Below are 57,035 nucleotides of genomic sequence, written 5' to 3'. Positions count from 1 at the left end.
TGGATGCTCACCGACGACGAGATCACCGAGATGGTGGACGGCTGCGCCGAACGCTCCGTCGAGCTCTGCCTGTTCACCGGGCCGCGCGGCACCTGGGACATCGGCGCCGCCACCCGTACCGACTCCGGCGGGGCGGGGCTCCGGGCCCGTGGCCATGACGCGCTCGCCGGCTGTGTCGAAGACGCCCTGCGCGCCACGGCGTTGGGGGTGCGCTGTCTGCTCATCGCCGACGAAGGCGTGCTGTGGACCCTGCACCGACTGCGCGCGGCCGGCGAACTCCCCGCCGACACCACGTTCAAGGCCTCCGCGCTCATCGGCCCCGTCAACCCGGCCTCGTACGCCGTCTACGAACATCTGGGGGCCGACTCCCTCAACGTCCCCTCCGACCTCACCCTCGCCCACCTCTCCGAGATCCGCCGGGTCAGCCGCGCACCGATGGACCTCTACGTGGAGGCCCCGGACGACCTCGGCGGCTACGTCCGGATGTACGAGGCCGCCGAACTGATCCGCCGAGGCGCGCCGCTGTACCTCAAGTTCGGACTCAGCCGCTCCGCCGGCATCTACCCCTACGGCGCCCACATGCGCGACCATGCCCTGGCCACCGCCCGTGAGCGCGTACGGCGTGGCCGGCTCGTCCTCGATCTGCTCGCCCGGCACGGCGCGGACGGCGGGATGTCACCCCTCGGCTCCCGACTGCCGGGCGCCCTCCGCCGCTTCCCCGCCCCCGAAGGGAACTGACATGCGCACCCGCACGCGCCACCCCGCGGCCCTGGCCGCCCTCTCCCTCCTCCTCGTCACCGCCCTCGCCGGCTGCGGCCAGGAGGCCCGCGGCGGCAGCCGCTACCAGCCCGACGCCGGCAAGGGCGGCACGATCGGTCTGGCGATGCCGACCAAGGCCTCGGAGCGGTGGATAGCCGACGGCGAGAACATGGCGAAGCAGTTCCAGCAGGCGGGCTACGAGACCGATCTGCAGTACGGCGACGACAAGGTCGAGAACCAGATCGCCCAGATCGAGAACATGATCACCAAGGGGCGTCGGCTCCTGGTGATCGCCGCGATCGACGGCGCCGCGCTCACCGAGGTCCTCCAGCGCGCCCACGACGCCGGGATCCCCGTGATCTCGTACGACCGCCTCATCATGGGCACCGAGCACGTCGACTACTACGCCTCCTTCGACAACGAGCGGGTGGGCGAGCTGGAGGCGCGGTACATCGTCGAGCGGCTGAAGCTCGGCGCGCCCGCGAAGAACTCCGGCAAGGCGTACGACATCGAGCTCTTCGCCGGATCACCGGACGACAACAACACCCGGTACTTCTGGAACGGCGCCATGAAGGTGCTCCAGCCGTACTTCGACAGCGGCCAGCTCCTCGTCCGCAGCGGCCAGACCCGGATGAACCAGGCGACCACCCTGCGCTGGGACGGCGGCACCGCGCAGAAGCGGATGGACGACCTGATCAGCAAGAACTACGGCGAGGAGAGCGTCGACGCGGTCCTCTCCCCCTACGACGGCATCTCCATCGGCATCATCTCCGCCCTCAAGAGCGCCGGTTACGGAACCGGCAACCGGCCGCTGCCCGTCGTCACCGGGCAGGACGCCGAGCTGGCCTCGGTCAAGTCGATCCTGCGCGGCGAGCAGACCCAGACCGTCTTCAAGGACACCCGCAAGCTGGCCGCCCGGGCGGTGGCGATGGGCGACGCCGTGCTCAACGGCAAGAAGCCCGAGGTCAACAACGTGAAGGACTACGACAACGGCAAGAAGACCGTGCCGTCGTATCTCCTCGACCCGGTCAGCATCGACAAGTCCAACACCGATCTCCTGGTGCGCGAGGGGTACTTCACCGCGGGACAGCTGTCATGACCGGGCCGGTGCTCGAGATGCGCTCCATCACCAAGACCTTCCCCGGCGTCACCGCGCTCAGCGAGGTGAACCTCACGGTCGGTCCCGGTGAGATCCACGCCCTCTGCGGGGAGAACGGAGCCGGGAAGTCCACCCTCATGAAGGTGCTGAGCGGTGTCCATCCGCACGGCAGCTACGAGGGAGAGATCCGCTTCGAGGGCGAACCCGTCGCCTTCAAGGACATCCGGGCGAGCGAACGCCGCGGCATCGTGATCATCCATCAGGAACTCGCGCTCGTCCCCCACTTGTCCATCGCGGAGAACATCTTCCTCGGCAACGAACGGGCCCGCCGCGGAGTCGTCGACTGGAACGACACACTGCGCAGCGCCAAGCGCCTCCTCGAACGGGTCGGGCTGCGCGAGAACCCGCACACCCCCGTCGCCGACCTCGGGGTGGGGCGGCAGCAGCTGGTGGAGATCGCCAAGGCGCTGTCGAAGGAGGTGAAGCTGCTCATCCTCGACGAGCCGACGGCGGCGCTGAACGACGAGGACAGCGCGGCGCTCCTCCGGCTGATCCTGGAGCTGCGCGAGGAGGGCATCGCCTCTGTCGTCATCTCCCACAAGCTGAACGAGATCCGGCGGATCGCCGACCGGGTGACGGTGCTCCGCGACGGCCGGACCATCGAGACCCTGGCCGTGCGCCCGACCCGCGACGCCGAGCCCGAGCTGTCCGAGGACCGGATCATCCGGGGCATGGTCGGCCGTGACCTCGACCACCGCTTCCCACCGCGCACCCCGTACGAGGGCGAGGACGCCGGCCAGGTGGCGCTCGCGGTGCGCGGCTGGACCGTGCGCCACCCGGTGGACCAGCGGCGCACCGTCGTCGACGACGTCTCGCTGACCGTCCGGCGGGGCGAGATCGTCGGCATCGCGGGTCTCATGGGCGCCGGCCGCACCGAGCTCGCGATGTCGGTCTTCGGCCGCTCGTACGGGCGGTACACGGGCGGCACCGTGGAGATCGACGGCCGGGAGGCGGCGACCGGAAACGTGCCCGCCGCGATCGCGGCCGGTCTCGCCTACGTCACCGAGGACCGCAAGCGGTACGGGCTCCATCTGGACGACACCGTGCACCGCAACGTCTCCCTCGCCTCCCTGCCCGGGATGCGGCGGCGCGGGGTCGTCGACGAGCACCAGGAGCGCAAGGTCGCCGAGAGCTACCGGGCCACGATGAACATCAAGACACCGACGGTCTTCGAGCAGGTCGGCCGGCTCTCCGGCGGCAATCAGCAGAAGGTCGTCCTCAGCAAGTGGATCCACGCCGACCCGAAGGTGCTGATCCTCGACGAACCGACGCGCGGCATCGACGTCGGCGCCAAGTTCGAGATCTACACCGTCATCGACCGGCTCGCGGCGCAGGGCAGGGCCGTGCTGTTCATCTCCTCCGAACTGCCGGAACTTCTCGGGATGTGCGACCGGATCTACACCATGGCCGAGGGGCGGCTGACCGGTGAGGTCGGCCGCGGCGAGGCCACGCAGGAAACGCTGATGCGCCACATGACCACGAGCAGGAGCTGAGGTCCCGCCATGACCACCACGACCCCTTCCGCGCCCGACACGGTGGCGGCGCACCCGATACGTCCGTCGGCCGGCGCGCTGCTCGTGCAGGCGCTGCGGGCGAACATGCGCCGGTACGGCATGCTCGTCGCGCTCCTCTTCCTCGTCGTCCTGTTCCAGATCTGGACCGACGGCACGCTGCTGCTGCCGAACAACGTCTCCAATCTGATCCAGCAGAACAGCTACATCCTCATCCTCGCCATCGGGATGATGATCGTCATCGTCGCGGGCCACATCGACCTGTCCGTGGGCTCGCTGGCCGCGTTCGTCGGTGCCCTGTCGGCGGTGATGATGGTCCGCCACGACATGCCCTGGGTCCTCGCGCTGGTCCTCGCCCTGGTCATCGGGGCGGTGGCCGGGGCCTGGCAGGGGTACTTCATCGCGTACCTCGGGATCCCGTCCTTCATCGTGACACTGGCCGGGATGCTCCTCTTCCGCGGACTGACCCAGATCTTCCTGGAGGGCCGCTCGCTCGCGCCGTTCCCCGACGGCTTCCAGAACATCGCCAAGGGCTTCATTCCCGAGATGGGGCCGTACACGCAGTACCACAACCCGACGCTGTTCATCGGGCTCGTGACGGTCGTCTTCCTGCTGCTGCGCGAGTGGCGCGATCGCAAGCGGCAGCTGGCGTACGAGCTGGAGGTGCTGCCGACGGGGCTGTGGGCGCTGAAGTGCGTGGCGATGACGGCGGCGATCGTGGCCTTCACCCTCACCCTGGCCAGCTTCCACGGCGTGCCCGTGGTCATGCTCATCATGTGCGCGCTGCTGATCGGTCTGGGTTACGTGATGCGCAACGCGGTCGTCGGCCGTCATGTGTACGCGCTCGGCGGCAACAAGGCGGCCGCGAAGCTGTCGGGGGTCAAGGACAAGCGGGTCACCTTCCTGGTCTTCGTGAACATGGGTGTGCTCGCCGCGCTGGCGGGTTGTGTGTACGCGGCGCGGCTCAACGCGGGCACGCCGCAGGCCGGTCTCAACTTCGAGCTGGAGGCCATCGCGGCCGCGTTCATCGGCGGTGCGTCGATGAGCGGTGGTGTGGGCACGGTGACGGGCGCCGTGATCGGCGGCCTGGTGCTGGGTGTCCTGAACAACGGCATGTCGCTGGTCGGCATCGGCACGGACTACCAGCAGGTCATCAAGGGGCTCGTGCTGCTCGCCGCGGTCGGCTTCGACGTCTGGAACAAGCGGCGCGCGGGCCGTTAGCCGGCCGGGTGCCGGCCGAGGACGTGCTGCGGCACGGGCGCCACGTCGGTGCCCGTGCCGCAGGCATGTCCGCCGTCCCGTACGGGAGCGGCGGGGCACGCGGAGATCTCGGTCCAAACGGGCCGCGAAGAGTCCAACAGCCGGGCGGCCCGACGGGGTTGTGCGGGCCCGGCCGGCGGGGTGGGATGGAAACCGAGGCGCAAGCGCTTTCCGCGGCGCTCTCCGCAGCACTTGCCACCAGCGCGCCTTCCACGCGCCGGCCTGGCGTGCGTCCTTCCCTTCCCCATCCCGCAGGAGACCCATGTCCGCCCTTCCCTGGTACGAAGACGTCTCTCCCGGCGACGGCTGCCTGCCGCCCCGCGCCTGGTACGCCCGCTCGGACGCCGCCTCCCTCTCCCTCGACGGCACGTGGCGCTTCCGCCTCTCGCCCACCGCCGACGCGGCCGACGCGTCGTTCGCCGCCGAGGGGTACGACTCCGGTTCCTGGGGCGAGATCACGGTGCCGGGCCACTGGGTCCTGCAGGGCGAGGACCACGGCGCGCCCGCGTACACCAACGTCGTCTACCCCTTCCCCGTCGATCCGCCCCGGGTCCCGACCGAGAACCCCACCGGTGACCATCTGCGCCACTTCGACCTGCCCGACGGCTGGCCGGCGACCGGCGGCGCCGTGGTGCGCTTCGACGGCGTGGAGTCCGCGGCCCGGGTCTGGCTCAACGGCGAGGAACTGGGCACGTTCAAGGGCTCGCGGCTTGCGCACGAGTTCGCCGTGGGCCCCCTGCTGAAGCCACGCGGGAATGTGCTCGCCGTCCGCGTCCACCAGTGGTCGTCGGGCTCGTACCTGGAGGACCAGGACCAGTGGTGGCTGCCCGGCGTCTTCCGTGACGTGACGCTGCTCCACCGCCCCGAGGGCGCGGCCGACGACTTCTTCGTGCACGCCTCGTACGACCACACCGCCGGCACTGGCACCCTGCGCGTGGAGTGCGACGTGCCGGGCCGGGTCACGGTGCCGGAGCTGGGCATCGACACGGAGACCGGCCGGGCGGTGACGGTGAGGGCCGAACCGTGGAGCGCCGAGACGCCCCGGCTCTACGAAGGGGTGCTGAGCGCCGGCGGCGAACGGATCGCGCTGCGCGTGGGGTTCCGTACCGTCCGCGTCGAGGACGGCGTGATCAAGGTGAACGGCCGCCGTGTCCTCTTCCGGGGCGTGAACCGGCACGAGTTCCACCCGGAGACCGGCCGGAGCGTCGACCTGGCGACGATGCGCCAGGACGTGGAGCTGATGAAACGGCACAACATCAACGCAGTCCGCACCTCCCACTACCCCCCGCACCCCGCCTTCCTGGACCTGTGCGACGAGTACGGCCTGTGGGTCATCGACGAGTGCGACCTGGAGACGCACGGCTTCCAGGACCTGGGATGGCGTGCCAACCCGGTCGACGACGAGCGCTGGACGCCGGCGCTGCTCGACCGCGCCGCGCGGATGGTCGAGCGCGACAAGAACCACGCCTCGGTGATCATCTGGTCGCTCGGCAACGAGTGCGGCACGGGCTCCGGGCTCACCGCGATGGCGGAGTGGATCCGCGACCGCGATCCACTGCGGCTGGTGCACTACGAGGGCGACCTGTCCTGCGCGGACACGGACGTCTACTCCCGGATGTACGCCCCGCACGCCGAGGTCGAGGCGATCGGCCGCCGGCAGGACGAAGGGCCCGCGCGACGGCGGGAACTCCCGTTCATCCTCTGCGAGTACGGGCACGCCATGGGGAACGGCCCCGGCGGGCTCGCCGACTACCAGCGGCTCTTCGAGCGGTACGAACGCTGCCAGGGCGGGTTCGTCTGGGAGTGGATCGACCACGGCCTCGTCCACCCGCGGTACGGACACGGTTACGGCGGGGACTTCGGCGAGGAGCTGCACGACGGCAACTTCGTCTGCGACGGCCTGCTCTTCCCCGACCGGACCCCGTCGCCCGGTCTCGTCGAGTACAAGAAGGTGATCGAGCCGGTCCGTATCGGCCCGGTGTCCGGCGACGGCGGCGCCGTACGGATCACGAACCTGCACGACTTCGCGGACCTCTCCCACCTCTCCTTCACCTGGTCGTACCTGGTCGAGGGGGAGAGTGTCGCCGAAGGGCCGCTGGCGGTGCCGGCGCTGGCCGCCGGGGAGAGCGCCGAGGTCGCGCTGCCCGCGCCGCCGGAGCACGGCGGCGCGGGCGAGAAGACCTGGACCGTGCGGGCGCTGCTCGCCCACGAGACCGCCTGGGCTCCGGCCGGTCACGAGGTCGCCTGGGGCCAGCTTCCCGCGCCGGCACCGCACGTGCCGTCCGCGCAGACGCGCGGGCCGGCCGCGGAGGCCGGTGGCGCGCACCCGCTCCTGGAGGGGCGGCGGATCACTCTCGGCCCCGCCTCCTTCGACGCCCGTACGGGCGAGCCGCTCGCCCTCGGCGGGCTCCCGCTCACCGGGCTGCGGCTCGATGTGTGGAGGGCGCCGACCGACAACGACAACGGGGCGGCGTGGCAGCCCGACGAGCGGTACGGCCTGCTCTGGCGGGAGCTGGGGCTGCACCGGATGCGGCACCGGGTCGACGCCGTGGAGACCGAGGGGGACGCGCTGACGGTACGGACCCGGGTGGCACCCGCCGCCCAGGATCTCGGTCTGCGCACCGTCTACCGCTGGACGTCGGACGGGACCCGGCTGCGGCTCACGGTCTCGGTCACCCCCGAGGGCGCGTGGCCGCTGCCGCTTCCCCGGCTCGGTGTCCGGCTCGGCCTCCCGGCCGGCCTGGAGCGGGCGACCTGGTTCGGCGGTGGGCCCGGCGAGGCCTACCCGGACACCCGGTCGGCGGCTCGCCTCGGCCGTTGGCGGGCCACGGTGGACGAGCTCCAGACCCCGTACGTACGTCCGCAGGAGAACGGCGCCAGGATCGACACCCGGTGGGTCGAACTGAGCGACACGGGCAGGGGGTTGAGGGTCGAGGGCGAACCCGCGTTCTGGTTCACGGCGCGCCGCTGGACGAGTGAGCAGCTCGACGCGGCCGACCACCGGAGCGACCTCGTGCCCGGTGACACGGTCTGGCTGAACCTGGACCACGCCCAGCACGGCATCGGCTCGCAGTCCTGCGGACCGGGCGTCCTGCCGGAGTACCGGCTGACCGCCGCCCCCGCCGCGTTCTCGTTCACGTTCGAGGCGCTCTCGCGGCGGTCCGTGTGACCGGCACCGCCGCACACCCCGTGGCCGGCCGGCTCTTCAGCCGGCCGGCCACGGCCGCCGCCTGCGTCGCCTTCGTCCTGATCGGCGCCCTCCAGGCGCTGTACGGCCCGGCGGTTCCGGCCGTGCGGGGCGAGTACGGCCTGTCCCCCGCCGCCGCCGGCCTGGCGCTGAGCCTGCACTTCACCGGTGGGGTCGCGGGCGTCCTGGGCTTCGACGTGATCCGTGCCCGGCTCAGCAGCAGGGCGCTGCTCGCGGTGAGTTACGTACTGATGGCGGTCGGCGCCGCGGGGTTCGCGCTGGCGCCCGGCTGGCCACTGGCGCTGTGCGCGGCGTTCCTCGGCGGGCTGGGTTTCGGCGGGGTCGACTACGGCCTGAACCAGCTCTTCGCCGTCGGATTCGGCGAGCGTTCCCCGGCCATGCTCAACATCCTCAACGGTCACTTCGGCATCGGCGCCGTCCTGGCTCCCGCCGTGCTCGCGGCGCTCGGCCCCGACCGGTATCCGTACGCCTTCGCGGGGTGCGCGCTGCTCTCGGTCGTCCTGATCGCGGGGACCCGCGGGGTACGGGACGAGGCCGCGCCGGCGCCGGGCCCCCGCGAGGTGTCCCGCGTGGCGCGGCTCTCTCCGGTGCTGCTCGGTTTCGTCCTGCTGTACGTGCTGAACGTGGCGGTCGAGGCCGGAGTGGGCGGCTGGGAGCCGACCCATCTGGAGACGGTCGGCTACGCCACGGCCACGGCGGCCACGGCGACCTCCGCGTACTGGCTGATGATGACCGTGGGCCGGTTCCTGGTCGTGCCGCTCACTCTGCGGTACGCGCCGGAGCGGATCCTGGCGGTGTGCGGGGCCGGGATGACGGCCTGTCTGCTGCTGGCTCTCGTCCCGGGCGCAGCGCCCGTCGCGTACGCCGGGGTGGGTCTGTTCATCGCGCCCGTCTTCCCGACCGGCCTGCCGTGGCTGCACCGGGCGCTGCCGACGGCCCGCCACGCCGGGGCATGGGTGATCGCCGCGTCGATGATCGGCGGGGTCGCGGCTCCGCCGCTGCTCGGACTGGGCATCGAGGTGTCGGGCATCGGTGCCGTGCCCGTGCTCCTCACCGTGCTGTCGGCCGCGAGTCTGGTGGTGACGGTGTGGCTGGCCCGTCGCTCCGGCGTACGACGGAGCGACGGGCCGGCCGTGGACGAACCCGTCAGCGGATCAGCCGGTCGGGAACGATCCCCTGGGCGCGCAGTTCGGTGACGACGAGGGTGGCGTACTCCGTCGCACCGCGCACCGAGGTGTGGGTGTTGTCGCGCTTCTCGGCCGTCAGGTAGAGGGCCTTGGACGCCTCGGGCCCCAGCTCCTCCACCCGTGCCTTGGTGAGGGCGGTCAGGTCGATCAGCGGGGTCCCGAGGTCCGCCGCGAGGCGCCTGATCTCGGCCGGATGGTCGACGCCGAGGCCGTTGACGAGCAGGGCGGTGCCGTTGTTCAGGGTGCCGTCGGCGTTGAACCAGCGGCGGACGACCGGCGTCACGAGCACGGGCCGACCGCCCCGTTCCCGTACGCCCTGGACCAGGGTGGTGAGGTGGGCGCGGTAGGTGACGGCGTCGGTCTGCTTGTCGTTGTGGGCGAGCTGGATCAGCACGGGGTCGCCAAGGCGGATGCGTTCCCTGACGACCGGGAACAGGGCCGGGTTCGCCACGTAACTGACCGTGCTCTCGCCGGAGTCGGCGTGGTTGGCGACCGCCACTCCGCGCTGGAGGAACTGCGGAAGCTGCTGTCCCCAGCCGGTGTACGGCTCCCCCGGCTGGTCGCACACGGTGGAGTCCCCGATGAGGAAGATCCGTGGGACGGCGGGAGCCGGGGTGATCCGTACGCCCGTCGGCCGTGGCGCCGAGCCGCCGAAGGTCAGGTCCAGGCCGGGGCTCCCGACCGGTCCGGTCGGCTCGCCCTCCGGGTCGCGGACGTCGACGCTGAAGGAACGCCGGGTCCGCTCCCCCGCGTCGGTGCCGGTGGCGGCGAGCAGGGCGCGCCGGGTCTCGCCCGTGACGGAGGTGGAGCCGGCGGTGTCCCCGCCGAGGGTGACGGTGACGTCGTACGTGCCAGGCGGGACGTCGAAGTGGCAGACGACCGCGGTCGTGGACGGCGAGGTGGTGCAGTGGTCCAGGCCCTGGCCGTAGGGCCCGTCGGCGTGGGCGGGGGTCGCGGTGAGCGCGGCGGCGGCGGTCGCGGCGACGGTGAACAGGGCGGTGCGTCGCATCGGTGCTTCTCCTCTACGCGGGGAGGCTGTCGCCGACGAGGGCGAGGTTCTGGATGGCGGCGAGCCCGAACAGGGCCGTGGTGTTGGTGCTGATCCACAGGTGCTCGTAGCCGGGTTCGAGCGCGGCGTGTCCTTGCACGGGGGTCTTGTCCCACACCATCGCCGAGGTGTAGCCGTCGCTGGAGTGGAACTTGGCCCAGGCGCGCTTGGCGAGGGCGGGGTCGTTCAACTGGGCGGCGGCGTAGGCGTCCTGGCGGGAGTGGCCCTGGAAGAGGAGCAGGGTGCCGAAGTTCTTGCCGTAGCGGGCCGCCTGTTCCGTCTTGGAGGCATTGAAGTAGCGGCAGTAGTCGAGCCAGGCGTTCTTGAACGCGGGCATGTCGACGAGGTCGATGAGTTCGGCGCACATCTCGACCAGGCCGAACATCGCGGAGAGGTGGGAGACGCCGACGACGGGCTCGGTCGCGACGGCGAAGCGGCCGGTGTCGAGGTCGTAGAGCCCGGTGCCCTGGACGAATCCGTTGGGCTGGGCGGCGATGGTCTCCATGGTGGAGCGCAGCCGTGCCTCGGCCTTCGCGGCCTTGGGTCCGCCGCGTTCCCACTCGGTGAGCCAGGCCGCGGCGAGACCGCTCCAGTCGGTGCCGAAGCCGATGGAGAGGGCGTGACGGTCCGGGGTGTAGGGCTCGGTGCGGATCTTGCGGATGGGGTCCAGGACGAGGAAGGTCTCGTCGGAGTCGACCAGTGCGTGCATGAGGTCGCCGACGCGTTCGTCGGCGGTGAGGTAGTAGTAGGGGCGGCGGTAGACGGCGGTGGAGATGCGCTGCTGCTTGGCGCTGTCCGCGAAGTGCTGGACGCCGTGGCGGGTGCCGAGGCCGGCCCAGGTGCCGAGGTGGTAGACGTCGACCTCGCCGGTGTGCCGGGTCATCGCCTCGGCGAAGCGGAAGATGTCGGAGCGACCCGAGCGCAGGTAGGCGTACCAGAGCCACAGGTCGGGAGAGAGCTCGGAGTTGTCCCAGGCGTAGCCGCCGACGTCGTACCGCCACTGGTGCCGGTCCTCGTCGTAGGTGTGCATGATGTCGCCGTAGTCCCAGAATCCGTACCAGCGGCGCTGCTCGGCCTGGTCCTTGTAGTAGGTGAAGAGGTAGTCGAGGTGGTCCTCGATCGAGGCCTTGGCGGGGGTGGAGCGGTCGACGGGGGCGAAGAGTCCGCCGAACACGCGGGCGCGGCTGAGGTCTTCGGGGCTCGCGGCGAGCTGGGGCGGGGTGGCGACGGCGGCTGCCTGGGCGACGAGCGTGTCGGCGGTGGGGGTGGAGCCGTTGACCCAGAACATCAGCTCGCTGGTGCGGGCGATGCCGTAGGGCGTGCCGAATCCGGGCTCGTGGTCCTCGTAGGTGATGTTGAGGCCTTCGAGCTGCTCGGGGAAGGTGTCCTGGCCCATGCCGTCGTGGTAGAAGCGCAGGTCCATGGGCTGGGCCTCCGGCGACCAGAGCCAGAGGGTGACCTCGGCGGCGTCCCCGGCGGCGCCGCGGATGTCGAGCTGGGCGGGGTGCTTCTGCCAGAAGTCGCGCAGTCCGAAGGAGAGTCCGCCGCTGACCCCGCCGACGTATCCGAAGCCGTTCGCGCGTCGTCCGCCGCCGGCCGGGATCCAGCCGTGCCCTGCCTTGGTGCGCTTGCGCAGCGAGAAGCCGTCGGCGGAGAGCTGGGAGAGGGTGTAGTCGCCCCAGGTCGGGATGTACTGCAGACGGGTGGTGACGCGCTGGTCCCAGGTGGCCGGGTCGGGCAGCTTCTCGCCCCTGACCTGGGCCGCGCGGACGGCGGGGCCGGGGTCGCGACGCAGTCCTGTGATGCCCTGTACGGCCTCGGTGAGGAAGCCCTCGCCCGCGCCCGCGATGCGGATGTGGCGGTCGTAGGCGGCGTCCCGCATCGGGACGGTGAAGCGGACGCCGAGGCCGCGGATGAAGTCCTTGTTCTGGTCTCCGTCATAGGTGATGGTGTGGACCATACGGAAGGAGTCGGCACCCGCGTAGAAGTAGAGACGGACCGAGAAGGGGAGCCAACTGCGGGTTGCCTTGCGGTGCTTGCCGTCGATACGGACCACGGCCCGGACGGGGCCGCGCTGTTCGACCGTCGCGCCGGTGATCTCGCCGTCGAACCGCTCCCACTTGGCGTTGCCCTGGTCGCCGTCGTCGAGGTCGCTCTGGCGCAGCAGCACGAGCCGCCCGTCGGTGGCGATCTTCACTCCGCCGCGCGTCACGGACTCGACGAGCTTCTCGCCGTCGCGGGAGACGACGGCCGTGACGGTGCCGGTGTCGATGGTGATCCGGCGGCCGGTCTCCGTGACGGTGATCCGCCGGGTGGCGGCGGCCGGGGTTCCGGGGGCCAGGGTGAACTTCTCCGCCCCGGCGGCCGCCGGGCCGACGGCGTGCGCGGTCCACTTGAGCGAGCCGTCGGGCCAGCGGGCGGTGGTCCAGGTCTGTACCGGGACTTCCTTGCCGTCGGCCGTGGTGAGCGCGAAGGTGCGGTCGGCGGGGTGTGCGCCCTTGGGCCACGGCACCCCGAAGGTGGAGCCGGGCGCCGCTCCCAGTCCGCCGTGCTCCAGCCAGGTGATGGTGGCCGGCTTCTCGGCGATGGGCGCCTCGGGGCCTGTCGCGGCCCGTGCGTCACCCCGCCCGAGGGCCCAGCTGAACTGGGCGGCGGCACCGGCGACGGCGGCGGCCTTGAGCAGAGACCTGCGAGGGATCGAGGACATACGATCGATTCCTTTCATGAGCATGACAGAGAGCGGCTCGTCGGCGCGTCCGCGAGCCGTGGAGGTACGGGGTGAGGGCCGGGGACGAGGCGGAGGGACCGCGGGGCCGACGGGCGGACGAGGGGGCGTGGGGCGGACGAGGGGCGAGGGGCGGACGAGGAGCGAGGGGCGAGCGGCGGACGAGGGGCGAGGCGGCGGCGCGTTGGACGCCGCCCCGCTCACCGGCCGGCCGCGCGCCTCTCCACCGCGAGGGTCGCCGCCATCGCCACACCCAGCGCCGGGGCCGCCAGAGGAACGACGAACCAGGCCGAGGCCGCGATCACGGCGAAGCCGCAGACGACGAGGAGGGAACCGGCCGGATCGCGGACCGTGCGGCGCGCCGCCGCGGCGAGCAGCGACCGCCAGGAGGAATCCGGACGCCAGGCCGCGCAGGCCCGCAGTACGGCGACGACCATGCCGATCGCGGCCAGGATCCCGAGCGCGCCGACGAGTCGGCCGCCCGGCAGCCCCGCGCGGACGATGAGGAGATCCACCCCCACCAGCGCGAGGGCGGCCCAGCTCGCCACCCCCACGATCCAGCCCCGGCGCGCGGCGGACCTCAGGTCCGCCACGAACGCGCGCCAACCGCTCTCCTCGTCCCCCGTCCAGCGGCGCAGGTGCGCCGCTCCCGCGGCCAGCGCCGCGGGAAGCGTCACCAGCGGCAGGGACGCGACGGCGATCCAGACCCCCACGAGGAGACACTCGGCGAACACGCCGAAGCGTTCCAGTGTCTGCGGCTTGAGCATGGACGAGGCCCCCTCAGCCCTTCAGTCCGGACGTGGCCATGCCGTCGATCAGATAGCGCTGGAAGGCCAGGAAGAAGAGCAGCACCGGCAGGAGCGCCACCAGCGACATGGCGATCATTCCGCCGTAGTTGGCGAGACCGTCCTGGTCGACGAACATCTTCAGGCCGAGCGACACCGTGTACTTCTCGGGTTCGTTGAGGTAGATCAACGGACCCATGAAGTCGTTCCACGCGTTGATGAAGGTGAAGATCGCGCTGGTGATCAGGGCCGGACGGCACAGCGGAAGGACGATCGACCAGTAGATCCGCAGATGCCCGCAGCCGTCCAGCCGCGCCGCCTCGTCCAGCTCCTTGGGCAGGTTGCGCATGAACTGCATCATCAGGAAGACGAAGAAGGCATCGGTCGCCAGGTACTTGCCGAGCAGCAGCGGCGTGTAGGTGTTGACGAGCTCCAGCTTCTGGAAGAGCACGTACTGCGGGATGAGCAGCACGTGGTACGGAAGCAGCAGCGTGCCGATCATCACCGCGAAGAGCAGCCCCCGCCCGGCGAAGCCGATCCTGGCGAAGGCGTAGGCGGCCAGCGAGCAGGAGATGACGACGCCGACCACCGAACCGAGCGCAAGGAAGAGCGAGTTGCCGAAGAAGGTGGAGATCGGGATGTCCGCGATGCCGTCGGCGAGCCGGCGGTAGTTCTCCAGGATCGGTTCGGTGGGGAACAGCTGCAGACTGCCGACGATCTCGTCGTTCGGTTTCAGCGAGCCGCCGAGCACCCAGACGACCGGGTAGAGGACGACCGCGAGGACGGCCAGCGCTCCCACGTGCCAGGCGATCGATCCCGTACGCCTCGACGTGCTCGTCATGGTCATCGGGACGCCTCCTCGTAGTGCACCCAGCGCCGCTGGGACCAGAACAGCACCGCGGTCACCAGGCCGACGGCGAGCAGCAGCATCCAGGCCATCGCCGAGGCGAAGCCCATCCGGCTGTTCTCGAAGCCCTGGATGTAGAGGTAACAGGTGTAGACGAGCGTGGCGTCGGCCGGGCCGCAGGAGTTGCCCTGACCGCCGAGGATGTACGCCGAGCCGAAGACCTGGAAGGAGTGGATGGTCTCCAGGAGCACGTTGAAGAAGAGAACGGGTGACACCATCGGCAGGGTGATGTTCCAGAACCGGCGCCACGTGCCCGCGCCGTCCATCTCCGCCGCCTCGTAGAGCTCGCGCGGGACCTGCTTGAGTCCCGCAAGGAAGATCACCATCGGGGCGCCGAACTGCCAGACGGTCAGGGCGACCAGGCTGTAGACGATCCGGTCCGGGTCCCCTATCCAGCCGCCCGCCTCCAGGCCGAACACCTGCTGCGTACGGTCGACGACGGCGCCGTCCGAGAAGATCGCGCGCCAGACGATGGCGATGGAGACGCTCGCGCCGATGAGCGAGGGGGCGTAGAACGCCGCCCGGTAGAAGCCCTGGCCCGCGCGCTTCTGATTGAGCAGGAGCGCCACCCCGAGGGCGGCGGCCAGCTTGAGCGGCGTACCGACGATCACGTACCAGCTCGTCACCTCCACCGAGGTGCGCCAGCGCGGGTCGGCGAACATCTCGGTGAAGTTGCTCAGGCCGATCCACCGCGGGGCGTCGAAGAGGTTGTAGTCGGTGAACGCGAAGTAGAGCGAGGCGACCATCGGTCCCGCGGTGAGCAGGACGAAGCCGGCGATCCACGGGGACATGAAGAGGTATCCGGCCAGGTTCTCGCGGCGGGCCCGGCGGCGGCCGGCGGCTCGCGAGGGGGCCGTGGGGCCGCCCCCGGCCGCGGTGCCCGGCGCTTCGGGCTCCACGGCCGGCGGCGCCGGCGGTACGTGTGTCACGGCGGGTCCCATCAGGAGCCGAGCGCCGTCTTGGACTCGGTGAAGTACTGCTTCACCGCGTCTCCCACCGACCGCTTGCCCAGGGCCATCTCCTCCGCGAGACGCAGGAAGGCCGCCTCGCAGACGTCCGCGCCCGCCGGGTGGGGCGTGATCGTCTCCAGGACACCGGAGTCCACCAGCTGCTGCTCGTAGGCGGCGATCTGCTGGGCGACCGGGTCGGTCGGCTTGAACGCCTCGTACTGGGCGGTGGTGGCCGGGACACCGCGGTCGAAGCCCATGATCCTGGCGACCTCCGGGTCGTGGACCATGAAGTCGATGAACTGGGCGACCTCCTTGGGGTGCTTGGTGCGCCTGGATCCGCTGAGCATCAGCGAACCGAGGTACTGCCCGGTCCTCTTGCCGTCGGTCGTCGGGATGGGCGCGAGGCCGTATTCGCTCTTGCCCTCCGCCGTGTAGCGGATGGCGAAGTTGTCCCAGGTGAACTCGGAGGCGGCCAGTTCGGCGGTGACGGCCGACTTCGGCCTCGCCTGGGCGACCTTCCCCGGGGCCGCGTGGACGCCCGACCGGACCCCGGCGTACGCCTTGGTCCACCAGTCGGTGAGATCCGCCTCGGTGAAGCCGAGCCCGTCCTTGGTGAAGAACGCCTTGCCGTGCTGGCGCAGGTAGAGGTCGTAGAGGTACATCACGCCGTACATCCCGCTGTCGCCGGCCCGGCCCTGGGTGTCGCGGATCTTGGCGAGGGCGGCGTCGAATTCGCCCCAGGTCCAGCCGGGCCTGGGCGTGATGCCCGCCTTGGTGAACAGGGTCCGGTCGACGACGAGCGCCATCGAGTTGCTGCCGACCGGGACGCCGAGGAGCTTGCCGTCGACCTCGCCGAACTTCTCGAGCCCGGCCCGGAAGCCGTCGAGGCGGAGGTTGCCGGCCTTGACCTGGGCGTTCAGGTCGAGCAGGACGTTCTTCTCGTCGTACTTCCGCAGGAAGCCGATCGCGTTCTGGAAGACGTCCGGCGGATTGCCGCCCGACGCCTGGGTGTTGAACTTCTTCCAGAAGTCGGCGTAGGGCTGGAAGTCCGTCTTGATCTTGATCTTCGGGTACTTCTTCTCGAAGAGCGCGATGGACTGGTTGATCCGCTTGGCGCGGTCGTCGGACCCCCACCAGGCATAGCGGAGGGTGACGGTCCCGTCTCCGGAGCCGCTTCCGCCGCCACATCCGGCCGCGGTCAGGCCGAGAGCGGCCATTGAGCCGCCCGCGAGCTTGAGCAGACCCCGTCGGTCAACAGTGCTGGTCGTACGCACAGTTCGTCCTCCCGCGCGTGATTGAAACGTTTTAGGAAAGCGCTTGCTGGGACAACGTAGAGACGGCCGACCCGTACGTCAACGGTTCGGACGGATCCGTTCGAAGCGCTTGGGGGGAAGAGCCGTTCAGGCCAGTCTGATGACGTTCCACGACAGCGGTGCCAGGACGGTCCTCAGGGTGCCGTCGCTCAGCGTGCCGCCCTCCACCAGGCGTGGGGCGACCCGCTCCGGATCGGCGGCCGTGTTGCGCGCCTCGGGGTCCGCGTCCGCGAGCACGCTGTGCTCGACGATCCGGCTCAGATCCAGCCCTCGCAGGGCCACTTCGAGCGGCAGGGACTCGCTCCGGCCGCGGTTGACCGCGAACACGGTCACGCCGCCGTCCCCGTTCCGTACGGCGGTGGCGTGCAGCAGCGGGACCTCGCCGAAGCGCTTCGTCGCGTACGTCGGCGCCTGCACGCGCACGTCGAGGACCGTGCCGCGTCCGTGGCGCGAGGCCTGGGCGAAGGGGAAGAACGTGGTCTGGCGCCAAGCCGCCCCGCCCGGCTCGGTCATGATCGGTGCGATGACGTTGACGAGCTGGGCGAGACACGCGACGGCGACCCGGTCGGCATGGCGCAGCAGGGCGATCAGGAGCGATCCGAGCACGACGGCGTCGGTGACGGTGTAGACGTCCTCCAGGAGGCGTGGGGCCTCCTGCCAGTCCTCGACGGGGTGGGGGTTGGGACGGCGCTGGTACCAGACGTTCCACTCGTCGAAGGAGAGGGTGATCCGCTTCTCGGACTTCAGCCGGGCACCGATGTGGTCGCAGGTGGCGACGACCTGTTCGATGAAGGACTCCATGTCGACGGCGGAGGCGAGGAAGGAGTCCCGGTCGCCGTCGACCTCCTCGTAGTAGGCGTGGAGGGAGATGTGGTCCACGAGGTCGTACGCCTCGGTGAGGACGGCGGCCTCCCATGCGGCGAAGGTCGGCATGGCGCGGCTGGAGCTGCCGCAGGCGACGAGTTCGAGGCCGGGGTCGATCTGGCGCATGGCGCGGGCGGTCTCGGCGGCGAGCCTGCCGTACTCGGCGGCGGTCTTGTGGCCGGTCTGCCAGGGCCCGTCCATCTCGTTGCCGAGGCACCACAGCCGGATGCCGAAGGGGTCCTTGTCACCGTGCGCGATCCGGCGCTCGGAGAGTGCGGTGCCGGCGGGGTGGTTGGCGTATTCGAGCAGGTCCAGCGCTTCGGCGACGCCGCGGGTGCCGAGGTTGAGCGCCATCATCGGCTCGGCCTGCGGCCCGATCTTCCGGAGGAAGGCGAGGAACTCGGCGAGGCCGAATCGGTTGGTCTCGGTGGAGCGCCAGGCGAGGTCGAGGCGGCGGGGCCGCTCCTCGACCGGCCCGACGCCGTCCTCCCACCGGTGGCCGGAGACGAAGTTGCCGCCGGGGTAGCGGACGGCGGTGACGCCCAGTTCGCGGACCAGCTCCAGGACGTCCGTGCGCAGGCCGTCCTCGTCGGCGGCGGGGTGGCCGGGCTCATGGATGCCGGTGTAGACGCAGCGGCCGAGGTGTTCGACGAACGAGCCGAAGAGACGGGGGTCGACGGGACCGACGGCGAAGTCGGGGTCGAGGGCGAAGCGGGCGGTGTCGGGGGACATACAGCTCCTGGCGTTCGAAATCTCGAATACTGATCGTCACTTCGAACAGGACCGTAGGAGGGGAGCCCTGGCTCGTCAATGGGTTCCGCGCGTCGAGCCAATGCGCCCCCGGCGCACGAAGGGCCGGCCGGACCCGGGGAAGCGGGCCGGCCGGCCTTGTCGTACGCGGAGCTGCCTCCCGCGGGGCGCTGCTATTCGAGCAGCTCCGCGTACGAGCCCATGGCCAGGGCGATGTCCGCCTGGGCCCAGAACCGGTGGTACGTGAAGACGGGCGCGGCGCCGCCCGCCAGATAGGCCTCGATCTTCGGCCAGGCCGGGTCGTCCTGGTAGAAGGAGCGGATCGAGGCGAAGGTGGACGAGGAGTTCACCGGGTCGGCGTTCGGCATGGTGCCGGTCCAGCCGCTCGGCACGTACACCGGGTCGTCGAAGCGGTTGTAGTCGGCCCGGGTCTCCGGGACGGCGATGCCCAGGGAGTCCTGGTGGTGGGCCCACATGCCGTCGAGGAGCGCCTTGGCGACCCGCTTGGCCTCGGCGTGCCCGGACTTCGCCGCGTAGTAGGTCAGAGTCTTGGCATAGGCGGCGGCCACGCCGACGTCGTCGGTGTAGTCGGCCACGGTGACGTGAAGTCCCGTGTTGGCGCCGGGGCTCGAGGGGTTCCAGGTGTCGGGGGCGCCGGACCACTGGAGGGTGGAGGGGATGCGGTAGGTGCCGTCGGGGTTGATCGTGGTCTTCGACAGCGCCCAGCCGACCCACTTGTCGAGCACGGTCTTGGCGGCCGCGTCGCCGGTCTGCCGGTAGTACTCCGCCACCCGCTCCATGGACCAGGCCTGGAAGCCGAACCACTGGTTTGACGCCGGGTCGTGGTAGACGGGCTTCTCGTCGTAGAAGAGGCCGTGGAAGGTGGGTGTCCCGGTCGGCGGCTGCGCGTAACGGCCCTGCCAGCTGTTGGTGGCGCCGCCCGCGATGGCACCTTCGGAGGACTGGAGCCAGCGGTAGAACTCCAGCTGCCGGTCCAGGCTGGTCGCCCAGTCGGCCGCGCCGGTCGCCGACTTGGGCTTCAGCGGTGCGTACTCGCTCAGCGCGTAGGCGGCGAGCGGGTTCTGGTAGCCGCCGTGGGCGTGGCTGGAGCCGATCCGCCAGGACCAGCCGGCGCTGGTGTCGGTGGCGCCGCCCCAGGCGTAGTACCAGGACATCAGGTAGTGCGCGCTGTTCTTGCCGGTGCCGGCGGGGCAGACCGTCGGGCCGACGCAGTTCCCGGACTTCTTGAAGTACTTGTCGAACATGGCGTAGCGCAGGTAGTCGCCCATCTTGGCCGCCTTGGAGACGGTCGAGGTGACCTGGGCGCCCTTGCCCTGCTCCTTGGCCCAGATGTCGGCCCAGTAGGCGGCCTGGACCGCGCGGGCGTCGGCGTCCGGGGCGTTGGTGAACTTCCACTGCTTGGCGTAGGAGGCGTCCCCGGTGAAGAGGTCGAGGTAGCCGTTCTTCCCGCCGTAGCGGAAGCTGTCGCAGGTGGGGTGGGGGACGGTCTCCCAGACGGACTCCTGCGGCCCGCGCTGGAAGGTGTTGATGTACGAGGGTCCGGTCGCCGTCGGCCCGGCGGAGCACTTTCCGGGCTCGTTGCCGAAGCCGTAGACGTTGTCGACGTCCTGGAGCCAGTGCATGCCGTAGATGTCGTCCGTGCCGTACGCGCTCTTCAACTCGGCCGCGATGGGGTCGGAGCCGGCCGTGACGCCGCCGTCGAGCCGGGCCGGGTACTGCGACGGGAGGTCGTGCTCGGGCGCGTAGGTCGCGGGCTTGGAGGCGTTGTAGCTGCTGTTCGTGGGCTGGTCGGCGTGGGTGGGGATCATGTACTTCTCCATGGTGTCCCACGCGCCGTTGAACTTGGTCCAGTCCCCGGTGATCTTGCCGTACATCGCCTGGAGCCAGATCAGATAGCTGTACGCCTCCGAGGTCGTCTCGTGCCCGTGGTCGGGGGCCTCGACGATCAGGGTCTCGACGGAGTGGTACGGAACGCCCTCGGGCGAGAAGTAGCCGTTGGCCGGGTTCGTGATCTTCCCGTGGAGGTCGAGGAAGCGGGCGTCGTACGTGGAGTCGGCCGCCAGTTGGGCGACGGTCACCTCGGCCTTGGCATGGCCGGGGGCGGTCGCGGTGAAGACGGCCGAGCCGGTTCCGGTGGCCGCGGCGGCGACGGTGACCTTCTGGGCGGTGTTCCAGTTCGCCGGCGTGAAGGTGAGCGTGGCCGGGCTCGCGCTGAGGCCCGTGTTGCCCGAGGTCCGGGCGACGCTCACCGCGACGTTCGCGGACGGCTGGGTGGAGAGCTTCAGGTCGAAGGTGCCGGTGGCGCCCTGCCGTACGCCGAACTGGGCCGGGGTGGCGATCAGCGCGGGCCCCGCGGCGACGGTGATGCCGACCGGGGCCGACTCGGCGGAGGCGCCGAGGCTGTCGTAGGCCTTGGCGTAGAGCGAGTGGGAGCCGGCGGCGAGACCGGAGGCGCTGAGGGCGTACGGCGCCGTCGTGTCCGTGCCGAGCAGGGTGGTGTCGCTGTAGAACTCGACCTTGCTCACGGTGGCCTGGTCGGCGGCGGCCGCCGTGGCGGCCAGCGGGATCGGGTCGCCTTGGGTGAAGACCGCCCCGGCGGCCGGGCTGGTGAGCACCGCGATCGGCGGCTGGTGGGCGCCGGTGCAGGCGGTGCCGTTCACGGCGAAGGCGGTCGGGGCGGCGTTGGCCCCGCTGTAGGTGAACTGGGCCCCGGTCGTGACGGCGGCTCCGGCGGCGACCGTCCTGTTCCAGGACGCGTTCGCGACCGTGACGGTCTTCCCCGACTGGGACCAGGTGCCGTTCCAGCCGTTGGTCAGCTGCTGGTTGCCGGTGTGCGCATACGTCAGGGTCCAGCCGTCGAGCGGGGTGGTGGCGCGATTGGTGAGGGTCAGCTCGGCGGTGAAGCCGGACCCCCAGTCGTTGGTCTTGTAGTCGACGCTGCACTGCACCGTCGCTGCGTGGGCCGTGGTACCGCCGACGGCGGTCAGGCCCAGGGGGAGGGAGAGGACCGCGGCCAGCGCGGTGAGCAGGTGGCGTCGTCTGCGGATCGGGGGGCGTCCGCGGGTCGGGGGTGAGGGCATGCGGGTGGCTCTCCTCGCGGCTCGGAGGGGCGGTGTGGAGGGGTACGCGAAGCCTTGGACACAAGCTCTGAACCAGTGGGAGCGCTCCCACTGTGCAGTCGGGGCGGAACGGCGTCAAGGTGCGCGAAGAGTCGAAGGCATTCGACAGGGAAAGTTGACAACTCCTCTTTTCCTTGGGGCGAGTTGCCGCTACGGTCTGGGCCCACCAGTGGGAGCGATTCCGTCAGTCGGCGCGTCGTCAGGTACGCGCCCTCGCTGCAAGGAGTCGCTCATGCGACATCCCCCGCGTTTGTCCGCGCTGCTCGCAGGAGCGGCGCTCACGATGGCGAGCACCGCTCTCGCCGTCGTCGGTACGGCCTCAGGAGCAGTGGCCGCGCCGGTGTGCACGGTGCGGTACTCGGTCGTCGGCCAGTGGGCCGGCGGCTTCCAGGGTTCCGTCACCGTCACCAACAACAGTGCCGCGCTGAGCGGTTGGAGCCTCGGCTTCGACTTCCCGGCCGGTCAGCAGGTCAGCCAGGGCTGGGGCGGCAAGTGGTCCCAGACCGGGGCGAGGGCCACAGCCGTCAACGAGAGCTGGAACGGTTCGCTCGGCACGGGTGCGAGCGTCACCGCCGGCTTCATCGCGTCCTGGTCGGGCACCAACACCGCGCCCACCACGTTCACGCTCAACGGCACGGCCTGCACCACCGGCCCGGGCCCGACCGACCCGACTCCGACCCCCACGCCCACAACGACGTCCACGCCCACACCGACACCGACCCCGACACCCACCCCGACGCCCACGGATCCGACCGATCCGCCCGGCCCCGTCCCCGGCGCGCCCGAGCTGAGCGTCACCGGCAACCGGCTCACCGACCAGAATGGCGCCACCCGCCGTCTGCTCGGCGTCAACCGCTCCGGCGGTGAGTTCATGTGCGTCCAGGGCCACGGCTTCTTCGACGGTCCCGTCGACGACGCCTCGGTCCGCGCCATCGCGGACTGGAAGGCCAACACCGTCCGCATCCCGCTCAACGAGGAATGCTGGCTCGGCCTGGACAACATCAAGCCCGAGTACCGGGGCGCGAACTACGTAAACGCCGTCAAGGGCCTGGTCGACAAGGTCCTCGCCCACGGCATGACCCCGATCGTCGAGCTGCACTGGACGTACGGGCAGTACACCGGCAACTCGGCGGGCTGCTCCGACGTCCACGCCTCCTGCCAGAAGCCGATGCCGAACGCCCAGTACACCCCGGCGTTCTGGACCTCGGTCGCCGACACCTTCAAGGCCGACCGCCGTATCGTCTTCGACCTGTTCAACGAGCCCTATCCCGACCGGGCTACGCCGACCGCCGCGCAGGCCTGGACGTGCTGGCGCGACGGCGGCACCTGCCCGGGCATCGGCTACGAGGTCGCCGGCATGCAGGACCTGGTGGACGCCGTCCGTGCGACGGGCGCCCGCAACCTCGTCCTCGTCCCGGGCATCGCGTACTCCAACGACCTGAGCCAGTGGCTCGCCCACGCCCCCACCGACCCGGCGGGCCGTCTCGCCGCCGCCTGGCACGTCTACAACTTCAACACCTGCTCCACCGAGGCCTGCTGGGACAGCACCCTCGCGCCGGTCGCCGCCCGGGTCCCCCTGGTCGCGGGCGAGATCGGTGAGAACACCTGCGGTCACGCCTTCATCGACCGCGTCATGAAGTGGTTCGACGACCGCTCCCTGTCGTACCTCGGCTGGACCTGGAACACCTGGAACTGCTCCTCGGGACCGGCCCTGATCACCTCGTACGACGGAACCCCCACCAGTTTTGGCATCGGGCTGCGCGACCATCTGCGCGCCCTGAACTGAAAGGCACCCCGCGAAATGAGCCGCACGACCACGCGCACGACCCCTCGTACAACGAGCCGCACCACAGGCCGCACCGCCCTGCTGGCGGCCATCGGACTGATCACGGCGACCGGCGCCACGGCCACCGTCATGACGACCACCGCGGGCGCCGCCGCCGCGGGCTGCAAGGTCGAGTACCAGGTCACCAACCAGTGGAACACCGGCTTCGGAGCCAATGTCGTCGTCACCAACACCGGTGACCCGCTGAGCGCCTGGACCCTGGAGTGGTCCTACGCGGGCGACCAGAAGGTCACCCAGGGCTGGAACGCCACGATCACCCAGTCCGGCGCCGCCGTGACCGCCAAGAGCCTCTCGTACAACGGAAGCCTGGCCACGGGTGGTTCGACCTCCTTCGGCTTCAACGGCTCCTACAGCGGGACGAACGCCGTCCCCGCGACCTTCACGCTCAACGGAGTCACCTGCAACGGCGCGACCCAGCCGCCCACCACTCCCCCGACGACCCCGCCCACCACACCTCCCACCACACCTCCCACGACACCACCGACGACACCGCCGCCGACCGGCACCAAGGCCGACAACCCGTACGCCGGCGCCAAGGTCTACGTGAACCCCGAGTGGTCCGCCAAGGCGGCGGCCGAGCCGGGCGGCACCAAGGTCTCCAACCAGCCCACCGGTGTCTGGCTCGACCGCACGGCCGCCATCGCCGGCGTCAACGGCGGCATGGGCCTGCGCGACCACCTCGACCGGGCCCTGGTCCAGAAGGGCAGCGGCGAGCTCGTCGTCCAGCTGGTGATCTACAACCTGCCCGGGCGCGACTGTGCCGCGCTCGCCTCCAACGGCGAACTGGGCCCGACCGAGATCGACCGGTACAAGACCCAGTACATCGACCCCATCGCCGCCATCCTCGCCGACCCGAAGTACGCGGGCCTGCGGATCGTCACGACGGTCGAGATCGACTCACTGCCGAACCTCGTCACCAACGTCTCCGGGCGCCCGACGGCCACCGCCAACTGCGATGTGATGAAGGCCAACGGCAACTACATCAAGGGCGTCGGCTACGCGCTCAACAAGCTGGGCTCCCTCGCCAACGTCTACAACTACGTGGACGCGGGCCACCACGGCTGGCTCGGCTGGGACGACAACTTCGGCCCCTCCGCCGAGCTCTTCAAGCAGGCGGCGACCGCCGAGGGCTCCACGGTCTCCAAGGTCCACGGATTCATCGTCAACACCGCCAACTACAGCGCGCTGAAGGAGGACCACTTCACGATCGACGACTCCGTCAACGGCGTCTCGGTGCGCCAGTCGAAGTGGGTGGACTGGAACCGATACACGGACGAGCTGTCGTACGCCCAGGCCATGCGCGCCAAGCTGGTCTCGATCGGCTTCGACGCCAACCTCGGCATGCTGATCGACACCTCGCGCAACGGCTGGGGCGGTACGGCCCGGCCCACCGCCCCCGGTGCGCGGACGACCGTCGACACCTATGTGAACGGCGGGCGCTACGACCGGCGGATCCACCTCGGCAACTGGTGCAACCAGTCCGGTGCGGGGCTCGGCGAACGGCCGAAGGCCGCGCCGGCCGCGGGCATCGACGCGTACGTGTGGATGAAGCCCCCGGGCGAGTCGGACGGCGCCAGCAAGGAGATCCCGAACAACGAGGGCAAGGGATTCGACCGGATGTGCGACCCGACGTACACGGGCAACGCGCGGAACGGCAACAGCATGTCCGGGGCGCTGCCCGACGCGCCGCTCTCCGGCCAGTGGTTCTCGGCCCAGTTCCAGGAGCTGCTGAAGAACGCCCACCCGGCGCTGTGACGCACCACCGCCCGTGAGGGCGGCGGCCGGCCGGAACCCGGTTCCGGCCGGCCGAGCTCAGCGCCGGACCTGGCTCGATCCCCGTACGACCAGCTCCGGCTGGAGCACGACCTGTTGGTGCCGGTGGGCGGCTGCCTGCTCACCGGCCTCGTCGAGCAGCAGCTCGGTGGCCATGGCTCCCAACGTGGCGGCCGGCTGCCGTACGGAGGTGAGCGGTACGGCGGCCGCGGCGGCGAACTCGATGTCGTCGTAGCCCACGATGGCGATGTCCTGAGGGACCCTGACCCCCGCCGCGTACATCGCCTGGAGCACCCCGAGCGCGAGCAGGTCGTTGGCGCAGAAGACGGCCGTCGGACGCTCCACCATCCCGAGGAGCCGCGCTCCCGCGTCCCGCCCGGAGTTCACGTCGAGCCGGTCGGCGCCGATCTCGCGCAGGGCGTCCGGAGGCAGCCCCGCCTCGGCCAGCGCGTTCAGCGCGCCGGTGCGCCGGTCGCGGACCTGGAGGAGGTGGCCCTGACCGCTGATGTAGGCGATCGAGCGGTGGCCCAGGGACACCAGATGGCGGACGGCCATGGCGCCGCCCGCGACATCGTCCACGGAGACCGAGCAGCCGCCGGAACCGCCGGCCACCCGGTCGACGAGCACGAACGGGATGCCGTGCCGCCGGAACTCCTGGAGGTTGGATCCGCTGGGGTCGGCCGGGGTGATCAGGACGCCGTGCACGCGCTGCTCGGCGAAGAGGGAGAGGTACTCGGCCTCGGCCGCGGGGCTCTGGTCGCTGTTGCACACCATCACGCTCAGCCCGGCGGCGCGCGCGGTGCGCTCGGCACCCCGCGCCAGGTCGACGAAGAACGGATTGCCCATGTCGAGGACGAGCAGGGAGAGAAGGCGGCTCCGCCCCGCGCGCAGCTGGCGCGCCGACTCGCTGCGCACATAGCCGAGCCGGGCGATCACCTCCTGCACATGACGGCGGGTGCGCTCCGAGACGAGATCGGGCCGGTTGATCACGTTGGAGACCGTCCCGACGGAGACGCCCGCTTCGCGCGCCACGTCCTTGATCCCGGCTCCCTGTCCGCCGCCGGCTCCCGCGCCCGCCGCCCCTGCAGTACGACTCACCTGTCGTGTCCCGCCTCTTCACCGGTTCAACCGTCCGACTCGTCGGACCGGATGGTACCAACGAGCGCCCTGAATCGATTCACCCCGGCGGGATCCTGCTGCACGGGCTCCGCCCCTGGAACGCGCCTGCGCCCTAGCGGGTGTCGCCCTCCCAGTCCCAGTGGTACGGGTCGCCGTCGCGCGGTCCGTACCGGGCGCTGCCGCCCGGCCCGTACGTGCCTATCTCGGTGGCGAGGGCGGCCCCCTCCTGGAGCTGCTCCGTCGTCCAGCCGGTGACGTCGAGAAGCAGGCCGTCCAAGGGCCCCGCCACCAGTTCCCGGTAGACGTGCCCCGGCCGGGGCCCGGGATCGGGGTCGTCGTGGTCCGCGCCGTACACGCGGCCTCGCATCAGCTCGTCCATACCCGGCAGCATCGCACCCACCACTGACACTCGCCCGGCCGCGGCCGTTCCTTCGGTCCGCCGGGGCGATGTTCCGGTCCTGGGGGACGTCGCCGGGTTCACTGCGCCGCTCGTTCCCGGAGTGTCGTGTGCCAGGCCGGGGGCGGCTCCTCGGGCTCGGCCTCGGCGCGGCGGCCGCCGCGGGCGAAGAAGTCGGCGAGCGGCAGGATCGCCGCGCCGACCGTCACGGCGTCCGGCCCGAGGGTGCCGAGATCGATGCGCACATGGGCGGCCGGATACGCCAGGGCGTAGGAAGTGGCGTGGGCCCGTACCGAGTCCAGGAAGCGGGAGCCGAGCTGCAGCCCGGCCCAGCCGCCGACAAGGATCCGTTCGGGCTGGAAGAGGTTGATGAGGTCGGAGAAGCCCGCGCCGAGGTACTCGGCGGTCTCCTCCAGGACGGCGACGGCGGTCGCGTCGGCCTCCGGCACGGTGCCGTCGGCCTCCGGGGCGGGATAGGCGGCGGCGAGCATCGCGGTCAGCGCGGTCTCCTCGTCCACGCCCGTGGGCGGTCGTCCGCCCGCCTCCGCCCAGCGCTGCAGCAGCGCCTCCGCTCCGGCGTACGCCTCCAGGCAGCCCTGGGCGCCGCAGCGGCAGCGGCGGCCCCGGACCCGTACCGTCAGATGCCCCCACTCCACGGCGCGGCCCGGCCGCATGTCGTCCGCGACGACGCAGGCGCCGACTCCCGAGCCGAAGAGCACCACCACGGCGTTGCGCGCGCCCCGCCCGGCACCGAACCACATCTCCGCCTGGCCGAGGGTCTTGGCGCCGTTGTCGATGAAGTACGGGACGGTCTCGGGCAGCAGCCGGGACTCGCGCAGCAGGCGCTCCAGCGGCACCGCGTCCCAGCCGATGGTCTGACCGTGCACGACGGCGCCGTCCTCCGGAGTCCTGGCCACGATGCCCGGCACGCCGACACCGACGCCCAGCAGACGCTCCGCGGCGATCCCGGCCCGCTCCAGGACCTCGGCGATGCCTTCGCGGAGGTGGCCGACGACGACGCCGACGTCGTAGCGGTCGACGCGGCGCGGCGCTTCCGTCTCCAGCGGCCGCTCCACGCGCGCCAGTTCGGTGAGGGCCAGGTCGAAGAGTTCGATCCGCACCCGCGTCTCGCCGACGTCCACGCCGATCATGTATCCGCTGTGCGGACTGATGCGCAGCAGGGTGCGGGGGCGGCCGCCGGCGGAGTCGACGCTGCCGGCCTCCTCGACCAGTCCCTCGGCGACCAGCTCGGCCACGACGTTGCTCACCGAGCCCGAACTCAGTCCGGTGACCGGTCCGAGCGAGAAGCGGCTCAGGGGCCCGTCGAAATACAACCGTTGCAATACCGCGGTGCGGTTCTCCCGCCGCAGGTCACGCACCGTACGGCCGCTGCGAACTTTCACCCTGCCCCCTCGTCTTCGTGTCCCTGCAGGCAACATACCGCTGCCACGCCCCTTGACGCGTCCTCCGCCCGAGGTTTAACTCACATCCTAAATTAAGCCGTGAGGGCATGGGGACGGAACGCGGGACGCAAGCGGCGTCTCCCCTCGCGGGTGACCCGCCACTCCACGAAAGGCCCCTGGAGTCATGCGCAGAATCAGAGCCGCGGCCGTCGGTGCCGTCACCCTCTCCCTCGTCCTCGCGGCGGCCGCCTGCGGCGGCGGCTCCACCGGCGGTGGCGGCTCCAACGAGCAGCCGAGGACGCTCACCTACTGGGCATCCAACCAGGGCGCGAACATCGAGGTCGACAAGAAGGTCCTCCAGCCCGAACTCGACAAGTTCGAGAAGGAGACCGGCATCGAGGTGAAGCTGGAGGTGGTGCCCTGGAGCGACCTGCTCAACCGCATCCTCACCGCCACCACCTCGGGCCAGGGACCCGACGTCCTCAACATCGGCAACACCTGGAGCGCCTCCCTCCAGTCCACCGGCGCACTGCTCCCCTGGGACGAGGAGAACTTCGGGAAGATCGGCGGCAAGGACCGCTTCGTGCCCTCGGCGCTCGGCTCCACCGGCGTCCAGGGCCAGGACCCGGCGGCCGTCCCGCTGTACTCCATGGCGTACGCGCTCTACTACAACAAGAAGATGTTCGCGGACGCCGGCATCACCGAGCCGCCGGCCACCTGGGACGAGCTGGTCGCCACCGGCAGGAAGCTGACCACCGACGGCACCTCCGCGATCGGCGTCGAGGGGTCGAACCTCTCCAACAACATCCACCAGGTCTTCGTCCTCGGCAAGCAGCACGGCGCGGACTTCTTCACCCCCGACGGTAAGCCCGACTTCACCTCCGACGGGGCCGTCGCCGCGGTGAAGCAGTACGTCGACCTGATGGCCGAGCACCGCATCGTCGCCAAGGGCAACGCCGAGTACGCGCAGAACCAGTCCCTCAGCGACTTCGCCAACGACAGGACCGCGATGGTGCTGTGGCAGACCGCCTCCGCCACCTTCGCGTCGCACGGCATGAAGGAGGACGAGTGGGGCGTGGCCCCCGCTCCCGTCCAGTCCGGCGCACCGGGCCAGGGCAAGGCAGTCAACTCCATGGTCGCCGGCATCAACATGGCCGTCTTCAAGAACACGAAGAACATCGACGGCGCCATGAGGTTCGTGAAGTTCATGACCGGCGACGAGGAGCAGAAGATCCTCAACAAGGCGTACGGCTCGATACCGCCCGTCACCTCCGCCCAGCAGGACCCCGCCTTCGCCACCCCGGCCCTCGCCGTGCTGCGGAAGACCCTCGCCACCAGCGCCGCCGCCCTCCCGCAGGTCCCCGAGGAGTCTCAGTTCGAGACCGTCGTCGGCACCGCGGTCAAGGAGCTGTTCGCCGAGGCGGCCGCCGGGCAGCCGGTGACCGCGGAGTCGGTGCGCGCCAAGCTCGAGAAGGCCCAGCAGCAGATGCCCAAGAAGTGAGCCCGACACCGATATGACCACCACCGCCATCGAACCGGCGGGACGGACGGTACGGAAGTCCCCACCCGGGAGCGCGCCCATCCCGCGCCCTCCCGGGCGGCTGCGCCGTGTCTCGCTCCCGTACCTGCTGCTGCTTCCCGCGCTGCTCCTGGAGCTCCTGGTCCACCTGGTGCCGATGCTCATCGGCATCACCATGAGCTTCAAGGAGCTCACCCAGTTCTTCATCCGGGACTGGACCACCGCTCCCTGGGCCGGCCCGGACAACTACTCCGTCGCCCTCGACGTCGACGCGCCCCTGGGGCGGGCGCTGTTGAGCTCCTTCCTCACCACCTGTCTGTTCACCCTGCTCTCCGTCGGCCTGTGCTGGCTGCTCGGCACCGCGGCCGCCGTCTTCCTCCAGGAGACGTTCCGGGGCCGGGGGATCCTGCGCACGCTCTTCCTCGTGCCGTACGCGCTCCCGGTCTACGCCGCGGTCATCACCTGGGCGTTCATGTTCCAACGGGACAACGGGCTGGTGAACCACGTCCTGCACGACCAGCTCGGGCTCACCGACAGCCCGCCGTTCTGGCTGATCGGCGAGAACAGTTTCGTCACGCTGCTGGTCGTCTCGGTGTGGAAGGGCTGGCCCTTCGCCTTCCTCATCATGATGGCGGGCCTGCAGAACATCCCCCGGGAGATCTACGAGGCCGCCGCCCTCGACGGGGCGGGCGTGTGGCAGCAGATCCGCCGGATCACCCTGCCGTCGCTGCGGCCGGTCAACCAGGTTCTCGTCCTGGTCCTCTTCCTGTGGACGTTCAACGACTTCAACACGCCGTTCGTGCTGTTCGGCAAGGCCGCGCCCGAGGCGGCCGACCTGATCTCGCTCCACATCTACCAGTCGTCGTTCCAGACATGGAACTTCGGGACGGGCGCGGCGATGTCCGTCCTGCTGCTCCTCTTCCTGCTCGTCGTGACCGGGGTCTACCTCCTGGTCACCTCCCGAGGAAGGAGGACGGGCGATGTCTGATCACACCGCGCCCCGGCCGCCCCGCTCCCCGATGGCGCCTCCGCGGTCCTTCCTGTGGAGCCGGCGGATCTTCCTCACGCTCCTCACCGGCTTCGTCCTGCTGCCGGTGTACGTCATGGTCTCCAGCTCCCTGAAGCCGCTGCAGGACGTCTCGGGGACGTTCCATTGGATCCCCTCGGAAGTGACGGTCCAGCCGTACTTCGACATCTGGGAGACCGTCCCGCTCGCCGACTACTTCGTCAACTCCCTGGTCGTGGCGGGCTCCGCGACCGTCTGCTCCGTCGTCATCGCCGTCTTCGCCGCCTATGCCGTCAGCCGCTACTCCTTCCGCGGCAAGCGGGTGTTCACGGTGACGGTGCTGTCGACCCAGATGTTCCCCGGCATCCTGTTCCTGCTGCCGCTGTTCCTGATCTACGTCAACATCGGCAACGCGACCGGGATCGCCCTGTTCGGCTCGCGGGGCGGGCTGATCCTCACCTATCTCACCTTCTCCCTGCCGTTCTCGATCTGGATGCTCATCGGGTACTTCGACTCGGTGCCGCGCGACCTGGACGAGGCGGCCGAGGTCGACGGATGCGGGCCGCTCGGCGCCCTCTTCCGGGTCGTCGTGCCCGCGGCGATCCCCGGCATCGTCGCCGTCGCCGTCTACGCCTTCATGACCGCCTGGGCCGAGGTGCTGTTCGCCTCGGTGATGACCGACGACACCACCCGCACGCTCGCGGTCGGTCTCCAGGGCTACTCCACCCAGAACGAGGTGTACTGGAACCAGGTCATGGCCGCCTCGCTCGTCGTCAGCGTGCCCGTCGTCGCCGGATTCCTCCTCCTCCAGCGCTATCTCGTCACCGGGCTGACCGCCGGAGCGGTCAAGTGACGCCTCCCACCCCTCCGTTCTCCTCCGAGAGGTTCTCCGTGATCGATCTTGCAGCCTTTCCCCGCGACTTCGTCTGGGGCACGGCCACATCCGCCTACCAGATCGAGGGAGCCGTCGGGGAGGACGGCCGGGCGCCCTCCATCTGGGACACGTTCTCCCACACCCCCGGCAAGGTCGACAACGACGACCACGGCGACGAGGCCTGCGACCACTACCACCGGTGGCCCGAGGACATCTCGCTGATGAAGCGGCTCGGCACCGACGCGTACCGCATGTCGCTCGCCTGGCCGCGCGTCGTGCCGGACGGCGACGGGCCGGTCAACGCGGCCGGCCTCGACTTCTACGACCGTCTGGTCGACGGCCTGCTCGACGCCGGCATCACCCCGTCGGTGACCCTCTACCACTGGGACCTCCCCCAGTCCCTGCAGGACCGGGGCGGCTGGACGGTACGGGACACCGCCGAGCATCTCGCCGCGTACGCCTCCGTCGTGGCCGGACGGCTGGGCGACCGGGTCACCCAGTGGGCCACCCTCAACGAGCCCCTGTGCTCGGCGTGGATCGGCCATCTGGAGGGCCGGATGGCCCCGGGCCTGACCGACCTGACTGCCGCGGTGCGCGCCTCGTACCACCTGCTGCTCGGCCACGGCCTCGCCACGCAGGCCGTTCGGGCGGCGGCGCCCGGTGCCCGGGTCGGACTCGTGACCAACCACTCCACCGTGGAGGCGGCCTCGGCCCGACCCGAGGACGTCGCGGCCGCCGTCCGCGGGGACGGTCACACCAACCGCTGGTGGCTCGACCCCGTGTACGGCCGGGGCTTCCCCGCCGACATGCGGGAGCTCTACGGCGTCGAACTGCCCGAGCGGGCCGGCGACATGGAGACGATCGCCGCTCCGCTGGACTGGCACGGCCTCAACTACTACTTCCCCGTCGTCGTCGCCGACGACCCCGAGGGGCCCGTCCCGTACGCCCGGGAGGTACGCGTGCCCGGCCTCCCGCGCACCGGCATGGACTGGCCGGTCGACGACTCGGGCCTGGAGGCGCTGCTGCTGCGCCTCACCGACGACTACGGCGTCCGCACGCTGTACGTCACGGAGAACGGCTCCTCCTTCCCGGACACCGTGGGCCCCGACGGCGCGGTCCACGACCCCGAGCGCACCCGCTACCTGGAGCAGCACCTCGCGGCCTGCGCGCGCGCCGTCCGCAAGGGGGCGCCGCTGGCCGGCTACTACGCCTGGTCGCTGCTCGACAACTTCGAATGGGCCTACGGCTACGACAAGCGCTTCGGGCTCGTCCACGTGGACTACGCGACGCAGGTACGCACGCTCAAGACGAGCGGACACCGGTACGCGGAGATCATCCGCGCGCACCGCGAGGCCTCGGCCGGCAGCTGAGTGACGCGACGGGGAAGGGCCCCGGCCACCGGATCTTCTCCGGCGGCCGGGGCCCTTCGTGTGAGCGGTCCCTTCGGGGGGCCTTCGTGGGGTGGATCCCTCCCTGGGGGGCGGGGGTCAGGGGTAGGAGACGACCGTGGACGGGATCGTCGACGTCCCCGAGGTCGACGCCCCGATGTCGTTGATGACGTGCTCGTACTGGCCGTTCCCGCCGAGCGAGACGACGAGCAGGTGGTGGAACTTCACCCCGGGCCGCACCGGGGCCTTGAAGCCGTGGCCCTGACGGATCGTCGGGTTCACGTTGTAGTAGCAGTAGCTGCCCAGGCCCCAGCCCTCGTGGGTGGTGACGGAGTCGTCGACCCGGTAGGCGGCGTACCCCTTGGTCGAGCCGTTCTGGATGGCGGCCTGGTCGGGTGCGTCGTACGCCTTCTCGTTCTGGAAGAAGACGGTGCGGCCGCGCTCGCCGAACCACTCGACGTCGTACTTGTTGAAGTGCTCGACGAACAGGCCGGTGGCGAGCACGTCGTCGCCGTTGACGCGGACGCCGTAGTCGGCGCGGTTGGTCTCCCAGCCCACGCCGTCGCCGTGGTCGGCGCGCCAGACCCAGGTGTGGTCGACGATGGTGTCGTCGCTGTTGACCACCATGCCGGTGGTGGCCTTGCCGGGGCCCGCTCCACCGATGCGCAGGTAGACGTCCTGGACGGTGGTGGGGTTGGCGGCGTGGTCCGCGGAGGCTCCCTGGGGGCCGATCTCCAGCAGCGTCGGGGAGTTGACCGGGCCCGCGTCGACGAGGAATCCGGCGAGTCGCACGCCGTCGACGTCGGCGACCCGCAGGGCGGTCACGCCGTTGTCGGGGATGATCGTGGCCAGGCCGAGGCCGAGGACGATGGTGTTCGCCCGGTCGACCTCGATGGTCCGGTCGACGTGGTAGACGCCCGGGGTGAAAAGCAGGTGCAGCCCCTGGGCGAGGGCGGCGTTGATGGTCGCCGCCGTGGCGCCCGGCTTGACGACGTAGAAGCGGCCGAGCGGGATCGATTCACCCTGCGGGGTGCCGTTCGCCCAGGTGGTGCCGCGCGCGTTGGTGCGCTTGGCCGGAGCGAACACCTTGTACTCGTTGCCGTCGAGGTACAGGAACGGCTTCTCGCGGGAGATCGGCGTGGTGTCGAGGGTGGTGTACGGCGGGTCGGGGAAGCCGGTGGCCGGGGCGCCCTCGACGCCGGAGAAGACCTGGTTCCACACGGCGTTGGACCAGCCGCCGATCGCGCTGTCGCGGGTGTACCACTGCTGCTGCGAGTAGTTGCCGATCTGCCCGTCGACCTTGGTGTCGGCGATGTAGCCGCCGCTGGCCCAGCCGTAGCCGTTCGGAGCCAGGTTCAGGCCGCCCCTGACGTGCATGCGACGGAAGGACTGCCGCCTGTGAGACCGCCCAGCGGTTGGTCCCGTTGACCGGGTTCAACGCCAGGTTCTCCGCCGACCGCCAGAAGTTCTGGGTGGCGTTGCCGTTGAACCACCCGGCATCGACCGTCACATCACCGTTGATGGTGGTGTCGTCGGGCCGCAGCCCGAGTCCCGCGATCTGGGTGTAGAAGCCGATCTGGGCGTTGAGACCGTTGTACGTACCGGGCTTGAACAGGAACGCGTGCCGGCCGGTGCCGAACTGCGCGGACTCCTGCTCGCGGAAGACCTGGTCGAGCTTGGCCTGGATGCCGGGCGTGGACGGGTCCATGATGTGCACGTTCGGGCCGAGGTCGCCGCCGCCGGGCAGGACGGGCCCGCCGCCGATGGTGCCGTGGACCTGGAACTCCCAGAGGGAGTAGCCGTAGCCGGTCGCCCTGGTGACACCGTGCATCCGTACGTAGCGGGCGGTCCCGGAGACGGCGATGCTCTCGGTGCCGCCGGCGCCGCCGGTCGTCGAGTGGGCCGTCGACCAGTTCGTGCCGTCGGTCGAGAGCTCGATGCGGTAGCCGGTGGCGTAGGCGGCCTCCCAGCGCAGTTCGACGCGCTCGACGGAGGCCGGGGCGCCGAGGTCGACCTGGAGCCACTGGGGGTCGGAGAAGGCACTGGACCAGCGTGTGCCGGGGTCGCCGTCGACGGCGGCGGTCGCCGGCGTACCAGCGTGCTCCTGGCTGGAGGCGGTGACCGGCTTGCCCTGGGAGAGCAGCACGGGGGCGGCCTGGGCGGCTGAGGCGGGAAGGAGGGCGAGCAGGGTGGCGACGAGGGCGGTGACGACGGTCCCGGCGAGGCCCCTGCGGGCTGCGGAGACGGTTTGTCGCCGGGGTGGCGGCGGCGCCGCGACGGGTCTGCCGAGTACGGGCACGAGAGGCCTCCGGTGGTCGTGGGTCGGCTGGCTGACGGTGATCGGCTTGTCGGTCACCTGGCTGTCGGTGATCGGCTTGTCGGTCACCTGGCTGTCGGTGATCGGCTTGTCGGTCGGCTGGCTGTCGGTGAGCTGGTCGGTCGCCGGGGCGGCCGTGTCCTGTTCGTCGGTCATCGCGTCACGGTCCACTTCTGGTTGGCGCCGCCGCCGCAGGTCCAGATCTGCAGCCGGGTGCCGTTCGCGGAGCTGTTGCCGGTCGCGTCCAGGCACTTGCCGGACTGGGGGTTCACGATGTCCCGGGCCGCGTTGGCGTCCCACCGCTGGGCGGCCGTGCCGTTGCAGTCCCAGAGTTGGACCACCGTGCCGTCGGCCGTACCGCCCGAGGCGACGTCGAGGCACTTGCCGAGGGCCCGTACGGTGCCGTCGGTCCCGACCGTCCAGCGCTGGGCGGCGGTCCCGTTGCAGTCGTACAGCTGCACCGCCGTGCCGTTGGCGGTGCCGGCGCCGGCAACGTCGACGCACTTGCCACCGATCCCGGTGATCGGGCCGCCGCCGGTGGGGCCGTCCGCGGTGGTGACCCGGACGTGGTCGACGACGAGTTGCTGCGGGAAGACCGTGGAGCCGTCGGGGTCGCCGGGCCAGTAGCCGCCGACCGCCAGGTTGAGGATCAGGAAGAACGGCTTGTCGAAGACCCAGGTGCGTCCGCCGAGGTCGGCCGGCGTACGGGTCTGGTAGACGGTCCCGTCGACGGACCAGGTGATCCTGCCCGGCGCCCAGTCGACGGCGAAGGTGTGGAACGCGTCGGCGAAGGTCTGCCCGCCCGGGAGCGTGTATCCGGCGCCGATGCCGCCGGAGCCTGAGTAGCCGGGGCCGTGCAGGGTTCCGTGGACCGTGGACGGCTCGAAGCCGACGTTCTCCATGACGTCGATCTCGCCCGAATTCGGCCAGCCGACCTGGCCGATGTCGTTGCCGAGCATCCAGAACGCGGGCCACATGCCCTGTCCGCGCGGGACCTTCATCCTGGCTTCGACCCGGCCGTACGTCGTGGTGAACCGGCCGGCCGTGTTCAGCCGGGCGGAGGTGTACTCGCACCGCCCGTACCAGCACTGGTAGTTGCCCGGGTTCTCCTTGCGGGCGGTGATGACCAGATGGCCCTGGCCGTCGAGCGCGGCGTTGCGGTTGCCGGCCGTGTAGTACTGCCGCTCGTGGTTGTTGACGTTGTCGCCGGCCTCGATCTGCCACTTGGCGCCGTCGACGCCGGCGCCCGCGGGCCCGTCGAAGTCGTCGGAGAAGGTGACGGCGGCGGCCTCGGCGGCGGGCCGGAACGCGGTGTGGTGGTCGGCGCCGGACGGGTCGGGGGCGGGGCCTGCCAGGCCGAGGCCCAGCGCCGCGAGGGCGAGGGCGGCCACGGCGGAGGACAGCAGGCGCCGTGGTGAGCGGGAGGAGTGCATGACTCTCTCTTCCGTCGGGTGTGGGGGACACAGCCGAAGATCATGGGCATGACATTCAGTCGGCTTTGTTGCACCCATGATTTAAGGAGTGAACTAAGTGCCCGTCAAGAGGTCTGGTACATACCTGTTCCGCTGGGTTCCGGTCCGTCAGACGCCCGGCGGTTCCACCGACGCCCCCACGAGGCCTACTCGCCGGGCGTGCGCCGCCGCGCGGACACGGAGGCCACCAGAACGCCGGCGAGGCAGGCCCACGGCACCGCGCCGGCGCCGATGGTTCCCCAGCCGAACCCGCCGAGCAGGAGGGCGGCGGTCAGGCCCGCGCCGAGGGCCCGGCGGTCCCGGAGGAAGGCCCAGGCGCGGCGGCCGGCGCCGGGCTCGCGCATCTCCAGCACCGCCGACCGGCACACCAGGAGCGCGGCCACGATCACCACGGTCATGACGGACGCGTCCATGGCCACCTTCCTCTCCCGGTCCATGCTCGCGCACGGGGCCGCCGTGACGTCCACCGAGGTGAACATCGGGCGGAGCCCGGAAGCTGCGGCGTTCGTGCGCTCGGTCGCCGGGGGGACGAGACGGTGCCGACGTCACCGTGGGCGGACGGGCGCTCGTGAACCCGTCCGAGCGAGCCCTGTGGAAGGCCGTCGAGGAGCACGCCCCCCGGGCCCTGCGCCACTGACGGCCGGCCCCGCCAGGCTCGGCCCCCGTCTGCGGTCGCCCCAGCCGGCGGCCGGCCCCGCCGAGTCGGCTCCGTGCTCGGCCGTCAGCCGGCGAGGAAGTCCTCGATCGCCTCGGCGAGCGCCCGGGGGCTCTCCTCCGGGGCGTAGTGGCCCGCCTCCGGGAGGACTTCGAGACGGGCGTTCGGGTACCACTGGAGCCAGGTGGCTTCCATTGCCGCGGCGCCCAGCGCCGGGTCGTGGGCGCCGACGACGAGCAGCACGGGGGTGGGGTTGTCCTTGACCCGGTGATGGAAGTCGGTGCGGGCCCAGGAGTCCAGGTAGGCACGGAAGGCCGCGGCCGAGGAGCGTTCGAGCGAGCGCTCGACGACCTGGCCCAGCCAGGCGTCGCCGTACCGGCCGCCCGTGGTGGTGTCGATGATGACCCGTCGGTTGCCGGGATCCTCCGCGGCGCCGGCGAACAGCTCCCAGCTCTCCCCGTCGAGGGGAAAGCCCGCCGCGGACACCGGTGAGATGCCGATGAGCGAACGGACCCGCGCGGGCGCGTCGAGGAGCATCAGCTGGGCCGCCTTGCCGCCCATGGAGTGGCCGATCACGGAGAAGGAGTCCCAGCCCAGGTCGTCGGCGACGGCCAGGGCGTCCGCCGCGACCTCCTCCATGGTGAACGCGCCGTCGGTGCCGATCGCCTCCCCGTACCCACGGCAGTCGAGGAAGGCGTACGTACCGGTGTCACCGTCGAGGTGGGCGCGCAGCGGATCGAAACTCGTGCGGTCGCCGAACCAGTTGTGCAGCACCAGCGCCCGCCGGGATCCGCTGCCCTGTACGTCGTACGGAAGAACCTGGCCCGTCATCACGCCCCCTGGTCACGAGGTGCGCGCGTCCCGCACGCACCGTGCACGCCGTCGCCGTCGCCGTCGCCGTCGATCGAGTCTCGCCAGCCACGGCACGCCGGTCAACCTCCTGGACGGGACGTCCGGGCGCACTCGGCCCCGGGCTGCGCGCGGTACACGCCCCGCGCCACGGTCGCGACGGTGGGTGAGCGGCGGCGACCAGGACCGTGTCCGGCGGATGTCCGGCGGACGCGGGAAGAGCGCCGTCTCCCGCTTCCCCGGCAGCGGCGAGATGCGGGGCCCCTCGGCCCGGGAGCATGCTGGCTGTGTGACGTCGCACGGCGTGGCCGGCCCGGGCCCGTCGGCCCAGACCGGGGACTCGCCCGGGAGAACGGACGCCGATGGGGGGCCCTTCGACGCCCTGCCGCTGGTCATGGCCGAGGCCGCGCTCCGCACGATCGAGGCGGTCGGCGGCTACGCGGGCGGCGTCTATCTGCGGTCCGGGACGCCGGGCCTGCTCCGCATGGCGGTGCTCGCCGGGCTGCCGGGCCCCCTGTTCCGGCCCTGGTGGCGGATGCATGTGAACCGGCCGTTCCCCGTCGCGGAGGCCCACCGCTCCGGTCAGCCGGTGCACCTGGCCGACGTCGAGGAGGCCATGCGTCAGTTTCCGCAGCTGGTGGCGAGCCTCCCGTTCCCCTTCGCCTCGCTGTACGCGCCGATCGTCAGCGGCCGCGAACGCTTCGGCGTCCTCGTGGTCCTGCGGACGCCGACGCCCGGTGTCCCCGTCAACTCACGGGACCGCACCCGGTTGGCACGGGAGACCCGGCGGCTCGGGGCGGCCCTCGCCGGTCTCGCCGAACGGGGCGCGACCGTCGAATGGCCCGGTGAACCGGTCTGCGTCCAGCTGCCCTCGGGCGGCACGCCGCCGGTACGGATCGGCTACTTCGACTGGGACCTGGACACCGGGACCGTCACCGCCGACGCCGGGCTGCTGGCCATCCTCGGCGACGTCACGGCCTTCCCCGGCACCATCGAGGCGCTCACCGAGCGCCTGGCGCCCGAGGACACCTATGCGCTGTGGACGATGGCCCGGCGGGCCGCCGAGTCCGGCACCCAGGTGGCCCGCAGGCTCCGGCTGAAAGGGCCCGACGGCGGACTGCACCTGCTGGAGGTCTCCGCCCGCGCCAGCCCGAGCGGTCGCCCGGGTGTGCTCACCGGCTCCCTGGTCGACCTCGGCACCGGCCTGGTCGGCTCGGACGCCACCGACCGGCTGCCCCGGGCCATCATGGCGATCGACCGTCTGGGCCGGATCACCTACGTCAACCACCTGACCGAGGCCCTCCTCGGCCGTCCCCGTGCCTCGCTCGCCGGGCGGACGGTGTGGGAGGCCCTGCCCTGGTTCGGTCATCCCGCCCACGAGGAGCACCTGCGGTCCGCGCTCCTGTCGGACGAGCCCGTCCACTTCCTGGCCCACGCGTCCGAGCGCGAGTGGCTCTCGGTCTCCCTCTATCCCGGCCACGACGGCGTCACGCTGGTGCTCCAGCCGGAGGCGGATCCCGCCTACCGGCCCGCGTCCGTGACCCGTCCGGACGCCGGTCTGGGCTCCCCGGCGGACCGGGCCTCGGCGCTGTACCGGCCGGTGGCCCTCGCGATCGCGCTGACCGAGGCCGTCACGGCCCGCCAGGTGTCCGCCGTCGTCACCGACGAGCTGCTGCCCGCGTTCGGAGGCCGTCAGCTGGCGATCTACCTGCTGAGCGACCGCCATCTCTATCTGGCCTGGGAGACCGGGTTCCCGCCGGGCTTCCTGGAGCCCTTCGACGGCGTCGGCCTCGACGCCCACCTGCCCGGTGTGGAGACGCTCACCACCGGCCGTCCGCTGTTCTACGAGTCGATGGAGCAGCTGAGCCGCGCCTATCCGGACCTGCCGCTGGACGCCCACACGGGCGCCCGCGCCTTTCTGCCGCTGATCGCCTCGGGCCGTCCCGTCGGCTCCTGCATCCTCGGCTTCGACCGGCCGCGCGGCTTCAGCCCGGAGGAGCGCACCGTACTGACCGCGCTCGCGGGGCTCATCGCGCAGGCGCTGGAGCGGGCCCGGCGCTACGACAGCGAGGCGGCGCTCGCCCGCGGCCTGCAGGACGCCCTGCTCCCCCACCGGCTGCCGGTCCGCGATCAGGTCGACACGGTGGCGCGCTACCTGCCCGGCACGCAGGGCATGGACGTGGGCGGCGACTGGTACGACGTGATCGAGACGGGGGACGGGCTGCTGGCCCTGGTGGTGGGCGACGTGCAGGGTCACGGCGTGGCCGCCGCGGCCACCATGGGGCAGCTCCGCAGCGCCGTACGGGCCTTCGCCCTCGGTGGCCTGGCGCCCCAGGAGGTGGTCCGGGGCACCAACCGGCTGTTGATCGACCTCGATCCGGGGCAGTTCGCCAGCTGCTGCTACATCGTGCTCGATCCGGAGACCGGCGCTCTTCAGGCCGTACGGGCGGGTCATCCGCAGCCGCTGCTGCGGCGGCCCGACGGGACGGCGCAGGTCCTGGAGCTCGCCGGCGGTCTCGTCCTCGGCATCGACGACGACGCCACCTTCCCCGTCACCGAGCTGATCCTGGAACCTGGGGCGGTGCTCGCACTGTTCACGGACGGTCTGGTGGAGCGCCCGGGCAGGGACATCGACGAGGGGGTCGAGCGGCTGCGGCGCACGTTCTCCGTCTCGGGATCGGTCGCCCTCACGGAGACGGCGGACCGGCTGATCCGCGACGCCCGCCAGGCCGTGGACCGGCCGGACGACATCGCCCTCCTCCTGGCCGCCCGCTGGGCCCGCTCCTCCTGAGTGCCCCGAGCCGCCGGGGAACGCTCTAGTGGCGGTGGCGGTGGCTGTCGCCCGTCGTCGGCGGTGAGTTGTGCGACGCGAAGGACGAGAACGACGTGCGGTCGCTGTGCGCCTGTTCGCGCCGGGCCTGCTCGATGAGGAGCCCCTCGACGTTCTCGGTCCGGCCGCTCCCGCGCCGCATCAGCTTCACGACGAGCAGCGCCACGGAGCCGCCCAGAACACCGAACAGCACGAGGAGAGAGGTCATGGCCGATCGTAGCCCGGTTCGTGATCACGGCGGAAGGGGTCACCCGGTCGGCCCCGTGGCGCTGGTCGGCCCGCCCGTACCCGGCGAGGCTGGGCACATCAGCAGGCAGCCCGAGGAGGAGACGTGCAGCAGGACAAGCAGCCGGAGTACGGCCCCGTGGTCTTCCGCGACCGCTCCGCCGGGTTCGCCTTCCTGACCCGGTCCACGGCGAGCAGCGAGCAGACGATCGAGTGGGACGACGGCAACACGTACCCCGTCGTCGACGTGGAGATCTCCTCGGAGAGCCACCCGTTCTACACGGGCAAGGCGCGCACGGTGGACTCCGAGGGCCGGATCGCGAAGTTCGAGCGGCGCTACGGCGACGAGTCCTCCTGACCCGGCCGCCCCGTAAGGTGTCCCGGTCGGTACACCAGTGACAGGTAGGGGGGCGGTCGTGCGGGAGTTGTTCCTGACGGACGCACAGGCGCACATCCGTTGGATCGAGATGCCGGGTGAGGGCCCCGTGCGGGTCTTCCTCCACGGACTCGGGTGCACGGGTGCGTCCGACTTCGCTCACATCGCCACACACTCCGCCCTGCCCGGCGGCTCGGCGCTCCTGGTGGATCTGCTGGGCTTCGGTCTGAGCGACCGGCCGAGGGGATTCAGCTACCGTACGGCGGCTCAGGCCGACGCCGTGGCACGGATTCTGGAGCACCGGCGGCTGACCGGGGTGGAGCTGGTCGGGCACTCCATGGGCGGCGCCGTCGCCGTCCGGCTGGCCGCCGCGCGGCCCGATCTGGTGGCCCGGCTGGTGGTGGCGGAGCCCAATCTGTACCCCGGCGGAGGCATGTTCAGCTCACCGGTGGCCGCCCAGGACGAGGACGTCTTCGTGCGCGAGGGGTTCGCACGGATGCTGGCCTCGCTGGACCGCCCGGACTACGTGGCGCGGTTGCGCCTCGCCGATCCGCTCGCGGTGCACCGCAGTGCGGTGGCCCTGGTCGAGGGAGCCTCTCCGGCCGAGGGTGAGCTGCTGGCCGGGCTCGACCGTCCGCGGGCCTTCCTGGTCGGCGAGTACAGCCTCCCGGACGCGGACACCGAGCGTGTGCGCGCGCTCGGTGTCCCCGTCTTCGAGGTCCCGAAGGCCGGCCACAACCTGATGATCGACAACCCGGACGGTTTCACGGAGGCGCTGACCCGGGCCCTGGCCGTCGAGCGCCGCTGACGGCTCCCGCAAGGGCCGGAAGAAGGTACGAAGTTCGGCGGCCACCCGCTCCGGTTCCTCGTGGGCCATGAAATGGCCGCCCCGGCCCGGTGTGCTCCAGTGGCGCAGGTCGCGGAAGGTGCGCTCGGCGAGGCTACGCGGGAAGCCGGCGTACGCCGGTTCGTGGCTCAGGGTGACGGCCGCCGGCGCGCGCAGATGGACGAAGTGGACCGGGCGGCCGTCGACCTCGGCGATGTGGTGCGGGTGGCCGTTGAGGAAGGCCTCCGCCTTCGCCGGTCCCCCTACGGACAGAAACGCGCGACCGCCCCCGGGAAGGCTCGCGGGGGCGGTCGTGCGCTGATCGGCTGTCGCGGCTCAGGCCTCGATGACGCCGGACTCGGCGACGGCGATCTTCGCGCTGGTCGCGCCGGAGCGGGAGCCCAGGGACTCGATCTTCTTGACCAGGTCCTGGCCCTCGACGACCTCGCCGAAGACGACGTGCTTGCCGTCGAGCCAGTCGGTCACGATGGTCGTGATGAAGAACTGGGAGCCGTTGGTGTTGCGGCCCGCGTTCGCCATGGAGAGGAGGAACGGCCGGTCGTGCTTCAGCTGGAAGTTCTCGTCCTCGAACTTCTCGCCGTAGATGCTCTTGCCGCCGGTGCCGTTGCCGTTGGTGAAGTCGCCGCCCTGCAGCATGAACTGCGGGATGACGCGGTGGAACGGGGAGCCGGCGTAGCCGTAGCCGTGCTCGCCGGTGGCGAGCTCGCGGAAGTTCTTGGCCGTCTTGGGGACGACGTCGTCGAACAGCTTGAAGACGATCCGGCCGGCGGGGGCGTCGTCAATGGTGATGTCGAAGTAAACGTTGTTGCTCATGGGGACATCCTGTCATTCCTGTCCCGCCGCACGCGCACGGGCTGCCTCTACATGGCGGATCCCCGTACCCCTGTGCGAGGTACGGGGACCCGGGGCCTTACGCCAGTCCGTCGGAGTCCGGGGCCTGGAGGCCGCTGTCGGCCACGAGCGGACCGGCCTCCTCGGTGAGGGAGCCGAGCGCGGTGTCGTTCTGCAGAAGGCCGGTGGTTCCGGCCGTGCCGTGGTCCGCGGCGGTCGCATGCGGCGGCGGCGTGACGAGGGCGGTGACGACGCCTGCGGCGAGGGAGGCGATGGCGAGCATGCTGCGCTTCTTCATGCCCTGGTCAACTGCTGAGGAGCGCGGGGGTTACGGTCTCGCACTCGGGTGAGCGCATCGAGTGAGACCACGGCGTCCAGATCGACACCTTCAGCACAAATATCCCTATTCCCCCTATATCCCTGCAACCGTATGGTGGTGGTGGATGTCTCTCTCAGTGACACCACTGTCCCCGTCGCAGGAAAGAGGGGACGCCATGCATCACCGCCAACGCCTCGCGGCCTTGGCCGCCGGCATTCTTCTGACCGCCGGAATCGGAGCCACGATCCCGGCCGACGCCGCCACGGAGCGGGCGACGACTCAGCCTTCGACCGCTCTCGTGGTCAACGCCCGCTGGGGCGGGCACTCCACCTTCGACCGGCTCGTGATCGACGTCCGGGGCACCATGCCCCCGGTCACCGTGACCCCGGTCAGCGCTCTCCACTACGACGGCTCCGGCAAGCGGGTTCCGCTCGCCGGAAAGTTCTTCCTGGAGATCAAACTCTCCCCCGCCGCCGCCCACAACGAGGCCGGACGTTCCGTCTACGAGGGACCCCGGCTCCTGAAGATCCATCTGCCCGCGCTCAAGGGGGTCGCCCTGACCGGCGACTTCGAGGGCGTGGTGACCATCGGAGCTGCCTTCGACACCAAGCCCGCCTACAAGACCTTCACGCTCCACTCTCCCGAGCGCTTCGTGCTCGACGTCGCCCATCCGGTCGGCTGCCCGGCCTGACCCGCGCGACACACGGCGGGGGCCCGTCGCCGCGACGGGCCCCTCGGCCGGCGTTCCGGTCACGCCCTGCCGGCCGGTGGCTTCTCAGATGTCGGCGCCGCTCTCGACGTACACCGTCGTGCCCGAGCGGCGGGCACGGTCGATCTCGGCGAGCCGCGCGAAGTTCCGCGGGGTCATCTCCCGCTCCCATTCGTCGAGGGTGCGAATCCTGAACTCGCTGTGCTCGTCCGGGTCGAGGACGACGCCGGCGAGCTGCTCGTCCGTCAGGACACCCCCGTCGAAGATGAAGCCGATGTGGTTGGCCGGCCACTCCTCGCCCCGGTCGGAGACGAAGTGCGTGCCGAGGAGCCTCGGCTCGCCGCCGAAGACGATTCCCGTCTCCTCCCGGCACTCCCGGACCGCCGTCTGCCAGGGCGTCTCGCCCGGGTCCATGTTGCCGCCCGGCCACTGCCACAGCTCGCTGCGGTAGGTGGCGCGCAACTGGAAGGGCCGGCCCGCGCTGTCGGTGAAGTACAGACAGGCGTACGCCGTCGCCCTCGGCAGCGTCGCGATGTACTCGGCGGGCGGCAGCCAGGTGTTCGCCATGGGGCAGCTCTCTTTCGACGGGCCGGTCGGATCACCTCCCATCCAACCGGTCCCGCCGGCCGCTGCCGCCGCCCCGCGGCCACGTCACCGGATCGTGTGATCATGACGCGCCGGGGCAGCCGGTGCCGGGGGTCGGGCCGGTCAGCCCGGGGCCACCAGGCCCGTCTCGTACGCGATGATCACGAGCTGCACCCGGTCACGGGCGTCGAGCTTGGCGAGCAGCCGGGTCACGTAGGTCTTGACGGTGGCGACGCTGATGACGAGCCGTTCGGCGATCTCGGTGTTGGAGAGCCCGCTGCCGATGAGGGTGAGCACCTCACGCTCCCGCTCGGTGACGGCGGCGAGTTCGCGCCGTCGTGGCGTGCCCGGCGCGGGCTGGCCCGCGAGGTCCTCGATGAGCCGGCGGGTGACGCTCGGCGCGATCAGGGCGTCTCCCGCGGCGACGACGCGGATCGCGGCGAGGATCTCGTCCAGCCCCATGTCCTTGACGAGGAAACCGCTCGCCCCGGCGCGCAGCGCCCCGTAGACGTATTCGTCGTCGTCGAACATGGTCAGGACGAGGACGCGGGTGGGCCGGGCCCGGCCATGATCGTACGGGTGGCCTCGATGCCGTCCATGCCGGGCATGCGGAGGTCCATCACGATCACATCGGGGCGGAGGGCGGCGGCCAGCTCGACCGCTTCGGCGCCGTTTCCCGCCTCGCCGACGACATCGAGGTCGGGGACCTCGGCGATGACCATCCGCAGGGCGGCGCGGACCAGGGGCTGGTCGTCGGTGAGGACGACGCGTACGGCACCGACGGAGGCGGCCTCGGGGGCGACGGCGGTATCGGCGGTTCGGCCGGTCATCGGGCTCCTGCCGGTAGGGGAAGGCGGGCCGTGACCCGGAAGCCGCCTTCGGGGCGTGGTGCGGCGCGGAACTCGCCGTGCAGCAGGGCGACCCGCTCCCGCATGCCGGAACCGGGCGCCCTGCGCCTGATCGTCGCGTCCGCGCTCCTCGCGCCGGTGTCGGCGCTGGTCGGCATGGCGATCGGCGTGATCGTGCGGCACGGCGCGACGACGATGGTGGTGAACGTCGTGGTCCTGCTTCTGCTGCCGATCGTCCTCTCGGACCAGCGCCACGTGCAGGCCGTCGTCGCCCACGCCCTGCCCTACCCCGCGTGGATGCGGCTGGTCCGGGTCGGTCCGTACGAGGCCGCCTTCCCCTGGTCGTCGGGCGGGGCGTGGCTGGTGTACGGGGTGTGGGGGCTGGTCGCGGCCGTGGTGACGGTGGTGGCGGTGCGTCGACGGGACCAGTGAGTCGGTGCACGGGTGCCGGGGCGTCCCCGGGGCTTCAGTGAGGGCCGTCGGCGGGACCGTCCAGCGTCTCGTCCGAAAGCTCGGCCGGCAGCTCGGCCGGCAGACGGTCGATGCGGCGCCGGAGCAGGTGCTCGTGGATCAGACGCCCGACGAGGGCGGCGCCGTAGACGACGAAGCCGACGCCGACGAGCCAGGACTGCAGGACGAGGACCGTCCCGAACTGGCCGTAGGTCACCGCGTTGGAGGCGATCAGCGGGGAGAAGACGAACTGGGAGAAGATCCGCAGACCCAGGAGCCCCAGGGCGGTGCAGACGGCACCCGGCGCCAGGGCGCGCCAGCGGATACGGCCGCACAGGAGGAAGCGCTGCGACCACCAGAAGAAGAAGAACGCTCCGACGACGTCACCGGCCGCGATGAGGAGGGTGACCGAGGTGGAGGAGGCCGCCGGTGCGGGGGTGGCGACGAAGAGGAGGAGCGCGGCGACGAGGACGGCGAGCCAGACGACGTGGCGCCACATGGTGTGCCAGCGGGCGGTGGGCAGGTCCCACGCCCGTTCGTATCCGGTCTGCACGGCGGACCCGAAGGTGACGCCGAACGCGGCGAGGGCGGCGAGGCCGAAGGCGGTGGTCCGCTGCAGCGCCTGCCCCGGCTTGCCGAAGAGCAGTTCGACCTCCTCCTGAGACACCTCGGTGACCCCGAGGCCCTGCACCAGCCAGCGGGCGAAGCCCTGTCCACTGGCCAGGTCGGCGGCGGCGACGACGATGAGCAGCGGGACGAGGGTGAGGAGGCTGAGCGCCGCGAAGCCCATCGCGCGGTGCATCAGTTCCATCTCGCGCCCACGGTTCCAGGCGAGCCCGAGGACCGAGGTCACGACCGACTGGTGGAGCCGGTGGAACCAGTGACCGTGCTCAGCGGGGGCACCGTCGTGCGGCGCGCCGGAAGTGGAGGGCATGCCACGGGGAGTACCCGCAGGAAGCCCGGACACCTCCGGCATGCCGCCGAACGGGCGGTATGCGCGGGACGCTCCGCGCGGACGGTGCCTCCCGGCCGCGGGTGCGGTGCCTCCCGGCCGCGGGTGCGGCGGCCGGGGCCGTGCGCGTCGCCGTCAGCGCGGGCCGGGGGTGAGGCACATGCGGGTGCAGCCGTCCGGCGCCGTGTCGGACGGGGCGTCCTGACCTCGGCTGGAGGCCTGGAGCGCCGCGCTCACCAGGGTCGCAAGCAGGTCGATGTCCGACCCCATGTCCAGACGGACCGTCACCCAGCCCGATCCGGCGCGCAGTCTCAGGGCGCTCGACCCCAGCAGGGCGGGCCGCAGCTTCGCGATCATGGCGCGGGTGAGGTGGACGTCGGCCTCGTGTTCACCGTGGAAGTGCACGATGTCGTGGGTCTCGGTGCCCAGGCCGAGTTCGGCGCCGCAATGGGCGCGTCCGGCGATCAGCGAGGGCCAGCTCATCAGGCGTTCACCGGCGTGCCTGGCGGTGTTCATGGCTGGAGCGTGCCGGGAGCGGCGCCCCTGCACAAGCGTCCTGCCGAAACAATCGCGCCGAGGCGCGAAAACGCCCCTCCGCGGTGGTGCGAGGAGGCGCTCGGAACCCTGAAAGCGCCCCTTCCGGGCGCGCTTCGCTGCTCGACCCCTCACGCTCCGTAACCCCTCACCAGGGGCTGCGAAGTCCCGCGGCCCGACGCGGGCTGCCGCCACCGAGACCCCGGCGAGTGGCGCCGGCGGCCGCCCGTGACGTTGGCCGCATTCGCCGTCCGGACGGTTGTGGAGCGGGGCCGGAAGTGATCGGGTACCGATGGCTACCGGCCAGTACAAGACCTGCCGCACCGGGGAGAACAACCAATGACGACCGGGTACTTCACCTCCGTCGACGAGGTCGCCGAGCGCCTCGCCGCGACCGGCTATCTGGCCTCGCCCGCCGTCGCCACCACCGTCTTCCTGGCCGACCGGCTGGGCAAGCCGCTGCTCGTCGAGGGCCCGGCCGGCGTCGGCAAGACGGAGCTGGCCAAGGCCGTCGCCCAGGTGGCGGACGCCCGCCTGGTCAGGCTCCAGTGCTACGAGGGCGTCGACGAGTCGCGTGCCCTGTACGAGTGGAACCACGCCAAGCAGCTGCTGCGCATCACCGCGGGCCGCGACGAGTCCTGGGACGAGACGCGGACGGACATCTTCAGCGAGGAGTTCCTGCTCTCCCGGCCGCTCCTGACCGCCATCCGCTCCGCCGACCCGACGGTGCTCCTCATCGACGAGACGGACAAGGCCGATGTCGAGGTGGAGGGGCTGCTCCTCGAGGTGCTCAGCGACTTCCAGGTCACCGTGCCCGAGCTCGGCACCCTCACCGCCACGCGTCGCCCCTTCGTGGTCCTGACCTCCAACGCGAGCCGCGAGCTGTCCGAGGCGCTGCGCCGCCGCTGCCTCTTCCTCCACATCGGGTTCCCGGAGGAGGAACTCGAACGCCGGATCGTGACGATGAAGGTGCCGGGCCTGGACGAGACGCTGGCCGCCTCGGTCGTGCGGGTGGTCGGCGCGCTGCGGGCGATGGACCTGCGCAAGGTCCCCTCCGTCGCGGAGACGATCGACTGGGCCCGCACGCTGCTCGCGCTGGGCGCCGACACCCTGGACGAGACGGTGGTGCGCGACAGTCTGGGTGTGATCCTCAAGCACCAGGACGACATCCTGAAGGCGGCGGCGAAGCTCGACCTGGACGCGGTGTGAGGACACCGTCGGCGGGGGTGACCGACCGGCTCACCGGACTGGTGCACGCGCTGCGCGCACACGGCCTCGGCATCGGAACCGGCGAGAGCGTGGACGCGGGCCGCGCCCTGGAGGCCGTGGGGTTCGACGACCGGGAGCGGATGCGGGAGGCGCTGGCCGCGACCCTGCTCCACCAGGAGGGGCAGCGCGCGCTCTTCGACCGGGTCTTCGACCTGTACTTCCCCGCGAGCGCCGGCCCGGTGGCGGAAGGGGCCGTGGAGGACACCGACACAGCCGAGCTGCGTGAGCGGCTGGCCGCCGCCCTCGCCGCCGACGACCGCTCGGCGCTGGCACGGCTGGCGGGTGAGGCGGTGGGCGGTCTCGGCGGCTACGGGTCCTCGCCGGGGTCGGACGGCTGGTCCTCGTACCAGACCCTCGCCCGGCTCCGTCCCGAGACGCTGCTGGCCCGCGTGCGCGCGATGCTGCAGGAGGCCCCCGCCCCGGACACCGAGCCCGACGGTCCCGCCTTCACCGACCGGCTGAGGGACGACGAGATCCGTCGGCGCATCGAGGCGTTCCGGGAGCAGGTCCGTACGGAGGCGCGCCGGCGGGTCGCCGAACGGCAGGGAAGGGACCGGGTCGCGCGCCGCGCGGTCGGGGGTACGGCGGACAGCGTCGACTTCCTCCTCGCCGGCCGGGCCCAGCTCGACGAACTGCGCAAGACGGTGCACCCGCTGGCGCGCAAGCTGGCGACCCGCCTCGCCGCCCGGCGCCGTCGCGCCGCGCGGGGGCGGATCGATCTGCGCCGGACGCTGCGCGGTTCGCTGTCGACCGGCGGTGTGCCGATGCGTCCGGTGTTGCGGCGCCGTCGGCCCGGCCGGCCGGAGCTCGTGCTGCTGTGCGATGTGTCGGGTTCGGTCGCCGGGTTCGCGAACTTCACGATGCTGCTGGTCCAGGCGCTGCACGACCAGTTCAGCCGGGTACGGGTCTTCGCCTTCGTCAACCGGACGGACGAGGTGACCGACCTGATCGCCCGGGGCTCGGCCGACCCGGCGGGGCTGGGCGCGCGGATCCTGTCGGAGGCCGAGCTGACCGGCTGGCACGGGCAGAGCGACTACGGGAGCGCGCTGGGCGAGTTCGTCGAACGGTACGCGGACGCCGTCAGCCCCCGCACCGCGGTCTTCGTCCTCGGTGACGCCCGTACGAACATGACGGACCCGAATCTCGCGGCGCTGAAGCTGATCAGGGACCGGGCCCGCCGGGTCCACTGGCTGAACCCGGAGCAGCCCTCGCTCTGGTCGACGGGCGATTCCGCGGCGCTCGCCTACGCCGAGCTGGTCGACATGCGCCCGTGCCGCAACGCGCGGCAGCTCGGCGAGCTGATCGGCCGCCTGCTGCCGATCTGAGCTCAGTGGCACCGCGGCCATGCCCTGAACGTGCCGTAGGGAGCCGTCGCCGTACGTCCCCGAGGGATGGCTCGGCCGAGTTCCGGGGGCTGCGCGGAGCGCGCCGGGGCCGGCCGTCGCCGGTCGGTTTCACCCGGGGCGCGAGGGGCACCCGCGAGGGACCGGGGCGGACTGCGGGAGCGTCGGCACGCTCCACGGCCCGACGGACGCCGTCCGCGCACACCGGTGGTACTCGGCATCCACGCGTCTGGGGGACGTCATGGAACTCGGATTCCTCAAACCGCTCTTCACCAGGCCGGGCCCCTGGGCCTCGGTCTACATCGAGACCACCCGCGCGACCGAGGACGGGGCCAAGGTGCAGAAGCTCCGTGAGCGCTCCATCGCGGGTCAGCTCATCGACGCGGGCGCCGACGCGTACACCACCCGGGCGGTGATGGAACGGCTGGCCCACGAGCCGGTCTCCGGTACACCACCGGGCCGGGCCCTCTTCGCCTCCGGCGCCGAGGTGGTCCTCGACGTCCCGCTCGCCGTTCCGCCACCGGCGGGCGAGGCCCGGTGGTCCGTCCTGCCGCACGTGGCGCCGCTGCCCGCGCTGCGCGGCGACCAGCCGACGTGCCTGGTGGCGTACATCGACCGTACGGGCGCCGATCTGGAGCTCCGCCAGGCGTACCGGCGCGAGAACATGGGGCAGGCCCAGGGCAAGGAGTGGCAGGGCCGCGGGCACCGCAGCATCCCCGCGGACCGCTACGAATGGCATTACCGCAACCGGGTCGAGAACAGCTGGAACGAGACCGCCGACGCCATCGCGGGCGAGCTCGCCCGGCGGTGGCCGGAGAGCGGTGCCGATCTCCTGGTCCTCGCGGGTGACGCCCGGGAGCGCAGGGCCGTGCACAGCCGGCTCTCCGAGCAGCTCCAGGCGGTCACCGTCGAGGCAGAGAACGGCAGCCGCTCCCCCGGCGCCTCCACGGCGGCACTCGACCGCGACATCGCCCGGGCCTGCGAGGAGTTCTCCCAGAACCGGCTGCGCAGGGCGCTCGAACGCTTCCAGATGGGCCGCGGCAAGCCGGGCGCCCATCGCGCCTCCACCGTCGATACGGGCCCGGGAGAGGCGGCCGAGGGGATCCCGGCCGTGGTCGACGCCGCGCGCAACCACCAGGTCGCCACTCTGCTGATCACGCAGGACGCCTCCGACGGCGGGCGCCCGGTCTGGATCGGCCCGGGCGTCGACGACATCGCCGTGCAGCGCGGCGAAGCGCGGGCCATGGGCGTGCCCAGGCCCGAGCAGGCACGCGCGGACGACGCGGTGCTGCGGGCGGCCGCGGCCGCGGACTGCGACGTCCTGGTGGTGCCCGACGGTATGCCCGGGCCCGCGGGCGGGCTGGGCGCGGTGCTGCGCTGGTCGATGTGAGGTGCGAGGTGGAAGTGCGAGGTGCGAGGTGCGAGGTGCGAGGTGCGAGGTGCGAGGTGCGAGGTGCGAGGTGCGAGGTGCGAGGTGCGAGGTGCGAGGTGAGCGTGTGAGCGTGTGGTGAGAGAGGCGCGGTGCCGGCCCGGTGTTCCTGGGCCGGCACCGTCGCTGTTCCTGCACGGTCACGTCGCTGTTCCTGCACAGTCACCGGTTCGGCAGGGTCGCCGGGCCGGCGTCGTCGCTCGCGTCGCCCGGGTCGGCGGGGGCCGGCCCGGGCGACGATGCGACGCCTCGGCCGCTCAGCCGGGGGTGACGTTCTCGGCCTGGGGACCCTTCGGGCCCTGGACGACGTCGAACTCGACCGGCTGGCCCTCGCTGAGCTCGCGGTACCCGGTCGTGGTGATGGCCGAGTAGTGGACGAAGACGTCCGGGCCGCCTCCGTCCTGGGCGATGAAGCCGAAGCCCTTCTCCGCGTTGAACCACTTCACTGTTCCGGTTGCCATCTTGATCTCCTTGGCGCATACGGACACTTCCATGGTCCCTCAGCACGGCGCGGAAGTCCCGGCGGCCGGTCCGGGCCGCCGGTCCTGGGCCCGAGGCCGATTCCGAGACCGGGGCCGGTCCGGGTCCAGGGCCGGCTCCCCGGTTGTACGGGACGGGCCCCGCGGAATTAGCGTGGCCCCCATGGAACTCATCGGAGAGATCACGGCCGACCGGCCCCTGCTCGTCCTGGCCGTGAAGGAGGAGGCGCAGTTCCTCGACACGGACCTGCCGATCCTGCTGACCGGCATGGGCAAGGTGAACGCGGCCACGGCGCTCGCGAGCGTGCTGGGTCGGGGCACGCGGCCGTCCGGCGTGGTGAACCTGGGGACGGCGGGGGCGCTGCGGCCGGGGTGGACGGGGACGCATGTCGTCGGCACGGTCCTCCAGCACGACCTCGACGGCGAGCTGCTGGCCACGCTGACCGGTGAGACCTACGGCGCGCCGCTGACCCTCCCCGACGGGGGCGACGTCACCCTGGCCACCGGTGACGCGTTCATCGCCGACGAGGCCGCACGGGCCAGGCTCGCCGCCCGGGCGGCCCTGGTGGACATGGAGGCCTATGCCCTCGCCACGGCCGCCGCGGTCGCCGGTGTGCCGCTGCGGATCGTGAAGCATGTGAGCGACGAGGCGGGTGACGGGGCCGCCAGGACCTGGCGCGAGTCGGTCGCCGACTGTGCCCGCGCGCTCGCGGACTGGGCTGCCGCCCACACCCCGTACCGCTCCTGAGGCGTCGCCGGCCGGGCGGGCCGTGGCGGAACGGTCTCAGCCGGCCGCCGGACCGAAGCGGCGGCGGTACGCGGACGGGGACAGGCCCGTCTCGCGCTTCATCAAGGCCCTCAGATGGGCGGCCGTGCCGAGGCCGCTGGTACGGGCGACGACCTCGAACCGGGCCTCGCCGCGCTCGATGAGACGGCAGGCGAGCGCGACCCGCTCGCCGGTCAGCCAGGCCAGCGGGGTGGTGCCGAGCTGGGCACGGAAACGGCGGTGGAGTGTCGCCGGGCTGACGGCGGCGCGGGCCGCGAGATCGGCGACGGCCAGCGGGGAGCCGAGGCGTTCCTGGGCCCAGGCGAGCAGCGGTGCGAGGGATTCGTCGGGCACGTCGGGGACCGGCCGCTCGACGAACTGTCGCTGGCCGCCGTCGCGATGGGCCGCGAAGACCAGGCGGCGGCTCACCGAGTTGGCGATCTCGGCTCCGTGGTCGCGCCGGACGACGTGGAGTCCGAGGTCGAGGGCGGCGGCGCTGCCTGCGGCGGTGAGGATGTCGCCGTCGTCCACGAACAGCACGTCGGGTTCGAGGCGTACGGAGGGGAAGCGCGCGCGGAAGGACTCGGCCCACTGCCAGTGGGCGGTGGCGCGCCGGCCGTCGAGCACCCCGGCCTCGGCCAGGGTGAAGGCCCCGCTGCAGAAGCCGATCAGGCGCGCACCGCGGGCGTGGGCGCGGCGGACCGTGTCGAGCACGGCGGGGCGGCGCGGCACGTCGACGTCGGGCCGGTTGGGAACGATCAGGGTGTCGGCGGAGTCAGCCGCCTCGAGCCCGGCGACGCCGGTGAGGGTGAAGAAGCCGTCCCGCATGAGGGTGCGGGGCTCGGGCGAGCAGAGCCGGAAGTCGTACAGGTCGCGGCCTGTCTCCGGGCGGCGCAGGCCGAAGACCTCGGTGGCGCAGCCGAGCTCGAAGGGGTTGGAGTTCGCGTCGACGATCACGACGACGCGGTGGGGACCGGCGTCCCGGTGCGAGGATCCTTGCGGCATGTGCTTTTTCTAGCACTCCCGGCGGGCGGAGCGCGGGGCCGAGGATGGCTCCATGAACGCGAAGAACCCTGTGCCCAGCACCCCCGTCGCCCTCGCCGAGGCCCTCGCCACCTTCGACGAGCTGTGGAGCCCCCGCATCGTGACGCGGGTGAACGACTACGACGTCCGCGTGGCCAAGGTGGCCGGCGAGCATGTGTGGCACGCCCACGATCACACCGACGAGTTCTTCCTCGTCCTCGACGGCGAACTGCGCATCTCGCTGCGGGAGAACGGGGTGGAGCGAACGGTGTCGCTGCCCCGCGGCTCCGTCCTCACCGTGCCCCGGGGCGTGGAGCACCGGCCCTCCGCGCCGTCCGGCGCCACCATCCTGCTCTTCGAACCGACGGGCACACTGTCGGTCGGCGACCGGCACGACGAGATTCCGGGCCATGTCGACGCGACGACCGGACACGCGCTGGACGCCTGACCGAGGGCCACGGCCTGCCTGAAGCCCGATGCCGATGCCGATGCCCGCGTGGGGAACGGCCACGCGGTGCGGCACGCCGGTGGCGAGCTCATCCTGGAGGGGTGGACCCCTGGTGGAGGAGGCGCGCGACATGAGCGGGTCCGAGCCGGGCGCGGGCAGTACCCGTGGCTCAGGCAGCGCGGGTGCCGCAGGCAGTACGGGTGGCACAGGCAGCACGGGCGGCAAGGCGCGGTTCGACGACATCTACGACCGGCCCGACCCACGCGCGTACTTCTCGCGTCTCGCCCCGCTGGAGTACGAGATTCCGCAGCAGGCCCAACCGGCTTTCCGGCGCGCGGCGGCGGAGCGCGGGGGCGGGACGGTGCTCGACCTGTGCTGCTCGTACGGGATCAACGCCGCCCTGCTCAACCACGACGTCACCCTGGCCGAGCTGTACGCCCGCTACACCGACCCGGCGGTCCGCGAGCTGACCTCCGCCGAACTCGCCGTGCGGGACAAGGAGTTCTACGCGGCCCGGCGCCGTCCCGACGCGGCCCCGGTCATCGGGCTCGACGTCGCGGGACACGCGCTGAGGTACGCCCGTGAGGTCGGCCTCCTGGACGACGGCTTCGCGGAGAACCTCGAGGAGGGCGCGGACCCGAGCCCTCGGCTGCGGGCCGCGATGGCCGATGTCACCCTGCTCACGCTGACCGGCGGCGGCAGCTACCTCACCCGGCGCACCTTCGCCGCACTCCTCGCATGGGCCCGGCGTCCGGTGCGTGTCAGCGCCTTCGTCCTGCGTACGGTCTCGTACCGGCCGATCGAGGAGTGTCTGGCGACCTACGGCCTGCGGACCGTGGCGGATCCGTCGCGGACCTATCCGCAGCGGCTGTTCACCGACGCGGCCGAGCAGCGCTTCGCCGTCGAGGCGGTACGGGCCCTCGGGGCGGATCCGACGGGGCGGGAGGCGGAGAGCCGGTTCCACACCGTGCTGTACGAGTCTGTTCCCGACCCACCCCGACGGTGAGGGGCCGCTCCTGGGAGGCCGTCAGACAGGCGGTCCGGACGGTCCAGGCGGTCCAAGGGCCAGGGCGGGTCCGGAGCCGGAGTCGGAGCCGGAGTCGGAGCCGGAGCCGGAGTCGGAGTCGGAGTCGGGGCCGGAGTCGGGGCCGGGCAGCCGTTCGACGAGCATCGCGGCCACGTCGTCGTCCAGGCCGTCGGCACCATAGGCGGACAGGTCCCCGTGGAGCAGGGCGGGAAGTCGCTCACCCGGCTCCGTCGCCCAGCGGCGCATGCGCTCCTCCAGGGGGTAGAAGGCGCCGTCGGGGTCGCGGGTCTCGCTCACCCCGTCGGTGAACAGCAGCAGTCGGTCGCCCGGCGCGAAGGGCACCTCCTCCACGCGGTGCCGGGCGTCGACGAGGCCGGCCAGGTTGACCGGCAGGGAGGGATCGGTGAACTCGACGGGGTGCACCCGCCCGCCGTGCTGGAGCAGCGGTGCGGGGTGGCCGCAGCTGAGGAGCCGTATGACGTCGGCGTCGTCGGGGATCTCGGCGAGGACGACGGTGGCGAAGCGTTCGGCCGCGTCGGAGGCGGGGTCCCAGGCCCCGAAGCGGCTGAGGCCTTCTTCGAGCCGGTCGGCCAGCGTGGGCAGGTCGGGGGCGTCGTTGACGGTGGCGCGGAAGGAGCCGAGCAGCACGGATGCGGTCTCGACCGCCCCCAGTCCCTTGCCCTGAACGTCGCCGAGCATCAGCCGTACGGCGCCGGGCACGCGGACGGCTTCGTAGAAGTCGCCGCCGATCCGGGCCTTGGCCGCGGCGGCGACGTACAGCAGATGGAGTCGGACGGGGCCGAGCCGGGGCGGGAGGGGGCGCAGGACGACCCGCTGGACGACCTCGGCGACGGCGGTGACCTCGCGCAGATCCCGTTCGTAGCGCAGCCGCACGCGGCTGACCCACACGGCTGCGGCGGTCACCGTCGCCAGGACCACTTCGTTGGCGAGGAGATCGGGCGCGAACGGCTCGTTCCTGCTCACGCCGAGCAGCCCGCGCAGCACCATGGCGATCATCCCGATGACGACGGTGCCCCGGACGCTCCAGGTCACGGCGGCGAGGGCGGGCGCGACCACGAGCAGCCGGTCGAAGCGCTCCCGTTCGGGCGTGAGGAGGTCGGTGGCAACCGTCACCACCATGACCAGCACGGGCAGCGCGCGCCCGATGGTGATCTGGGTGCGCGGCCGGGACCAGGAACGGCGACGACGGTGACGGTGACCACCTGTGGGCATTTCGTGATCGTACGCAGAGCGGGCGGCGGGGCCGGGGCGTTGCCCGCCGCGTGTCCGGGGCCGGAGCCCGGTGTCCCTCAGGACGCGGGCACGGGCCGGGGGCGCTCCGTTCCCTCCCGGGGTACGGATCGGCCGGGGAGCCCGAGCGCCGCCGCGGCGCCCAGCGCGGCGAGGGCCGCCAGGGCGAGGAGCGTCGTGCCCATGGCGGGGACGAATCCGGCGGAGGGGTCGAGGGTCATCAGCAGGGTCGCCGTGGCGACGCCGAGGGCGGGACCGGTGTTCATGGCGGTCTGCTGGAGCCCTCCGGCGACCCCGGCGTCGGCGGCGG

At 71.6% G+C, this 57,035-nt stretch carries 46 protein-coding genes and 3 pseudogenes (1 of these 49 only partly in view); 23 read left to right on the top strand and 26 right to left on the bottom strand.

What is annotated here, in order from left to right; all coding sequences use genetic code 11:
- The 6 genes from J7E93_RS00510 to J7E93_RS00485 form a co-directional block, all read left to right on the top strand.
- Window positions 1–738 carry the 3' portion of a hypothetical protein gene (locus J7E93_RS00510; protein WP_374105341.1) on the top strand. It extends 231 nt beyond the left edge of the window, so only the last 738 of its 969 coding nucleotides appear in the window; its start codon lies off the left edge, out of view; the stop codon is at window positions 736–738.
- 1 nt (window position 739) lies between these two features.
- A complete protein-coding gene (chvE, locus tag J7E93_RS00505) occupies window positions 740–1,858 on the top strand; it encodes a multiple monosaccharide ABC transporter substrate-binding protein (protein ID WP_215065018.1) in 1,119 nt (372 codons plus the stop codon).
- Window positions 1,855–3,411, top strand: coding sequence for a multiple monosaccharide ABC transporter ATP-binding protein (gene mmsA / locus J7E93_RS00500; RefSeq protein WP_215065011.1), 1,557 nt, complete (start codon window positions 1,855–1,857; stop codon window positions 3,409–3,411). Before chvE ends, mmsA begins: the two co-directional genes overlap by 4 nt.
- A 9-nt stretch (window positions 3,412–3,420) precedes the next feature.
- Complete coding sequence (gene mmsB / locus J7E93_RS00495; protein WP_251065826.1) at window positions 3,421–4,650, top strand: multiple monosaccharide ABC transporter permease; 1,230 nt, start codon at window positions 3,421–3,423, stop codon at window positions 4,648–4,650.
- A 301-nt stretch (window positions 4,651–4,951) separates the two neighbouring features.
- Window positions 4,952–7,858: a glycoside hydrolase family 2 TIM barrel-domain containing protein gene (locus J7E93_RS00490; RefSeq protein ID WP_215065009.1), complete on the top strand. Its 2,907-nt coding sequence runs from the start codon at window positions 4,952–4,954 to the stop codon at window positions 7,856–7,858.
- Window positions 7,855–9,093 (top strand): sugar MFS transporter, encoded by a 1,239-nt coding sequence (locus tag J7E93_RS00485; protein WP_215065003.1) that lies wholly within the window; start codon window positions 7,855–7,857, stop codon window positions 9,091–9,093. Before J7E93_RS00490 ends, J7E93_RS00485 begins: the two co-directional genes overlap by 4 nt.
- Here the strand turns inward: J7E93_RS00485 and J7E93_RS00480 are convergent.
- The 8 genes from J7E93_RS00480 to J7E93_RS00445 all read right to left on the bottom strand — a co-directional run bounded on the left by J7E93_RS00480 (window position 9,044) and on the right by J7E93_RS00445 (window position 21,527).
- Window positions 9,044–10,093, bottom strand: a complete 1,050-nt coding sequence (locus J7E93_RS00480; RefSeq protein ID WP_215065001.1) for a rhamnogalacturonan acetylesterase — start codon at window positions 10,091–10,093, stop codon at window positions 9,044–9,046. The two genes, J7E93_RS00485 and J7E93_RS00480, sit on opposite strands and share 50 nt — an antisense overlap.
- 13 nt (window positions 10,094–10,106) lie before the next feature.
- On the bottom strand, window positions 10,107–12,839 hold the full coding sequence (locus tag J7E93_RS00475) for a Tat pathway signal sequence domain protein (protein ID WP_215064999.1): 2,733 nt from the start codon (window positions 12,837–12,839) through the stop codon (window positions 10,107–10,109).
- A 218-nt stretch (window positions 12,840–13,057) separates the two neighbouring features.
- Complete coding sequence (locus J7E93_RS00470) at window positions 13,058–13,624, bottom strand: hypothetical protein (protein ID WP_215064997.1); 567 nt, start codon at window positions 13,622–13,624, stop codon at window positions 13,058–13,060.
- A gap of 13 nt (window positions 13,625–13,637) precedes the next feature.
- Window positions 13,638–14,489, bottom strand: coding sequence for a carbohydrate ABC transporter permease (locus tag J7E93_RS00465; RefSeq protein ID WP_251065825.1), 852 nt, complete (start codon window positions 14,487–14,489; stop codon window positions 13,638–13,640).
- A complete protein-coding gene (locus J7E93_RS00460; RefSeq protein ID WP_215064989.1) occupies window positions 14,486–15,490 on the bottom strand; it encodes a carbohydrate ABC transporter permease in 1,005 nt (334 codons plus the stop codon). The genes J7E93_RS00465 and J7E93_RS00460 overlap by 4 nt, the downstream gene beginning before the upstream one ends.
- On the bottom strand, window positions 15,490–16,716 hold the full coding sequence (locus J7E93_RS00455; protein ID WP_215065031.1) for an ABC transporter substrate-binding protein: 1,227 nt from the start codon (window positions 16,714–16,716) through the stop codon (window positions 15,490–15,492). Before J7E93_RS00455 ends, J7E93_RS00460 begins: the two co-directional genes overlap by 1 nt.
- Before the next feature lie 183 nt (window positions 16,717–16,899).
- The gene (locus tag J7E93_RS00450; protein WP_215064987.1) at window positions 16,900–18,408 is read right to left on the bottom strand and encodes an alpha-N-arabinofuranosidase; all 1,509 of its coding nucleotides are present in this window, start codon (window positions 18,406–18,408) and stop codon (window positions 16,900–16,902) included.
- Window positions 18,409–18,599: 191 nt separating this feature from the next.
- A complete protein-coding gene (locus J7E93_RS00445; RefSeq protein WP_215064985.1) occupies window positions 18,600–21,527 on the bottom strand; it encodes a glycoside hydrolase family 48 protein in 2,928 nt (975 codons plus the stop codon).
- 271 nt (window positions 21,528–21,798) lie between these two features.
- Here J7E93_RS00445 and J7E93_RS00440 point away from each other — a divergent pair, with 271 nt between their 5' ends.
- Together J7E93_RS00440 and J7E93_RS00435 are read left to right on the top strand one after the other, a co-directional pair.
- On the top strand, window positions 21,799–23,352 hold the full coding sequence (locus J7E93_RS00440) for a cellulase family glycosylhydrolase (RefSeq protein WP_215064983.1): 1,554 nt from the start codon (window positions 21,799–21,801) through the stop codon (window positions 23,350–23,352).
- Between the two features lie 15 nt (window positions 23,353–23,367).
- On the top strand, window positions 23,368–25,167 hold the full coding sequence (locus J7E93_RS00435; RefSeq protein ID WP_215064981.1) for a glycoside hydrolase family 6 protein: 1,800 nt from the start codon (window positions 23,368–23,370) through the stop codon (window positions 25,165–25,167).
- Window positions 25,168–25,224: 57 nt separating this feature from the next.
- Here the strand turns inward: J7E93_RS00435 and J7E93_RS00430 are convergent, their stop codons facing one another.
- From J7E93_RS00430 to J7E93_RS00420, 3 genes are all read right to left on the bottom strand, one after another.
- Window positions 25,225–26,283, bottom strand: coding sequence for a LacI family DNA-binding transcriptional regulator (locus J7E93_RS00430; RefSeq protein WP_215064979.1), 1,059 nt, complete (start codon window positions 26,281–26,283; stop codon window positions 25,225–25,227).
- Window positions 26,284–26,416: 133 nt separating this feature from the next.
- Window positions 26,417–26,683: a hypothetical protein gene (locus J7E93_RS00425; RefSeq protein ID WP_215064977.1), complete on the bottom strand. Its 267-nt coding sequence runs from the start codon at window positions 26,681–26,683 to the stop codon at window positions 26,417–26,419.
- Between the two features lie 98 nt (window positions 26,684–26,781).
- Window positions 26,782–28,104, bottom strand: coding sequence for an ROK family protein (locus tag J7E93_RS00420; RefSeq protein ID WP_215064975.1), 1,323 nt, complete (start codon window positions 28,102–28,104; stop codon window positions 26,782–26,784).
- Window positions 28,105–28,288: 184 nt separating this feature from the next.
- On the opposite strand from J7E93_RS00420, the gene J7E93_RS00415 reads away from it, so the two are divergent.
- From J7E93_RS00415 to J7E93_RS00400, 4 genes are read left to right on the top strand one after another with little or no spacing between them, the layout of a single operon-like run.
- Window positions 28,289–29,605 carry a sugar ABC transporter substrate-binding protein gene (locus J7E93_RS00415; protein WP_215064967.1) on the top strand — a complete coding sequence of 439 codons (1,317 nt, stop codon included), beginning with the start codon at window positions 28,289–28,291 and terminating at the stop codon, window positions 29,603–29,605.
- Between the two features lie 13 nt (window positions 29,606–29,618).
- On the top strand, window positions 29,619–30,611 hold the full coding sequence (locus tag J7E93_RS00410; protein ID WP_215064965.1) for a carbohydrate ABC transporter permease: 993 nt from the start codon (window positions 29,619–29,621) through the stop codon (window positions 30,609–30,611).
- 31 nt (window positions 30,612–30,642) lie between these two features.
- Window positions 30,643–31,482: a carbohydrate ABC transporter permease gene (locus J7E93_RS00405; protein ID WP_215065029.1), complete on the top strand. Its 840-nt coding sequence runs from the start codon at window positions 30,643–30,645 to the stop codon at window positions 31,480–31,482.
- Window positions 31,483–31,520: 38 nt separating this feature from the next.
- Entirely contained in the window at window positions 31,521–32,873 is a 1,353-nt protein-coding gene (locus tag J7E93_RS00400; protein WP_215064963.1) for a GH1 family beta-glucosidase, read from the top strand.
- A gap of 117 nt (window positions 32,874–32,990) precedes the next feature.
- Here the strand turns inward: J7E93_RS00400 and J7E93_RS00395 are convergent.
- The 4 genes and pseudogenes from J7E93_RS00395 to J7E93_RS00380 form a co-directional block, all read right to left on the bottom strand.
- A pseudogene (locus tag J7E93_RS00395) lies at window positions 32,991–35,190 on the bottom strand (discoidin domain-containing protein).
- A 170-nt stretch (window positions 35,191–35,360) separates the two neighbouring features.
- Window positions 35,361–36,641, bottom strand: a complete 1,281-nt coding sequence (locus tag J7E93_RS00390) for a glycoside hydrolase family 16 protein (protein WP_215064961.1) — start codon at window positions 36,639–36,641, stop codon at window positions 35,361–35,363.
- A 185-nt stretch (window positions 36,642–36,826) separates the two neighbouring features.
- Window positions 36,827–37,093: a hypothetical protein gene (locus tag J7E93_RS00385; RefSeq protein WP_215064959.1), complete on the bottom strand. Its 267-nt coding sequence runs from the start codon at window positions 37,091–37,093 to the stop codon at window positions 36,827–36,829.
- 308 nt (window positions 37,094–37,401) lie between these two features.
- Window positions 37,402–38,166, bottom strand: coding sequence for an alpha/beta fold hydrolase (locus J7E93_RS00380; RefSeq protein WP_215064958.1), 765 nt, complete (start codon window positions 38,164–38,166; stop codon window positions 37,402–37,404).
- A gap of 307 nt (window positions 38,167–38,473) precedes the next feature.
- On the opposite strand from J7E93_RS00380, the gene J7E93_RS00375 reads away from it, so the two are divergent.
- Entirely contained in the window at window positions 38,474–40,975 is a 2,502-nt protein-coding gene (locus J7E93_RS00375) for a SpoIIE family protein phosphatase (protein WP_374105340.1), read from the top strand.
- A gap of 25 nt (window positions 40,976–41,000) precedes the next feature.
- Here J7E93_RS00375 and J7E93_RS00370 read toward each other — a convergent pair whose 3' ends face one another.
- Window positions 41,001–41,222: a hypothetical protein gene (locus J7E93_RS00370; protein ID WP_215064956.1), complete on the bottom strand. Its 222-nt coding sequence runs from the start codon at window positions 41,220–41,222 to the stop codon at window positions 41,001–41,003.
- Between the two features lie 123 nt (window positions 41,223–41,345).
- On the opposite strand from J7E93_RS00370, the gene J7E93_RS00365 reads away from it, so the two are divergent.
- Window positions 41,346–41,597 carry a type B 50S ribosomal protein L31 gene (locus J7E93_RS00365; RefSeq protein ID WP_215064954.1) on the top strand — a complete coding sequence of 84 codons (252 nt, stop codon included), beginning with the start codon at window positions 41,346–41,348 and terminating at the stop codon, window positions 41,595–41,597.
- A 58-nt stretch (window positions 41,598–41,655) separates the two neighbouring features.
- Entirely contained in the window at window positions 41,656–42,423 is a 768-nt protein-coding gene (locus J7E93_RS00360) for an alpha/beta fold hydrolase (RefSeq protein WP_215064952.1), read from the top strand.
- 354 nt (window positions 42,424–42,777) lie between these two features.
- On the opposite strand, the gene J7E93_RS00355 is transcribed toward J7E93_RS00360, so the two are convergent.
- Both J7E93_RS00355 and J7E93_RS00350 read right to left on the bottom strand, forming a co-directional pair.
- A complete protein-coding gene (locus J7E93_RS00355; RefSeq protein WP_215064950.1) occupies window positions 42,778–43,275 on the bottom strand; it encodes a peptidylprolyl isomerase in 498 nt (165 codons plus the stop codon).
- Between the two features lie 97 nt (window positions 43,276–43,372).
- On the bottom strand, window positions 43,373–43,591 hold the full coding sequence (locus tag J7E93_RS00350; protein ID WP_251065823.1) for a hypothetical protein: 219 nt from the start codon (window positions 43,589–43,591) through the stop codon (window positions 43,373–43,375).
- 196 nt (window positions 43,592–43,787) lie between these two features.
- On the opposite strand from J7E93_RS00350, the gene J7E93_RS00345 reads away from it, so the two are divergent.
- Complete coding sequence (locus J7E93_RS00345) at window positions 43,788–44,303, top strand: hypothetical protein (protein ID WP_215064948.1); 516 nt, start codon at window positions 43,788–43,790, stop codon at window positions 44,301–44,303.
- Between the two features lie 84 nt (window positions 44,304–44,387).
- Here the strand turns inward: J7E93_RS00345 and J7E93_RS00340 are convergent, their stop codons facing one another.
- Together J7E93_RS00340 and J7E93_RS00335 are read right to left on the bottom strand one after the other, a co-directional pair.
- Complete coding sequence (locus J7E93_RS00340) at window positions 44,388–44,888, bottom strand: NUDIX domain-containing protein (protein ID WP_215064947.1); 501 nt, start codon at window positions 44,886–44,888, stop codon at window positions 44,388–44,390.
- 141 nt (window positions 44,889–45,029) lie between these two features.
- Window positions 45,030–45,736 (bottom strand): annotated as a pseudogene (locus tag J7E93_RS00335) (response regulator).
- A 102-nt stretch (window positions 45,737–45,838) separates the two neighbouring features.
- On the opposite strand from J7E93_RS00335, the gene J7E93_RS00330 reads away from it, so the two are divergent.
- Complete coding sequence (locus tag J7E93_RS00330; protein ID WP_215064945.1) at window positions 45,839–46,186, top strand: hypothetical protein; 348 nt, start codon at window positions 45,839–45,841, stop codon at window positions 46,184–46,186.
- A gap of 34 nt (window positions 46,187–46,220) precedes the next feature.
- Here J7E93_RS00330 and J7E93_RS00325 read toward each other — a convergent pair whose 3' ends face one another.
- Together J7E93_RS00325 and J7E93_RS00320 are read right to left on the bottom strand one after the other, a co-directional pair.
- Window positions 46,221–47,138 carry a YhjD/YihY/BrkB family envelope integrity protein gene (locus tag J7E93_RS00325; RefSeq protein WP_215064938.1) on the bottom strand — a complete coding sequence of 306 codons (918 nt, stop codon included), beginning with the start codon at window positions 47,136–47,138 and terminating at the stop codon, window positions 46,221–46,223.
- A 153-nt stretch (window positions 47,139–47,291) separates the two neighbouring features.
- A complete protein-coding gene (locus tag J7E93_RS00320; RefSeq protein ID WP_251065822.1) occupies window positions 47,292–47,672 on the bottom strand; it encodes a luciferase family protein in 381 nt (126 codons plus the stop codon).
- A gap of 357 nt (window positions 47,673–48,029) precedes the next feature.
- Here J7E93_RS00320 and J7E93_RS00315 point away from each other — a divergent pair, with 357 nt between their 5' ends.
- From J7E93_RS00315 to J7E93_RS00305, 3 genes are all read left to right on the top strand, one after another.
- Window positions 48,030–48,899 (top strand): MoxR family ATPase, encoded by an 870-nt coding sequence (locus J7E93_RS00315; RefSeq protein WP_215064936.1) that lies wholly within the window; start codon window positions 48,030–48,032, stop codon window positions 48,897–48,899.
- A 17-nt stretch (window positions 48,900–48,916) separates the two neighbouring features.
- On the top strand, window positions 48,917–50,284 hold the full coding sequence (locus J7E93_RS00310; protein WP_308367423.1) for a VWA domain-containing protein: 1,368 nt from the start codon (window positions 48,917–48,919) through the stop codon (window positions 50,282–50,284).
- Window positions 50,285–50,543: 259 nt separating this feature from the next.
- Window positions 50,544–51,692: a hypothetical protein gene (locus J7E93_RS00305; RefSeq protein ID WP_215064932.1), complete on the top strand. Its 1,149-nt coding sequence runs from the start codon at window positions 50,544–50,546 to the stop codon at window positions 51,690–51,692.
- 296 nt (window positions 51,693–51,988) lie between these two features.
- Here the strand turns inward: J7E93_RS00305 and J7E93_RS00300 are convergent, their stop codons facing one another.
- Window positions 51,989–52,192 (bottom strand): cold-shock protein, encoded by a 204-nt coding sequence (locus J7E93_RS00300; RefSeq protein ID WP_215064930.1) that lies wholly within the window; start codon window positions 52,190–52,192, stop codon window positions 51,989–51,991.
- 181 nt (window positions 52,193–52,373) lie between these two features.
- Here J7E93_RS00300 and J7E93_RS00295 point away from each other — a divergent pair, with 181 nt between their 5' ends.
- Complete coding sequence (locus J7E93_RS00295) at window positions 52,374–52,958, top strand: nucleosidase (protein ID WP_251065821.1); 585 nt, start codon at window positions 52,374–52,376, stop codon at window positions 52,956–52,958.
- Between the two features lie 36 nt (window positions 52,959–52,994).
- Here J7E93_RS00295 and J7E93_RS00290 read toward each other — a convergent pair whose 3' ends face one another.
- Complete coding sequence (locus tag J7E93_RS00290) at window positions 52,995–53,981, bottom strand: helix-turn-helix domain-containing protein (protein WP_215064926.1); 987 nt, start codon at window positions 53,979–53,981, stop codon at window positions 52,995–52,997.
- Between the two features lie 52 nt (window positions 53,982–54,033).
- Between J7E93_RS00290 and J7E93_RS00285 the strand changes: the two genes are divergently transcribed.
- Together J7E93_RS00285 and J7E93_RS00280 are read left to right on the top strand one after the other, a co-directional pair.
- Complete coding sequence (locus J7E93_RS00285) at window positions 54,034–54,447, top strand: cupin domain-containing protein (RefSeq protein ID WP_251065820.1); 414 nt, start codon at window positions 54,034–54,036, stop codon at window positions 54,445–54,447.
- Window positions 54,448–54,577: 130 nt separating this feature from the next.
- Complete coding sequence (locus J7E93_RS00280; protein WP_251065819.1) at window positions 54,578–55,453, top strand: hypothetical protein; 876 nt, start codon at window positions 54,578–54,580, stop codon at window positions 55,451–55,453.
- 21 nt (window positions 55,454–55,474) lie between these two features.
- Here J7E93_RS00280 and J7E93_RS00275 read toward each other — a convergent pair whose 3' ends face one another.
- The gene (locus J7E93_RS00275) at window positions 55,475–56,707 is read right to left on the bottom strand and encodes a PP2C family protein-serine/threonine phosphatase (RefSeq protein WP_215064924.1); all 1,233 of its coding nucleotides are present in this window, start codon (window positions 56,705–56,707) and stop codon (window positions 55,475–55,477) included.
- A gap of 77 nt (window positions 56,708–56,784) precedes the next feature.
- Window positions 56,785–57,035: pseudogene (locus J7E93_RS00270) on the bottom strand (MFS transporter); the annotation flags it as partial.

Origin of the sequence: Streptomyces sp. ISL-36, from assembly GCF_018614205.1 — a bacterium.
Classification (GTDB): domain Bacteria; phylum Actinomycetota; class Actinomycetes; order Streptomycetales; family Streptomycetaceae; genus Streptomyces.
Note: the sequence above shows the minus strand (reverse complement) of the source record. Positions and strands in the feature narration are given on the sequence as shown.

Excerpts from the sequence above, each read along its gene's own strand:
- J7E93_RS00440 (WP_215064983.1), top strand. The coding sequence starts at position 21,799 with ATGCGACATCCCCCGCGTTTGTCCGCGCTGCTCGCAGGAGCGGCGCTC.
- mmsB (WP_251065826.1), top strand. The coding sequence starts at position 3,421 with ATGACCACCACGACCCCTTCCGCGCCCGACACGGTGGCGGCGCACCCG.
- J7E93_RS00325 (WP_215064938.1), bottom strand. The coding sequence starts at position 47,138 with ATGCCCTCCACTTCCGGCGCGCCGCACGACGGTGCCCCCGCTGAGCAC.
- J7E93_RS00275 (WP_215064924.1), bottom strand. The coding sequence starts at position 56,707 with ATGCCCACAGGTGGTCACCGTCACCGTCGTCGCCGTTCCTGGTCCCGG.
- J7E93_RS00480 (WP_215065001.1), bottom strand. The coding sequence starts at position 10,093 with ATGCGACGCACCGCCCTGTTCACCGTCGCCGCGACCGCCGCCGCCGCG.
- J7E93_RS00315 (WP_215064936.1), top strand. The coding sequence starts at position 48,030 with ATGACGACCGGGTACTTCACCTCCGTCGACGAGGTCGCCGAGCGCCTC.
- J7E93_RS00355 (WP_215064950.1), bottom strand. The coding sequence starts at position 43,275 with ATGAGCAACAACGTTTACTTCGACATCACCATTGACGACGCCCCCGCC.
- J7E93_RS00410 (WP_215064965.1), top strand. The coding sequence starts at position 29,619 with ATGACCACCACCGCCATCGAACCGGCGGGACGGACGGTACGGAAGTCC.
- J7E93_RS00295 (WP_251065821.1), top strand. The coding sequence starts at position 52,374 with ATGGAACTCATCGGAGAGATCACGGCCGACCGGCCCCTGCTCGTCCTG.
- J7E93_RS00330 (WP_215064945.1), top strand. The coding sequence starts at position 45,839 with ATGCCGGAACCGGGCGCCCTGCGCCTGATCGTCGCGTCCGCGCTCCTC.
- J7E93_RS00370 (WP_215064956.1), bottom strand. The coding sequence starts at position 41,222 with ATGACCTCTCTCCTCGTGCTGTTCGGTGTTCTGGGCGGCTCCGTGGCG.
- J7E93_RS00285 (WP_251065820.1), top strand. The coding sequence starts at position 54,034 with ATGAACGCGAAGAACCCTGTGCCCAGCACCCCCGTCGCCCTCGCCGAG.
- J7E93_RS00390 (WP_215064961.1), bottom strand. The coding sequence starts at position 36,641 with ATGCACTCCTCCCGCTCACCACGGCGCCTGCTGTCCTCCGCCGTGGCC.
- J7E93_RS00305 (WP_215064932.1), top strand. The coding sequence starts at position 50,544 with ATGGAACTCGGATTCCTCAAACCGCTCTTCACCAGGCCGGGCCCCTGG.
- mmsA (WP_215065011.1), top strand. The coding sequence starts at position 1,855 with ATGACCGGGCCGGTGCTCGAGATGCGCTCCATCACCAAGACCTTCCCC.
- J7E93_RS00280 (WP_251065819.1), top strand. The coding sequence starts at position 54,578 with ATGAGCGGGTCCGAGCCGGGCGCGGGCAGTACCCGTGGCTCAGGCAGC.
- J7E93_RS00445 (WP_215064985.1), bottom strand. The coding sequence starts at position 21,527 with ATGCCCTCACCCCCGACCCGCGGACGCCCCCCGATCCGCAGACGACGC.
- J7E93_RS00290 (WP_215064926.1), bottom strand. The coding sequence starts at position 53,981 with ATGCCGCAAGGATCCTCGCACCGGGACGCCGGTCCCCACCGCGTCGTC.
- J7E93_RS00345 (WP_215064948.1), top strand. The coding sequence starts at position 43,788 with ATGCATCACCGCCAACGCCTCGCGGCCTTGGCCGCCGGCATTCTTCTG.
- J7E93_RS00470 (WP_215064997.1), bottom strand. The coding sequence starts at position 13,624 with ATGCTCAAGCCGCAGACACTGGAACGCTTCGGCGTGTTCGCCGAGTGT.
- J7E93_RS00385 (WP_215064959.1), bottom strand. The coding sequence starts at position 37,093 with ATGGACGCGTCCGTCATGACCGTGGTGATCGTGGCCGCGCTCCTGGTG.
- J7E93_RS00435 (WP_215064981.1), top strand. The coding sequence starts at position 23,368 with ATGAGCCGCACGACCACGCGCACGACCCCTCGTACAACGAGCCGCACC.
- J7E93_RS00405 (WP_215065029.1), top strand. The coding sequence starts at position 30,643 with ATGGCGCCTCCGCGGTCCTTCCTGTGGAGCCGGCGGATCTTCCTCACG.
- J7E93_RS00340 (WP_215064947.1), bottom strand. The coding sequence starts at position 44,888 with ATGGCGAACACCTGGCTGCCGCCCGCCGAGTACATCGCGACGCTGCCG.
- J7E93_RS00380 (WP_215064958.1), bottom strand. The coding sequence starts at position 38,166 with ATGACGGGCCAGGTTCTTCCGTACGACGTACAGGGCAGCGGATCCCGG.
- J7E93_RS00350 (WP_251065823.1), bottom strand. The coding sequence starts at position 43,591 with ATGAAGAAGCGCAGCATGCTCGCCATCGCCTCCCTCGCCGCAGGCGTC.
- J7E93_RS00460 (WP_215064989.1), bottom strand. The coding sequence starts at position 15,490 with ATGGGACCCGCCGTGACACACGTACCGCCGGCGCCGCCGGCCGTGGAG.
- J7E93_RS00415 (WP_215064967.1), top strand. The coding sequence starts at position 28,289 with ATGCGCAGAATCAGAGCCGCGGCCGTCGGTGCCGTCACCCTCTCCCTC.
- chvE (WP_215065018.1), top strand. The coding sequence starts at position 740 with ATGCGCACCCGCACGCGCCACCCCGCGGCCCTGGCCGCCCTCTCCCTC.
- J7E93_RS00475 (WP_215064999.1), bottom strand. The coding sequence starts at position 12,839 with ATGTCCTCGATCCCTCGCAGGTCTCTGCTCAAGGCCGCCGCCGTCGCC.
- J7E93_RS00455 (WP_215065031.1), bottom strand. The coding sequence starts at position 16,716 with ATGGCCGCTCTCGGCCTGACCGCGGCCGGATGTGGCGGCGGAAGCGGC.
- J7E93_RS00320 (WP_251065822.1), bottom strand. The coding sequence starts at position 47,672 with ATGAACACCGCCAGGCACGCCGGTGAACGCCTGATGAGCTGGCCCTCG.
- J7E93_RS00425 (WP_215064977.1), bottom strand. The coding sequence starts at position 26,683 with ATGGACGAGCTGATGCGAGGCCGCGTGTACGGCGCGGACCACGACGAC.
- J7E93_RS00450 (WP_215064987.1), bottom strand. The coding sequence starts at position 18,408 with ATGTCCCCCGACACCGCCCGCTTCGCCCTCGACCCCGACTTCGCCGTC.
- J7E93_RS00300 (WP_215064930.1), bottom strand. The coding sequence starts at position 52,192 with ATGGCAACCGGAACAGTGAAGTGGTTCAACGCGGAGAAGGGCTTCGGC.
- J7E93_RS00490 (WP_215065009.1), top strand. The coding sequence starts at position 4,952 with ATGTCCGCCCTTCCCTGGTACGAAGACGTCTCTCCCGGCGACGGCTGC.
- J7E93_RS00465 (WP_251065825.1), bottom strand. The coding sequence starts at position 14,489 with ATGACCATGACGAGCACGTCGAGGCGTACGGGATCGATCGCCTGGCAC.